This is a genomic window from Micrococcus lacusdianchii (assembly GCF_023155805.1).
Classification (GTDB): Bacteria; Actinomycetota; Actinomycetes; order Actinomycetales; family Micrococcaceae; genus Micrococcus; species Micrococcus lacusdianchii.
The window spans coordinates 112,751-168,377 of record NZ_JAKNUW010000005.1; the positions used below are offsets into that span (position 1 = coordinate 112,751).

The 55,627-nt window shown below is 73.8% G+C and carries 56 protein-coding genes and 1 tRNA gene (2 of these 57 cut by a window edge); 13 read left to right on the forward strand and 44 right to left on the reverse strand.

Features of this window, described 5'->3' with window-relative positions:
• From MA879_RS04720 to MA879_RS04735, 4 genes are all read right to left on the reverse strand, one after another.
• Positions 1–96, reverse strand: partial view of an ABC transporter permease gene (locus tag MA879_RS04720; protein WP_248123909.1) — the start only. Its footprint begins 888 nt before the window's first position; only the first 96 of its 984 coding nucleotides appear in the window; it begins with the start codon at positions 94–96; its stop codon lies beyond the left edge, outside the window.
• Positions 93–1,097: an ABC transporter permease gene (locus tag MA879_RS04725; RefSeq protein ID WP_248123910.1), complete on the reverse strand. Its 1,005-nt coding sequence runs from the start codon at positions 1,095–1,097 to the stop codon at positions 93–95. The genes MA879_RS04720 and MA879_RS04725 overlap by 4 nt, the downstream gene beginning before the upstream one ends.
• 142 nt (positions 1,098–1,239) lie before the next feature.
• Entirely contained in the window at positions 1,240–2,919 is a 1,680-nt protein-coding gene (locus MA879_RS04730; protein ID WP_248123911.1) for an ABC transporter substrate-binding protein, read from the reverse strand.
• Between the two features lie 280 nt (positions 2,920–3,199).
• The gene (locus MA879_RS04735; protein WP_335342032.1) at positions 3,200–4,123 is read right to left on the reverse strand and encodes a glycerophosphodiester phosphodiesterase family protein; all 924 of its coding nucleotides are present in this window, start codon (positions 4,121–4,123) and stop codon (positions 3,200–3,202) included.
• Between the two features lie 87 nt (positions 4,124–4,210).
• Between MA879_RS04735 and MA879_RS04740 the strand changes: the two genes are divergently transcribed.
• On the forward strand, positions 4,211–5,497 hold the full coding sequence (locus MA879_RS04740; protein ID WP_248123912.1) for a DUF445 domain-containing protein: 1,287 nt from the start codon (positions 4,211–4,213) through the stop codon (positions 5,495–5,497).
• Positions 5,498–5,591: 94 nt separating this feature from the next.
• On the opposite strand, the gene MA879_RS04745 is transcribed toward MA879_RS04740, so the two are convergent.
• The gene (locus MA879_RS04745; RefSeq protein ID WP_248123913.1) at positions 5,592–6,464 is read right to left on the reverse strand and encodes a hypothetical protein; all 873 of its coding nucleotides are present in this window, start codon (positions 6,462–6,464) and stop codon (positions 5,592–5,594) included.
• A gap of 58 nt (positions 6,465–6,522) precedes the next feature.
• Positions 6,523–7,236 carry an alpha/beta hydrolase gene (locus MA879_RS04750; protein ID WP_248123914.1) on the reverse strand — a complete coding sequence of 238 codons (714 nt, stop codon included), beginning with the start codon at positions 7,234–7,236 and terminating at the stop codon, positions 6,523–6,525.
• A 429-nt stretch (positions 7,237–7,665) separates the two neighbouring features.
• Between MA879_RS04750 and MA879_RS04755 the strand changes: the two genes are divergently transcribed.
• Entirely contained in the window at positions 7,666–8,094 is a 429-nt protein-coding gene (locus tag MA879_RS04755) for a hypothetical protein (RefSeq protein WP_248123915.1), read from the forward strand.
• Positions 8,082–8,528 (forward strand): D-arabinono-1,4-lactone oxidase, encoded by a 447-nt coding sequence (locus tag MA879_RS04760; RefSeq protein ID WP_248123916.1) that lies wholly within the window; start codon positions 8,082–8,084, stop codon positions 8,526–8,528. The genes MA879_RS04755 and MA879_RS04760 overlap by 13 nt, the downstream gene beginning before the upstream one ends.
• 103 nt (positions 8,529–8,631) lie before the next feature.
• Here the strand turns inward: MA879_RS04760 and MA879_RS04765 are convergent.
• Positions 8,632–8,704, reverse strand: a tRNA-Lys gene (locus tag MA879_RS04765).
• Positions 8,705–8,848: 144 nt separating this feature from the next.
• Here MA879_RS04765 and MA879_RS04770 point away from each other — a divergent pair.
• From MA879_RS04770 to MA879_RS04780, 3 genes are all read left to right on the forward strand, one after another.
• Positions 8,849–9,523, forward strand: coding sequence for a hypothetical protein (locus MA879_RS04770; RefSeq protein WP_248123917.1), 675 nt, complete (start codon positions 8,849–8,851; stop codon positions 9,521–9,523).
• 167 nt (positions 9,524–9,690) lie between these two features.
• Positions 9,691–10,317 (forward strand): hypothetical protein, encoded by a 627-nt coding sequence (locus tag MA879_RS04775; protein ID WP_248123918.1) that lies wholly within the window; start codon positions 9,691–9,693, stop codon positions 10,315–10,317.
• A gap of 15 nt (positions 10,318–10,332) precedes the next feature.
• Entirely contained in the window at positions 10,333–11,367 is a 1,035-nt protein-coding gene (locus MA879_RS04780) for an inorganic phosphate transporter (RefSeq protein ID WP_248123919.1), read from the forward strand.
• Between the two features lie 81 nt (positions 11,368–11,448).
• Here the strand turns inward: MA879_RS04780 and pstB are convergent, their stop codons facing one another.
• The 4 genes from pstB to pstS all read right to left on the reverse strand — a co-directional run bounded on the left by pstB (position 11,449) and on the right by pstS (position 15,714).
• Positions 11,449–12,228, reverse strand: a complete 780-nt coding sequence (pstB, locus tag MA879_RS04785) for a phosphate ABC transporter ATP-binding protein PstB (protein WP_248123920.1) — start codon at positions 12,226–12,228, stop codon at positions 11,449–11,451.
• Between the two features lie 50 nt (positions 12,229–12,278).
• Positions 12,279–13,463, reverse strand: coding sequence for a phosphate ABC transporter permease PstA (gene pstA / locus MA879_RS04790; protein ID WP_248123921.1), 1,185 nt, complete (start codon positions 13,461–13,463; stop codon positions 12,279–12,281).
• Position 13,464: 1 nt separating this feature from the next.
• Positions 13,465–14,427, reverse strand: a complete 963-nt coding sequence (gene pstC / locus MA879_RS04795) for a phosphate ABC transporter permease subunit PstC (protein WP_248123922.1) — start codon at positions 14,425–14,427, stop codon at positions 13,465–13,467.
• Between the two features lie 132 nt (positions 14,428–14,559).
• On the reverse strand, positions 14,560–15,714 hold the full coding sequence (gene pstS, locus MA879_RS04800; RefSeq protein ID WP_248123923.1) for a phosphate ABC transporter substrate-binding protein PstS: 1,155 nt from the start codon (positions 15,712–15,714) through the stop codon (positions 14,560–14,562).
• A gap of 197 nt (positions 15,715–15,911) precedes the next feature.
• Here pstS and MA879_RS04805 point away from each other — a divergent pair, with 197 nt between their 5' ends.
• Positions 15,912–17,081: an FUSC family protein gene (locus MA879_RS04805; protein ID WP_248123924.1), complete on the forward strand. Its 1,170-nt coding sequence runs from the start codon at positions 15,912–15,914 to the stop codon at positions 17,079–17,081.
• Positions 17,082–17,133: 52 nt separating this feature from the next.
• Positions 17,134–18,540: a DNA repair protein RadA gene (gene radA / locus MA879_RS04810; RefSeq protein ID WP_248123925.1), complete on the forward strand. Its 1,407-nt coding sequence runs from the start codon at positions 17,134–17,136 to the stop codon at positions 18,538–18,540.
• A gap of 4 nt (positions 18,541–18,544) precedes the next feature.
• Here the strand turns inward: radA and MA879_RS04815 are convergent, their stop codons facing one another.
• The gene (locus tag MA879_RS04815; RefSeq protein WP_248123926.1) at positions 18,545–19,417 is read right to left on the reverse strand and encodes a hypothetical protein; all 873 of its coding nucleotides are present in this window, start codon (positions 19,415–19,417) and stop codon (positions 18,545–18,547) included.
• A 42-nt stretch (positions 19,418–19,459) separates the two neighbouring features.
• Between MA879_RS04815 and MA879_RS04820 the strand changes: the two genes are divergently transcribed.
• Positions 19,460–20,374: an HhH-GPD family protein gene (locus MA879_RS04820; protein ID WP_248123927.1), complete on the forward strand. Its 915-nt coding sequence runs from the start codon at positions 19,460–19,462 to the stop codon at positions 20,372–20,374.
• A gap of 47 nt (positions 20,375–20,421) precedes the next feature.
• Here the strand turns inward: MA879_RS04820 and MA879_RS04825 are convergent, their stop codons facing one another.
• From MA879_RS04825 to MA879_RS04855, 7 genes are all read right to left on the reverse strand, one after another.
• The gene (locus tag MA879_RS04825) at positions 20,422–20,937 is read right to left on the reverse strand and encodes an amino-acid N-acetyltransferase (protein WP_248123928.1); all 516 of its coding nucleotides are present in this window, start codon (positions 20,935–20,937) and stop codon (positions 20,422–20,424) included.
• Between the two features lie 80 nt (positions 20,938–21,017).
• Positions 21,018–21,230 carry an antitoxin gene (locus MA879_RS04830; protein WP_248123929.1) on the reverse strand — a complete coding sequence of 71 codons (213 nt, stop codon included), beginning with the start codon at positions 21,228–21,230 and terminating at the stop codon, positions 21,018–21,020.
• A gap of 165 nt (positions 21,231–21,395) precedes the next feature.
• Positions 21,396–24,032 (reverse strand): ATP-dependent Clp protease ATP-binding subunit, encoded by a 2,637-nt coding sequence (locus MA879_RS04835; protein ID WP_248123930.1) that lies wholly within the window; start codon positions 24,030–24,032, stop codon positions 21,396–21,398.
• A gap of 154 nt (positions 24,033–24,186) precedes the next feature.
• Positions 24,187–24,489 (reverse strand): histone-like nucleoid-structuring protein Lsr2, encoded by a 303-nt coding sequence (locus tag MA879_RS04840; protein WP_248123931.1) that lies wholly within the window; start codon positions 24,487–24,489, stop codon positions 24,187–24,189.
• A gap of 167 nt (positions 24,490–24,656) precedes the next feature.
• Entirely contained in the window at positions 24,657–24,899 is a 243-nt protein-coding gene (locus tag MA879_RS04845; protein ID WP_248123932.1) for a hypothetical protein, read from the reverse strand.
• 3 nt (positions 24,900–24,902) lie between these two features.
• Positions 24,903–26,420 carry a lysine--tRNA ligase gene (gene lysS, locus MA879_RS04850; protein ID WP_248123933.1) on the reverse strand — a complete coding sequence of 506 codons (1,518 nt, stop codon included), beginning with the start codon at positions 26,418–26,420 and terminating at the stop codon, positions 24,903–24,905.
• Between the two features lie 32 nt (positions 26,421–26,452).
• The gene (locus MA879_RS04855) at positions 26,453–27,442 is read right to left on the reverse strand and encodes a 2-hydroxyacid dehydrogenase (RefSeq protein ID WP_248123934.1); all 990 of its coding nucleotides are present in this window, start codon (positions 27,440–27,442) and stop codon (positions 26,453–26,455) included.
• A 168-nt stretch (positions 27,443–27,610) separates the two neighbouring features.
• Here MA879_RS04855 and MA879_RS04860 point away from each other — a divergent pair, with 168 nt between their 5' ends.
• Both MA879_RS04860 and MA879_RS04865 read left to right on the forward strand, forming a co-directional pair.
• Positions 27,611–29,479 (forward strand): MDR family MFS transporter, encoded by a 1,869-nt coding sequence (locus MA879_RS04860; RefSeq protein ID WP_248123935.1) that lies wholly within the window; start codon positions 27,611–27,613, stop codon positions 29,477–29,479.
• Positions 29,472–29,981, forward strand: a complete 510-nt coding sequence (locus tag MA879_RS04865; RefSeq protein ID WP_036380863.1) for a MarR family winged helix-turn-helix transcriptional regulator — start codon at positions 29,472–29,474, stop codon at positions 29,979–29,981. The genes MA879_RS04860 and MA879_RS04865 overlap by 8 nt, the downstream gene beginning before the upstream one ends.
• 40 nt (positions 29,982–30,021) lie before the next feature.
• Here MA879_RS04865 and MA879_RS04870 read toward each other — a convergent pair whose 3' ends face one another.
• The 10 genes from MA879_RS04870 to MA879_RS04915 all read right to left on the reverse strand — a co-directional run bounded on the left by MA879_RS04870 (position 30,022) and on the right by MA879_RS04915 (position 40,657).
• Positions 30,022–32,016 (reverse strand): M13 family metallopeptidase, encoded by a 1,995-nt coding sequence (locus tag MA879_RS04870; protein ID WP_248123936.1) that lies wholly within the window; start codon positions 32,014–32,016, stop codon positions 30,022–30,024.
• 215 nt (positions 32,017–32,231) lie between these two features.
• Entirely contained in the window at positions 32,232–32,714 is a 483-nt protein-coding gene (locus MA879_RS04875; protein ID WP_248123937.1) for an SRPBCC family protein, read from the reverse strand.
• A gap of 71 nt (positions 32,715–32,785) precedes the next feature.
• Positions 32,786–33,463 (reverse strand): DNA-3-methyladenine glycosylase, encoded by a 678-nt coding sequence (locus MA879_RS04880; RefSeq protein ID WP_248123938.1) that lies wholly within the window; start codon positions 33,461–33,463, stop codon positions 32,786–32,788.
• Entirely contained in the window at positions 33,460–34,473 is a 1,014-nt protein-coding gene (gene panC, locus MA879_RS04885; RefSeq protein WP_248123939.1) for a pantoate--beta-alanine ligase, read from the reverse strand. Before panC ends, MA879_RS04880 begins: the two co-directional genes overlap by 4 nt.
• 98 nt (positions 34,474–34,571) lie before the next feature.
• Positions 34,572–35,258, reverse strand: a complete 687-nt coding sequence (locus tag MA879_RS04890) for a DUF3618 domain-containing protein (RefSeq protein ID WP_248123940.1) — start codon at positions 35,256–35,258, stop codon at positions 34,572–34,574.
• Positions 35,255–35,749 (reverse strand): phage holin family protein, encoded by a 495-nt coding sequence (locus MA879_RS04895; protein WP_248123941.1) that lies wholly within the window; start codon positions 35,747–35,749, stop codon positions 35,255–35,257. Before MA879_RS04895 ends, MA879_RS04890 begins: the two co-directional genes overlap by 4 nt.
• A complete protein-coding gene (locus MA879_RS04900) occupies positions 35,746–36,570 on the reverse strand; it encodes a hypothetical protein (protein WP_248123942.1) in 825 nt (274 codons plus the stop codon). The genes MA879_RS04895 and MA879_RS04900 overlap by 4 nt, the downstream gene beginning before the upstream one ends.
• 200 nt (positions 36,571–36,770) lie before the next feature.
• Complete coding sequence (locus tag MA879_RS04905) at positions 36,771–37,967, reverse strand: glycerophosphodiester phosphodiesterase family protein (protein WP_335342034.1); 1,197 nt, start codon at positions 37,965–37,967, stop codon at positions 36,771–36,773.
• A gap of 16 nt (positions 37,968–37,983) precedes the next feature.
• Positions 37,984–40,146 (reverse strand): alpha/beta fold hydrolase, encoded by a 2,163-nt coding sequence (locus MA879_RS04910; protein ID WP_248123944.1) that lies wholly within the window; start codon positions 40,144–40,146, stop codon positions 37,984–37,986.
• Between the two features lie 52 nt (positions 40,147–40,198).
• Entirely contained in the window at positions 40,199–40,657 is a 459-nt protein-coding gene (locus MA879_RS04915) for a DUF3806 domain-containing protein (protein ID WP_248123945.1), read from the reverse strand.
• Positions 40,658–40,725: 68 nt separating this feature from the next.
• On the opposite strand from MA879_RS04915, the gene MA879_RS04920 reads away from it, so the two are divergent.
• Positions 40,726–41,202: a low molecular weight protein-tyrosine-phosphatase gene (locus MA879_RS04920; protein ID WP_248123946.1), complete on the forward strand. Its 477-nt coding sequence runs from the start codon at positions 40,726–40,728 to the stop codon at positions 41,200–41,202.
• 23 nt (positions 41,203–41,225) lie between these two features.
• The gene (locus tag MA879_RS04925) at positions 41,226–42,098 is read left to right on the forward strand and encodes a fructosamine kinase family protein (RefSeq protein ID WP_248123947.1); all 873 of its coding nucleotides are present in this window, start codon (positions 41,226–41,228) and stop codon (positions 42,096–42,098) included.
• Positions 42,099–42,260: 162 nt separating this feature from the next.
• On the opposite strand, the gene MA879_RS04930 is transcribed toward MA879_RS04925, so the two are convergent.
• The 15 genes from MA879_RS04930 to MA879_RS05000 all read right to left on the reverse strand — a co-directional run.
• Positions 42,261–42,494 (reverse strand): hypothetical protein, encoded by a 234-nt coding sequence (locus tag MA879_RS04930; protein ID WP_248123948.1) that lies wholly within the window; start codon positions 42,492–42,494, stop codon positions 42,261–42,263.
• Between the two features lie 22 nt (positions 42,495–42,516).
• Positions 42,517–43,080, reverse strand: a complete 564-nt coding sequence (locus MA879_RS04935; RefSeq protein ID WP_248123949.1) for a hypothetical protein — start codon at positions 43,078–43,080, stop codon at positions 42,517–42,519.
• Between the two features lie 325 nt (positions 43,081–43,405).
• On the reverse strand, positions 43,406–44,326 hold the full coding sequence (locus MA879_RS04940; RefSeq protein ID WP_248123970.1) for a Rossmann-like and DUF2520 domain-containing protein: 921 nt from the start codon (positions 44,324–44,326) through the stop codon (positions 43,406–43,408).
• Between the two features lie 11 nt (positions 44,327–44,337).
• Positions 44,338–46,203, reverse strand: a complete 1,866-nt coding sequence (locus MA879_RS04945; RefSeq protein WP_248123950.1) for a PH domain-containing protein — start codon at positions 46,201–46,203, stop codon at positions 44,338–44,340.
• The gene (locus MA879_RS04950) at positions 46,200–46,709 is read right to left on the reverse strand and encodes a PH domain-containing protein (protein ID WP_248123951.1); all 510 of its coding nucleotides are present in this window, start codon (positions 46,707–46,709) and stop codon (positions 46,200–46,202) included. The genes MA879_RS04945 and MA879_RS04950 overlap by 4 nt, the downstream gene beginning before the upstream one ends.
• Complete coding sequence (locus tag MA879_RS04955; RefSeq protein WP_248123952.1) at positions 46,690–47,226, reverse strand: DUF3180 domain-containing protein; 537 nt, start codon at positions 47,224–47,226, stop codon at positions 46,690–46,692. Before MA879_RS04955 ends, MA879_RS04950 begins: the two co-directional genes overlap by 20 nt.
• A complete protein-coding gene (folK, locus tag MA879_RS04960; RefSeq protein WP_418001212.1) occupies positions 47,223–47,957 on the reverse strand; it encodes a 2-amino-4-hydroxy-6-hydroxymethyldihydropteridine diphosphokinase in 735 nt (244 codons plus the stop codon). The genes MA879_RS04955 and folK overlap by 4 nt, the downstream gene beginning before the upstream one ends.
• Complete coding sequence (gene folB / locus MA879_RS04965; RefSeq protein ID WP_248123953.1) at positions 47,954–48,328, reverse strand: dihydroneopterin aldolase; 375 nt, start codon at positions 48,326–48,328, stop codon at positions 47,954–47,956. Before folB ends, folK begins: the two co-directional genes overlap by 4 nt.
• The gene (gene folP / locus MA879_RS04970) at positions 48,325–49,149 is read right to left on the reverse strand and encodes a dihydropteroate synthase (protein WP_248123971.1); all 825 of its coding nucleotides are present in this window, start codon (positions 49,147–49,149) and stop codon (positions 48,325–48,327) included. Before folP ends, folB begins: the two co-directional genes overlap by 4 nt.
• Positions 49,150–49,218: 69 nt before the next feature.
• Entirely contained in the window at positions 49,219–49,857 is a 639-nt protein-coding gene (folE, locus tag MA879_RS04975) for a GTP cyclohydrolase I FolE (RefSeq protein WP_248123954.1), read from the reverse strand.
• Positions 49,854–51,959 (reverse strand): ATP-dependent zinc metalloprotease FtsH, encoded by a 2,106-nt coding sequence (gene ftsH / locus MA879_RS04980; protein WP_248123955.1) that lies wholly within the window; start codon positions 51,957–51,959, stop codon positions 49,854–49,856. The genes folE and ftsH overlap by 4 nt, the downstream gene beginning before the upstream one ends.
• 256 nt (positions 51,960–52,215) lie before the next feature.
• Positions 52,216–52,767 (reverse strand): hypoxanthine phosphoribosyltransferase, encoded by a 552-nt coding sequence (gene hpt, locus MA879_RS04985; RefSeq protein ID WP_248123956.1) that lies wholly within the window; start codon positions 52,765–52,767, stop codon positions 52,216–52,218.
• A gap of 52 nt (positions 52,768–52,819) precedes the next feature.
• Positions 52,820–54,133, reverse strand: coding sequence for a tRNA lysidine(34) synthetase TilS (tilS, locus tag MA879_RS04990; RefSeq protein ID WP_418001214.1), 1,314 nt, complete (start codon positions 54,131–54,133; stop codon positions 52,820–52,822).
• Positions 54,134–54,149: 16 nt separating this feature from the next.
• Positions 54,150–55,316, reverse strand: coding sequence for a zinc-dependent metalloprotease (locus tag MA879_RS04995; RefSeq protein WP_248123958.1), 1,167 nt, complete (start codon positions 55,314–55,316; stop codon positions 54,150–54,152).
• 50 nt (positions 55,317–55,366) lie between these two features.
• Positions 55,367–55,627, reverse strand: the 3' end of a protein-coding gene (locus MA879_RS05000; protein WP_248123959.1) for a D-alanyl-D-alanine carboxypeptidase. 1,194 nt of this gene lie beyond the right edge of the window; the window shows 261 of its 1,455 coding nt (coding positions 1,195–1,455); its start codon lies off the right edge, out of view — the gene reads right to left on this strand; its stop codon occupies positions 55,367–55,369.

Sequence of the window (55,627 nt, forward strand, 5' to 3'; positions counted from 1 at the left end):
CTCCGTGGTGGCCTGGGTGCCGCCCGGGGCGACGGCCTCGTCCACGGTCTCCTCGGCGGGACCGCCGCCCGGGGAGGGGGGAATGACCATGCTCATGAGACACGCACCCTGGGGTCGATGAGGCCGTAGGAGATGTCCACGACCAGGTTGATCAGCGAGTAGAGGAGGGCGATGAAGATGATGAAGCCCTGCAGCACCGGGAAGTCCAGCTGGAAGATCGCCTGGCTCAGGAATCGCCCGATCCCGTTGAACGCGAACACCGTCTCGGTGAGCACCGCACCGGAGATCAGCAGGCCCAGCTGCAGGCCCAGCGTGGTGGTCACCGGCAGCATCGCGTTGCGCAGGATGAACCGGTTGCGGATCAGGCCCGGGGCCAGGCCCTTGGCGCGCGCGGTGCGCACGAAGTCCGCGTTCTGCACGTCCAGCACGGAGGCGCGGGTGATGCGCGCGATGATCGCCAGCGGGATGGTGCCCAGCGCGATGCCCGGCAGCACCAGGTGCAGGATCGCGTCCCACGCGGCGTCGTACTCGCCCGTGATCAGTCCGTCCCACACGTAGAAGTCGGTGTAGTGGGTGGCGTCGATGCGCGGATCCTGGCGGCCGTCCGTGGGCAGCCAGCCCAGCTTCACGGCGAACAACCACTTGAGCAGGAACGCCAGGAAGAACACCGGCACCACCACGCCCAGCAGGGACAGCACGACGGCGACGTCGTCCTGCCAGCGGCCCACGTGACGCGCCGCCCAGTAGCCCAGCGGGATGCCGATGGCCACCGCGAACACGATCGCGAACACGGACAGCTCCACGGTGGCCGGGAACCGCTGGGCGAACTCCTCCACCACGGGACGGTTGGTGACGATCGAGGTGCCGAAGTCGCCCTGCAGCAGCTTGCCCATGTAGGTGAAGTACTGCTCCACGAGCGGCTTGTCGAAGCCGTAGGCCGCGTTCACGCGGGCGACCGCCTCGGGCGTGGCGCGGTCGCCCAGGAGCGCGGTCGCGGGTCCGCCGGGCAGGCTGCGCACCCACGCGAACAGCAGGATGGACAGGCCGAACAGCGTCGGGATCAGCAGCAGCAGGCGCCGGCCGATGAGTCTGAGCACAGGGGTCTCCTCCGGGCCGGGGCGCATGCCCGGCCGCTCGGTGGGGGGCGGTCACGGCGACGACGACGCCGGGGCTCCGGCGTCGTCGTCGCGCGGGGAGGTCAGGGCCGCGGCGGGGGACGACGCCCCCGCCGCGGGCGGCTCACTCCGTGAGGTCGATCTCCGTGAAGACCTCGTCGTTGACCGGGCTGGCCGGGTAGGAGGCCACACGCTTGTCGAACGCCAGCGACGGCGCCGGGTGGGCGAGCGGGATGGCCGGCACGAAGTCGGAGATCTCCTTGTTGATCTCCTGGTACTTCGGCGTCTGCTCCTCCAGGGTCGGGATGCCGCGGGCCTCCTCCAGCGCGGAGAACAGCTCCGGGTTGTCGAAGCCGAACTCCGGCTTCTCCTGGCCGAAGAACACGCCCACGAAGTTGTCCGTGTCGTTGTAGTCGCCGGTCCAGCCGAGCAGGTGGAGGCCGTGGTCCGCGGTGCCCTGGATCTGGTTCAGGTAGTCCGGGCTCCACTTGGCGGGCTTCGCGTTGACCTTGATGCCCACCTGGGCCAGCTGGTTGGAGAGGTTGGAGAACGCCTGCTCCGGGGTCGGCATGTACGGCCGGGAGACGCCCGTGGGGTAGTTGAAGTCGATCGTGAAGCCGTCCGGGTAGCCCGCCTCCGCGAGCAGCTGCTTGGCCTTCTCCGGGTCGTACTCGTAGGTGGTGACGTCCTCGGCGTAGCCGTTGACGGAGTCCGGGATGAACTGCGTGGCGGCCTTCGTGCCCTCCGGCAGCGTCTGGCTGATCAGGGCCTCCTTGTCGATCGCGTGGGCGATCGCCTGGCGGACCTTCACGTCCTTGAGCTCCTCCTGCTCCTGGTTCATGCCCAGGTAGAGGATGGTGAACGGGTCCCGCTGGACGACGTTGAAGCCGGCGTCGGCCAGGGCCTTGGTGTCGGCGGGGGCCACGAGGTCGTAGCCGTCCACGTCGCCGGCCTCGAGGGCCTGGCGGCGGGCCACCGGGTCGTCGATGACGCGGAAGGTGATGTCCGTGACCTCGCCGCCCTCGCCCCAGTAGTCCTCGTTGGCGGTGAGCGTGATGTCCTCGCCCACGTTCCAGGAGGAGAACGTGTAGGGGCCGGTGCCGGTCGGATGGGCACGGGCGTACTCGGACATCTCGGGGGACTCGGCGGTGCCGCCGATCTCGTCGGCCTTGTACTTCTCGAGCGCCTCGGGGGACTGCATCGCGAAGGCGGGCAGGGACAGGGAGGAGATGAACCCGGCGAACGGCTCGGCGAGGGTGACCTTCGCCTCGTGCTCCCCGGTGGCCTCGCAGGACTCGTAGACGGCGTCCTCCGGCTTGTCCGCGAAGCCGCGGAAGAGCTTGCCGTAGTAGTAGGAGACGGTCTCGGCCTGCTGGATGCCCTCGAAGTTGTACCAGCGGTCGAAGTTCGCGCACACGGCCTCGGCGTTGAACGGTGTGCCGTCGTGGAACGTCACGTCCTTCTTCAGCTGGAAGGTGTGCTCCAGGCCGTCATCGGAGGACTCCCAGGACTCGGCGAGCAGCGGGGCCGGGTCGGCCGTGCCCGGCTTCGTGCCCACGAGGCCCTCGAAGATCTGGCGGGAGACGCGGAAGGACTCGCCGTCCGAGGCGAAGGCGGGATCCAGGGTCTTGGGGTCCGAGGACGCCGCGAAGATGAAGTTGCCGTCCACGGCGGCGGTGTCGCCGCCGGAGGCGGAGCCCCCGGCGTCGTCGCGCTGACTCTCGGCGCAGCCGGTGATGAGCAGGGCGCCTGCGGCGGTGAGGGCGGCCGCAGACAGGACGCGGCGGCGGAACGGGGTGGCCATGACGGTCCTCCGGTCTCGAGGGTGCGAGGTGCGCTCCGCGTCGGCGGTGACACGGACCACGGGATGGGATGCGTGTGACTATAGCCACGCCAGCACACCTCCGGGAGATCTCCTCGTCATACCCGCGTCGCCCGCGGGCGATCCCCGGAGCCCGGCCTCGGCCTCTGCCCCCGGCAGGGCCCTCAGCGCTCCGGCGACATTCCAGCGGCACGGGACCACTGTGATGTCGCCGGGGCGCTGGCGAAGCGAGAAGCACACCGGACAGACGCGCGGGCCCGGCTCAGCGGGCGGCCGAGGGTGCGGACGCGGACGACGACGTCGCGACCTCCGTCACCCAGCGCGCCACGTCTGCCGGGCGGTCCGTGGTGAGCTCCTGGACGCCCTGGGCGAGCAGGAACTCCACGTCCTCGCGCTCGTTCACGGTCCACACCCGCAGCCGGCGGCCGGCCGCGAGCCAGGCCTTCACGTCCGCGAGGTGCCGGCGCACGTATGCCACGGACGGACCGGCCAGTCCGGCGCGGCCCTGCCACACGAGTGCCTCGGCGTCGGCGAGGGAGCGCCCCACCACCGCCCGCACGGCGGCGTGGGACACCGGCCCGCGGGCCAGTCGGGAGGGCACCCGCTCCGGGAGGAGATCGATCAGCGGGCACAGCGCGTCGGGCCCGGTCAGGGGGGCCACGTACGCCAGGGCGCCGGGGTCGAAGCTCATGAGGGACACGGTCACCTCCCCCATGAGACCGGTCTCGGGGTCCCAGCCGGCCGCCACGAGCTCCCGCAGCACCCTCTCCTCGAGCTCCCGACCGAACGGGGAGGGGTGCTTGAGCTCCACCGCGAGGCGCAGCGGCCGGCCGGCCGAGCTCGCCAGCTCGAGGGCCTCGCGCAGGGTCAGCAGCTGCTCGCCCGGTCCGCCGTAGGCGGCGGGCAGACGGGTCCGTCCGCCGCCGGCGTCGGCCATGCCCGCGTGCCAGGACACGACGTCCAGGCCCCGCAGCTCGGCCAGGGTCCGGTCCGCGAGCGCCCCGCGGCCGTCCGAGGTGCGGTCGAGGGTGGCGTCGTGCCACAGGACGACCTCGCGGTCGCGCGTGAGCTGGACGTCGCATTCGAGGCCGTCCGCGCCGACGGCGATCGCGTGGCACAGGGCGGCGCGAGTGTGTTCCGGGAAGGCGGCGGACGCGCCGCGGTGGGCGATCACGAGGGGCAGCACGGCGCCCACGGTAGGGAGCCCGCCTGTCCCGCCCGCCACGCCCGCCCCACGGGCGGGTGAACCGCGGGCGACGACTACGCTCGTCCCATGGCATCGACCCCCGTCACCGGCGTGGACGCGTCCTTCCCGCTGAGCGCGTCCTCGATCGAGCGTGCGGCGGCGCTGCGCCGCATGAAGACGCTGGCCACCGGCCTGCTGGTGGCGCTGGCCGTGGTGTTCGCCGTCGCGTTCCCGCTGCAGGACGTGCACCCGTTCTGGGGCTATGTGCGCGCCGCCGCGGAGGGCGGCATGGTGGGCGCGCTGGCGGACTGGTTCGCGGTCACGGCGCTGTTCCGTCATCCCGCGGGCCTGCCTGTGCCCCACACCGCGCTGATCCCCAAGAAGAAGGACCAGCTGGGCTCCGCGCTCACGGAGTTCGTCCAGGAGAACTTCCTGGACTCGGACGTGGCACGGGAGAAGGTCGAGGGCCTCGAGGTGGCGCACGCCGCCGGCGGCTGGCTGCGGCAGCGCCCGCACGCGGCCCGCGTGGCGGGGGAGATCGCGACGGCGGCGCGTGCGGCCGTCTCCGCGGCCGACGAGGCGGCCGTGCAGGACCTGCTCCAGCAGCTGATGCAGACCCACATGGTGGAGCCGGACTGGTCCCCCACGCTCGCGGGCGTGCTGGACAGCGTGCTGGAGGGCCGCCACCACGAGAAGGTCGTGGACCTGGTGGTCAACCACACCGGGGACTGGGTGGCCTCGCATCCGGAGATGTTCGTGGAGACGGTCCGCCGCCGCTCCCCCGAGTGGAGCCCCGACCTCGTGGACCGCCTGCTGGCTGAGCGCCTGCACGCCGAGACCCTCAAGTACCTCGCGGGCATCCGCCGGGACCCGGAGCACGAGGCCCGCCGCTCCGTGGACGACTGGCTCTCCCGGCTGTCCGTCAACATGCGGCAGGATCCGGAGACCCGCGCCTCGGTGGAGCGGTTCAAGACGAGCCTGTTCGCCGACGAGAACCTCCGCGCGTGGGCCGGGCGCGCGTGGGCCGCGCTGCGCGACTCCCTGCTGGACGCCCTCGAGGACCCCGCCTCGGACCTGCACCGCGCCCTCGTGGACGCCCTCGTGGACCTCGGGGTCCGCCTGCAGGAGGACCCTGCGCTGCGCACCACGGTGGACGCCCGCGCCCGCCGCGTGGCCGCCTACGCGCTGAGCTCGTACGGCCCGGCGCTCACCGGTGTGATCGAGGAGACCGTGGCCCGCTGGGACGGCGAGCAGACCGCCCGCACCCTCGAGCTGCTCGTGGGCCGGGACCTGCAGTTCATCCGGATCAACGGCTCGGTGGTCGGCGCCCTGGCCGGCCTGGCCATCCACGCCCTCGCCACGCTGGTCTTCTGAGCCGCCCCACCCCCCGGCGCGACGACGGCGACGCACCCTGCGGAGGGTGCGTCGCCGTCGTGGTGGTGGCGGGGCCCTGCGGGCCCGGGCCGGATCAGGCCTTCTTCTCGTCCTTCTTGCCGACCGGCAGGGCCTTGAGCAGGCCGGAGAGGAAGGTGCCGTCCTCTGCCTGGGCACCCTCGGCGACGTCCTTGCCCGCGGCGGCGGCCTGGACGATCTCGCCCGGGATGGCGGCCGGCAGGGGGCCGAAGAGCTCCGCGGCGTTCTCCATCACGGCCTTGCCCATGGCGCGGTTGCCCACGCCGCCGATCACGGCGCCCACGCCGAACGGCACGGCGCGGCCCACGAAGCCGGCGCCCTGCCGCAGGAGCATCTTGCGCATGAACGTCCTCTTGAGGCGATCCACCACGAACGCGCTGATGCCGGTGCCGGAGGCGGTGCCCGCGAGCGCGTTGAGGCTGGACTGCGGGTCGTAGGGACGGCCGGCCTTGGCGGCGGCCTCGCGGAGCAGCTCCTTGGCGTCGTCGCCGAGCATGAGGGCCATGACGAGGGCCTGGGCGCGCTGCGGGTCCTGCGTGGTGATGCCGTGCAGCTCGGCGAGGGACTGCGCGTAGAGGGCGGTGGCCTCCATGAAGCCGGCGACCGCGGCACCGGACAGGCCGAGCACGGCCACGGTGCCGATGCCCGGGACGATCGCGGTGCCGCCCACGGCGGCACCGGCCCCCGTGACGGTGGTCAGGTACTGCTGCCCCAGCCGCTCGGCGAGACGCTCCGGGCTCTCCCCCGGGTGCTTCGCCGCCATGCGCTGGATGTTCTTCAGGACCAGGGGACGCTGGACCGCCAACACCGTGGAGAGGGCCTTCTCGAAGCCCTCCGTGGGCTCGCCGTTCTCATCGAGTGCCGACTTCAGCGCGAAGTCCTTCACCTTCCCGGACGCGTACCGGCCGATCATCGAGTTCTTTGCCATGGGGGACACGCTAGTCGTCCCCGACCCCCGCGGTCAGGCTCCGGAGGACCGGGGGGGATCAGGCCGAGGCGAGGACGTGCTCCAGGAAGATCCGCACGTCCCGGGCCTCCTCGGGACTCGTGGCGTGCAGCATGCCCGGGTACGTCCGGGCGGTGAGCCGCGTGTGCTCCTGGGCCCACGCCTGGGTGTGCGCCACCGCGTCCTGGTGGATGACCAGGTCCTGCACGTCCCGTCCCCAGAAGAACGGGCGCGGGCCGGGCCCCTCGGCCGGGGAGTCCAGGACCGCGAGCAGCTCGTTGTCCACGGCGAACCCGCTGAGCCCCACGCCGCAGGTGAACGCCTCGGGGCGCAGGCGGATGGCCGTCGTCGCCATGGCCATGCCCTGGGAGAAGCCGAGCACGGACACGGAGCGGAACCCGGCCCGCTCCACCTCCTCGGAGGAGAGCGCATCGTACACGCGATGGGCGGCGGCGAGCACCTGCGCGAAGTCCGACTGCAGCAGCAGGTCCAGCAGGAACCAGCCGTGGGCGCCCGGGTCGCCGGGGCCCTCGGCGGCGTCGGCGTCGATCTCGAACCCGCCCCGCAGCGCCAGGCCGGTGCAGCGCTCCGGCAGCATGGGGAAGAAGGTGCGGGCGGCGCGGACCTCGTTGGAGCCGTAGCCGTGGAGGACCAGGACGAGGTCCGTCCCGGCGCGCTCGGAGGCGGGACGCGACCACACGGCGTGGCCGCCCGAGCTGAGCACGGCGCTGCCTGGCGCGGATCCGGTGGGCATGCTTCCATCCTAGGTGTGAAGACCGCCCCGTCCCGGCGGCGCCCCCGTACGCCCGCTACGCGGCCGCCCTGCGCCGGCTCCCCCCTGCAGACCGCTCCGCGCCCCTCGGCCTGCTGGACCTGGACGCGTTCCGGGCCAACGCCGCCGACCTCCACGCCCGCTCCGGCGGCCTGCCGGTGCGCGTGGCCTCCAAGTCCCTGCGCGTGCGCCGCGCGGTGGAGGAGGCCCTGACCCTGCCCGGGTACCGGGGCGTGCTGGCGTACGCCCTGCCCGAGGCCCTGTGGTGGGCGGAGCTGGGCCAGGACGACGTGCTGGTGGCCTACCCGAGCGTGGACGAGGACGCCCTGGCCCGCTGGATCATGGACCCCGCGGCCCGCGCCGCGGTGACGGTCGCCGTGGACTCCCCGACCACCTCCGAGGATCGCCGCCGTGGGCGGCGCGCTGTCCACGTCCACGCACGGCACGGGCCTCGGGCTCACGGGGTATGCGGGCATGGTCACGGGGCTGCGGCTGGCGACGGCGGACGGCGCCCTGCACTGGGTGGACGCCGAGCACGAGCCCGAGCTGTTCGAGGCCGCCCGCGTGAGACTGGGTTCGCCCGGGGTGATCGTGGAGGCCGAGCTGCAGTGCGTGCCCGCCTTCGCCGAACGCTCCCGCACGGCCGACCACCTCGAGTTCTACTGGTTCCCCGGCACGGACGTTGCCCTGACCAAGGAGAACACGCGGCGTCCGCTGGGGGACGGCGTCGACCCCGTGGGGACGTTCCGCAGCACCGTGATGGACGGGCTGCTGACCAACGGCCACTACGGGCTGATGTGCCGCGCGGGGCGCGGGTCCCGCGGATCGTGCCGGCCCTGAACCGGGTCTCCGCGTGGGGTGTGGACCAGCGCCGGTACCGGGACGTCTCCCACCGCGTGTTCGTGGCGGACCGCTCCGTGCGGTTCCGGGAGATGGAGTACGCGCTGCCGCTCGAGGCGTTCGAGGAGGCGTTCGCGGGCCTGCAGGCCGTCACGCGCGACCTCGCCCGGCGCGGCGACCTGCCCTCCTTCCCCGTGGAGGTGCGCACCGCGGCCGCGGACGACGTCTGGCTCTCCACTGCGCACTTCCGGGCGGGCGAGGAGGTCTTCGCCGGCCTCGGCGGGCGCCCGCACTGGGGCAAGGAGCACACCCGGGACGCCGCGTGGGTCGAGCGCGCGTACCCGCGCTTCGCGGACTTCCGGGCCGTGTGGGACGCCGTCGACCCCGGCCGCGTGTTCACGAACGACCACCTGGACCGGGTGTTCGGGGCCTGAGCGGCGGGGCGGCGCACGTGCCTCCCTGTCCGGATGTCGCGCGCCCTCAGCACGACGACGGCCCCCGACTCGGCATCATGCCTGGTCAGGGGCCGCTCTCGGGTGGGCCCTGCGGGGATCGAACCCGCGACCAGCGGATTAAAAGTCCGATGCTCTGCCAGCTGAGCTAAAGGCCCTCGGACCGCGGGAGTCCGGCGCCGCGCGGGCGCCTCGGGGCATGCCCCACGGATACCCTGCCATGGTAGCCGAGCCGCCGAGGCCACTAGCCTGGTCCGGGCCCGTCACCGCGTCACCCCCACCCCCACTCGGAAGGAGCCCGCATGCCGCACCACCGCGCCCCCGCCGGTCATGGGACGAGCTCCACCGCCTCCGGCCTGGACCGTCCCCATCGCCCACGCGTCACCGCCCCGGACCGGATCGCCGACCTGGCCGGCGGGGAGGACCCGCAGGAGGTCGCGGCCGCCGCGGCGCGGCTCGCCCACGCCCTCGTGGCGGGCGGCCGCGCGGAGGAGGACCCCGACGTCGTCGAGCGCCTCGTGGGGCTGGTGCGCGAGGTGGGCGTGGAGACCCTCGCGGGGCTCTGGGCGGACGCGCCGGCGGTGTCCCTGGCAGGCTCGCTGTGGCGCCTCTACGCGCTGCAGGAGGCGACCGCGCGCGACGGCGAGCGCTGGGCCGCCTGGTACCGCGCCGGGCATGCGGCACACGCCTGGCGGGCCGTGGCCGGGGCCGTCGAGCCACCGGGCCCGGACGAGCTGCGCCGCCTGACGGACACGATCCTCACCGGTGCGTACCGGGCCGAGCTTGACGTGGCCCTCGAGCGGGCCGCTGCGTACGCCCGCGTGGTGGCCCTGGGCCAGACCCACCACGCGGACTCCCTCGAGGCCTCGGACCCGGCCCATGCCGCGCGCCTCACCGGCCGGGCAGGGCGCATGGTGGCCACCGCGGAGGCCCTGGAGGCCTCGGCTCGCTCGTGGCGGGACCGCACGCTAGACTGACCGCCGACGGCGCCGGGCTGCAGGTGACCCCGGGCTCCAACACATCGCCGCCATGAGCGGCCCTCCGCCGAGAGGCGTCCCCGGTCCGGCGTCGTCCTGGACCTCCCACCCCGCCGCCCGCACCCGCCGGCGGCGGCGCGTCCGCTGAGGAAGGTGACCCGCCGAGCATGGCCCCCCGCCCGCCCTGGCTCGTGACCCGGGACTCCCCCGCCCTCCGGCATCTGGCCGACCTCTGCGACGGCCTCGGCCGCGCCGTCCAGGCCGTCGCGCAGAGCCCGGCCGCGGTCGGGGATGAGCGGGACCGCGTGGAGCGTGGCCTCGAGGACGTCGACGCCGCCGCCACCGCCTCCCTCATGGCCCTCCTGACCGCGCTGCGCAGCGCCTACGTGACGCCCCTGCCCCGCCAGGACCTCTACCGTCTGGCGGACGGCGTCCACACGGCCGTGCACCGGGTGGTGGCGGCCGGCGTGCTGGTCCACCGCGCGGACCTGCCCGAGCTGCCCCGCCACGCCCTGGACCTGCTCGAGACCATGGGCCGCCAGGGCGAGCTCATGGCCGCCGCCGTGGGGCTCCTGCGAGACCTCGACGCGCTCGAGGACACCTGGATGCAGCTCGAGCGCGGCCTGCGCCGCATGGACCGCGTGATGGTCGAGTGGCTCTCCGCCCTGGGCATGGACCTGCTGCAGCGGGACTTCAACCGCCAGCGGGAGGTCGCCGGCGCCCTGCAGGCCGCCCTCACGGCCCTGCACCGGGTGTCCACGGACCTGGGCGTGGTCCTGGTCCGTGAGTCCTGAGCGGAGGACCGCCCCGTGACCGCCGCCGTGGCCCTCGTCCTGCTGCTGACCGTCCTGCTCGCGCTGGTCACGGGATTCCGCGACGCCCCCAATGCGGTGGCGCTGCCGGTCCGGTTCCGGGCCCTGTCCCCGCGGATCGCGCTGCTCATGGCCGCAGTGCTGAACACCGTGGGCACGCTGCTGGGGATGGGGATGCTCGGGGCGGGCATCGCGCTCGTGGGCGGCCTGGGCGCCCTGGGCGGCGGCGCTCTGCCCACCCTCGCGGTGGCGCTCACGGTGGCCCTCACGTGGGGCCTGCTGCTGTGGTGGCTGCGGATGCCGATCTCCATGACCCATGCCGTCCTGGCCGCGATCGCCGCGGCCCACCTCGCGGCGCACGTGGCCCTCGGGCTCCCGCTGGACGAGGCCTTCAGCCGCGACGCCCGCCGGGACGTGCTGCTGGGCCTGACCCTGTCCCCCGTGCTCGCGTGGGGGCTGACCCGCCTCCTCACCCCGCTCGTGGTGCGCCTCGGCACCACGGGCACCACGGTGAACGTGCAGCACCGGGCCCGCCTCGCGCTGGCCCTGTCCTCGGGCATGACGGCGTTGGGCCACGGCCTGCAGGCCGGGCAGCGGCTGGGGACGGTGTGGCTGCTCACGGCGGCGGGCGCGCTGGGCGCGGGACTGCCCGCCGACACGGACCTGACGTGGCCATACATTCTCAGCGCCGTGGTGTTCGCGGCGGCCGTGGGCGCGGGCACGCTCGGCGGGGCCTGGCGCATCGGCTGGACCCTCACCGAGCGCCTGGTGATCCTGGACCCGCTGCGGGCCTCGGTGGCCGCGGCCGTCCCGGCGGTCCTGCTCTTCCTCGGCTCCCTGCTGCTGCACCTTCCGCTGTCCTCGACCCACACGCTCACCGCGAGCATCGTGGCCGCCGGCCAGACGCAGACCTACGCGTCCGTGCGATGGCCCACCCTGGCCCGCGTCGTCGCCTGGTGGCTCCTGACCCCCCTGGTGTGCGGCGCTCTGGCCTTCGCCCTCGGCCTCGTCACTCTGCGCATTCTCGGCTGACCTCCTGCCTCCACCACGACGGCGACCCCCGCCCGGACGTGCCGGGCGGGGGTCGCCGTCGTGGTGGGCGCGCGGGGCGGCTCAGCCGAAGCGGCCCGAGACGTAGTCCTCGGTCTGCTGGTTCGAGGGGTTGTTGAAGATGGTGTTCGTCTCGTCGAACTCGATGAGCTTGCCGGGCTCGCCGACGCCCTGGATGTTGAAGAACGCGGTCTTGTCCGCCACGCGCGCGGCCTGCTGCATGTTGTGCGTGACGATGATGACCGTGTACTGCTCCTTCATCTCGTTGATGAGGTCCTCCACGGCGAGGGTGGAGATCGGGTCGAGGGCCGAGCAGGGCTCGTCCATGAGGATCACGTCGGGCTGCACCGCGATGGAGCGGGCGATGCACAGGCGCTGCTGCTGGCCGCCGGAGAGGCCGGAGCCCGGCTTGTCGAGGCGGTCCTTCACCTCGTTCCACAGGTTGGCGCCGCGCAGGGAGGTCTCCACGATCTCGTCGGCGCGGGCCTTGCTCAGGCGGGTGCCGTTGAGCTTGTAGCCGGCCAGGACGTTGTCCCGGATGGACATGGTGGGGAAGGGGTTCGGGCGCTGGAACACCATGCCGATCTGCGAGCGGACGCGGACCGGATCGACGTTGGACGCGTAGATGTTCTCGCCGTCGAGCAGCAGCTCGCCCTCCACGTGGGCGCCCGGGAGCACCTCGTGCATGCGGTTGATGCTGCGCAGGAACGTGGTCTTGCCGCAGCCGGAGGGGCCGATGAACGCGGTGACCGTGCGGGGGGCGATGTCGATGTTCACGCCCTCCACCGCCTTGAAGGTGCCGTAGTAGACGTCGACGTCGTTGGCCTGGATGCGCTTGGACATGGGTGCTTCGATTCCTTCGGGAGTCTCGGGTGAGGAGGGGCCGACGTCGGTCAGCGGCCGGACTTGGGGGCGAACGCCTTGGCGATCACCCGGGCCAGCAGGTTCAGCGCCATGACGATCGCCACAAGGACGAGCGCGGCGGCCCACGCGCGGGCGGTGGACGGGTCCGCCGCGGTCGGCGACGTGGGGGCGACCAGCTGTCGGTAGATGAACACCGGCAGGGCGGTCATCCAGTTGTCGAACGGGTCCCAGTTCACGTTGACGGCGAAGCCCGCGGTCACCAGGATCGGCGCGGTCTCGCCGGCCACACGGGCGATCGCCAGCGTCACGCCCGAGGCGATGCCGGAGATGGCGGTCGGCAGCACGACCTTGGCGATGGTCTGCCACTTGCGCACGCCCAGGGCGTAGGAGCCCTCGCGCAGCTCGTTCGGGACGACGCGGAGCATCTCCTCCGTGGAGCGGACGACGACCGGGATCATCAGCACCGAGAGGGCGATGGCCGCGGTGAAGCCCATCTGCACGTTCTGCAGGGCCTCCGGGCGGCTGCCCATGACCTGCTCGAGGACCCACGTCACGGCGGCGTAGGCGAACAGGCCGGCCACGATGGAGGGGATGCCGGTCATGACGTCCACGAAGAAGATGATGGCCCGGGAGAACCAGCCGTCCCGCCCGTACTCCACCAGGTAGATGGAGGTCAGCATGCCGATCGGCACCGAGATGATCGTGGCGATCAGCGTGATGACGACCGTGCCGACCAGCGCGTGGCCGAAGCCGCCGGCCAGCTCGCCCGCCGGGGTGCCGGCGTCGATCCAGTTGGAGTCGTCGACGCCGGTGACGCCCTGCATGTCGTAGGCCATCACGTGCGGGTTGTTCACCAGGGTCGGCAGGCCCGTGGCCACCACGGACCACAGCACGGACACCAGCGGGGCGAGGGCGATCAGGAAGGCCAGCCAGACGAGGTTGCGCCACAGGCCGTCGGTGGCGCGGCGCCGGTTCTCCATGGCGCGGGTGGCCACGTACATGCCGAGCACGTAGAGGATCGCGGTGATCACGAGGAACGCGGCGATCGGGAAGCCCTCGGCCAGCAGCAGGGTCAGACCGGCGCCGATCACGGCGGCGCCGACGAGGACGGCGATCCAGACCCAGCCGGGCTTGCGCCCGCCGCTGAGGGACTCCTGGCGCCGCGGGCGGAGGTCGGTCTCGGTGGGAGGAGTGGTGGTCACAGTGCTGCTCATGTCAGTTCGCCCCCGAGAATTCCTTGTGCTTGTTCACGATCGCGCGGGCGATCATGTTCACCGCGAGGGTGATGATGAAGAGCATCAGGCCCGCGGCGATCAGCTCGTTGAGGCGCATGCCGAACGCCTCCGGGAAGTTCAGCGCGATCTCCGAGGGGATCGTCTGGTTGCGCCCGGACTGGATGAGGGACCAGGAGAAGATGCCGCCGGAGAGCACCATGGTCACGGCCATCGTCTCCCCCAGGGCTCGGCCGAGGCCCAGCATGATCGAGGAGACGATGCCCGCGCGCGCGAAGGGGAACACCGTCATCTTGATCATCTCCCACCGGGTGGCGCCGAGGCCCAGGGCGGCCTCCTGGTGGAGGATCGGGGTCTGCGTGAAGATCTCCCGGCACAGGGCGGTGATGATCGGCAGCACCATGACCGAGAGGACGATGCCGGAGGTGAGGAGGGTGCGGCCCGTCGTCGTCGGGGCCCCGGCGAAGAACGGGATGAACCCGAGGTGCTCGTTCAGCCAGCCGTAGATCGGGACCATCAGCGGCGCGAGCGTCAGCCAGCCCCACACGCCGTAGACCACGGAGGGGATCGCGGCGAGCAGGTCGATGACGAACCCGACGGGCTTGGCGATCCGCGGCGGGGCGTAGTGCGAGATGAAGAGCGCCACCCCGACCGCGACGGGGGTCGCCAGGAGCAGGGCGATGATCGCGGCCATCACCGTGCCCGCCATGAGCGGCCAGACGTACTCGAAGAAGCTGTCGACGGGGGAGTCCAGGTCCGCACCCGGGCGGATGGCCGGGAGCGCCTCGGAGACGAGGAAGATGGCCACGAAGGCCAGGACCAGCAGGATGACGACGGCGGAGGCGAGCGCAAGGCCGGAGAAGATGCTGTCACCGGCACTGCCGGCCCGGGAGCCGCGCAGTGAGGCGGACGACTCGCGGGCCGTCGCGGGGGCGGGTGTGGACACGATGCCTTCCCTCGATGTCAGGGGGGGGAACAGAGACGGAGGGCCGGTGCAGCGCACCGGCCTGGCCTTCGGCCGCCGAGCCCGGTGGGCCCGGCGGCCGAAGGAGTGCCGTCACGAGGACGGCGTCAGGGATCAGCCCTGGGCGGAGATGGCCTCGATGCGCTCCATCGCGGCGTCGCGGGTGGCGGCGGAGATCGGGGCGTTGCCGGCCGCGCCCTCAGCAGTGCTCTGGCCGTCCTCGGAGATGGCGTACTCGGCGAAGGCCTTCACCTGGTCGACGGTCTCCTGGTCCTTGTACTGGTTGCAGTAGATGTGGTAGGAGACCAACACCACCGGGTACACGCCGGCCTCGGTGGTGGCGCGGTCGAGCTCGATGGAGCCGTCCTCGTTGGCCTCGGACTTCTCGACGGTGGCGGCGGCGGCCTCGGCGGAGTACGCCACGTACTCCTCGCCGACCTTCACGTCCACGGTGCCCAGGCCGTCCACGGCGGAGGCGTCGGCGTAGGTGATGGCGCCCTCGTTGGAGGAGACCAGGCCCACGACGCCGGTGGTGCCCTGCGCGGACTCGGCGGTGATGTCGGCCGGCCAGGTCTCGACCTCGTCGTAGGACCAGGCGTCGCCGGCGGCCTCGGTGAGGTAGGCGGTGAAGTTCTCGGTGGTGCCCGAGTCGTCGGAGCGGTGCACCACGGTGATCGGGGTGTCGGGCAGCTCGACGCCCTCGTTCTGGGAGGCGATGGCCTCGTCGTTCCAGGTGGTGATCTCGCCGGTGAACACGCGCGCGATGGTCTCGGCGTCCATCTTGATGTTCTCCTCGACGCCCGGCAGGTTGTAGGCCACGGCGATCGGGGAGATGTAGGCCGGCACGTGGAACGCGCCCTGGTCACCGCAGACCTGCTTGGCCTGCTCGGCCTCCTCCTCGTCCATGGCGGCGTCGGAGCCGGCGAAGGAGGTGGCGCCCTGCAGGAACTTCTCGCGGCCCGCGCCGGAGCCGTCCGGGGAGTACTGCACGGTGAGGTTCGGGGCCACGGAGGACACGCCCTGGGTCCAGGCGGTCATGGCGGCCTCCTGGGAGGAGGCGCCGGCGCCGACCAGGTTGCCCTGGACGTCCGAGGTCGCGCCGCCCTCGGCGGCGGAGGACGAGCCGGCCGGGGCGGCGGAGGACGAGCCGGCCGGGGCGGTGGAGCTCGCGCCACCGTTGCCACCGTTGTCGGCGGAGGAGCAGGCGGTCAGGGCGAGAGCGGCGACGGAGAGCAGAGCGGCCGAGCGGCCGAAGCGGAGAGCCTTCACGGGGATGCCTCTTTCTAAGCGGTGACGGTGACGGCGGCATGCCGGTTCCCCGGCCGCGCCATGTACGCCACGGTAGGGGGGCCATATGAATCGCGTGTCCGCCGAGGATGAACAGCCGGTGAACTGCCGCGCGCAGGGCGTGTCTTGCATCACAATGCGGCCACGGACGCCCTCGCGGCCCGCAGTAGGGTGGCCGCATGACAGACCGCCACGCCACCGCCACGGGCACGCTCCCCGCGGTGGTCCCGGCCGGCCGTGGCCGGCGGATGGCGCAGTTCGCCCGGCGTCGTGCGCGTGCGGGGTGGTCGCGGGTCCGCAGCTCCGTGCCCCATGCCGCCCTGATGGCGGCCTGCGCCGTGGGCGCGTACGCCTTCGCGGAGCGGGTGCTCGGGCACGGGCAGCCCCTGTTCGCCGCCACCGCCCTGCTGATCGCGCTCGGCTTCCAGCGCGAGCCCCGGGTCCGCAAGGTCGCCGAGGTGGCGGCCGGCTGCACACTGGGCATCCTCATCGGGGACCTGATGATGGCGGGTCTCGGCCGCGGGCTGTGGCAGGCCGTCGTCGTGGTGTTCGTGTCCGTCATGGTGGCGAGGTTCCTGGACTCGGGCGCCACGTTCACCATGCAGATGTCCCTGCAGTCCGTGCTCGTGGTGCTGCTCCCCCTCGGGGAGCAGGGCCCGTTCGCCCGCTCGGGGGACGCGCTCGTGGGCGGTGCCCTCGCCCTGCTGGTCACGTTCCTCTCCCCCCAGGACGCCAGCCGCGGCACGGCCCGGCAGCTGCGGGGCCTCTACGAGTCCATGTCCCGCGTCCTGCGCGAGCTCTCCCAGAGCCTGCGCGAGGAGGAGTCCCGCACGGCGTGGATGGCGCTCGTGGAGTGCCGGCGCACGCAGGGCACCCTCGACGACGTCCGCCGCGAGCTGCTCCTGAGCGCGGAGCAGGCCGCGTTCAACCCGCTGCAGCGGTCCTCCCGCGGGCTCGTGGAGACGATGTCCCGCGCCGCGGACAGGTCCGACCTGGCCGTCCGCTCGCTGCGGATCGTGGCCCGCCGCGTGGTCTCGATCCTCGACCACGGCGCGGTGGACGACGACCACCGCGAGCGCCTGGCCGCCTGGTTCGACGACGCCGCGGACGCCGTCGAGATCCTGCACCGCTCCCTCGTGGAGCCCCAGGAGGAGGGCCGGCACCGCTCGCTGGGGGTGGCCCGAGACGCCCTGGGCACCTCCGCCTCCCGCCTGGACCCGCACGAGCTGGCCGGGCGCACCGTGCACGGCGAGGCGCTCGTGATGCTGCTGCGCCCCATGATGGTGGATCTGCTCGAGGCCACCGGCGCCTCCCACGACGAGGCCGTCTCCTACCTGCCGCGGGTCTGAGCCGGCGGCGAAGCGCCGCTACCCCGTCCGCACCCCTGCCTACAGTGGGCGCATGGCCACCAAGACCGCCGCGAAGCGCGCCCCCGGATACCGCTGCACCGAGTGCGGCTGGACGTCGGTGAAGTGGGTGGGCCGCTGCGGCGAGTGCCAGGCGTGGGGCACGGTCGAGGAGGCCGGCGGGGGCTCGACGCCGGGCCGCACCCGGGCCTCCACGGTGGCCGCCCCCGCTCCGCGCATCGGGGAGGTGGACGCCACCCTGGCCTCCTTCCGCACCACGGGGGTGCGGGAGCTGGACCGGGTGCTCGGCGGCGGCCTCGTGCCCGGGGCGGTGATCCTCCTGGCCGGCGAGCCCGGCATCGGCAAGTCGACGCTCCTGCTGGACGTGGCCGCCCAGACCGCCCGCGGCGCCGGCGGAGGCGGGGAACGGAGCGTGCTGTACCTGACGGGCGAGGAGTCCGCGGCCCAGGTACGGTCCCGGGCGGACCGGATCGGGGCGGTGGCGGACACCCTGCGCCTGGCGGCGGAGACGGACCTCGGGCGCGCCCTGGGCCAGATCGAGCGGACCGACCCGGCGCTCGTGGTGGTGGACTCGGTGCAGACCCTGCAGTCGGCCGAGGTGGAGGGCGTCGCCGGCGGGGTGACGCAGGTGCGCGAGGTGGCCGCGAGCCTGATCCGCACCGCCAAGGAGAAGGGCATCACCACCATCCTGGTGGGCCACGTGACCAAGGACGGCACGATCGCCGGGCCCCGCCTGCTCGAGCACCTGGTGGACGTGGTCTGCCAGTTCGAGGGGGACCGCCACTCCCGGCTGCGCCTGGTGCGGGCCGTGAAGAACCGGTTCGGCCCCACGGACGAGGTCGGCTGCTTCGACCTGCGCGAGGACGGGATCGAGTCCCTCGACGACCCCTCCGGGCTGTTCCTCTCCGGGACGGCGGACCCTGTGGAGGGCACCTGCGTGACCGTGACCCTCGAGGGCCGCCGCCCGCTGGTGGCCGAGGTGCAGTCCCTGCTCACCCCCTCGGGGGGCGGCAGCCCCCGCCGCACGGTCTCCGGCGTGGACGCGGCCCGCGTGAACATGCTCCTGGCGGTCCTGCAGCGCCGCGCCCGCTTCGCCCTGGCCCAGGACGACTGCTACGTGGCCACCGTGGGCGGCGTGCGCCTGGCCGAGCCGGCCTCGGACCTCGCGGTGGCGGTGGCCATCGCCTCCGCCAAGCTCGGCGCGCCCGTGCCGCAGGGCATGATCGCCGTCGGGGAGCTGGGCCTGGCCGGCGAGGTGCGGCCGGTGCCGGGCGTGGGGCGGCGCGTCCGGGAGGCGGCGCGGCTCGGCTTCACCCGTGCGCTCGTGCCCCGCACCCCCGAGCCGCTCGGGGAGGTGCCGGCCGGATTCTCCGTGGCCGAGGTCGGCACCCTGGGCGAGGCCCTCGGCTCCATCCAATCCTGGACCGGCAGACAGTCCTGACCGCTCAGTCCACCGTGGACGCCGGCGCCGGCGAGGCGGAGGCGGGCGTGGCGGGGCTCGCCGGCGTGCTCGGCGTCGGAGCCGTCGGGGAGGAGGCCGGGGCGGGCGTCGCCGGGGCCGGTGCCGGCGAGGTCGGCGACGCGCCAGGGCTCGGCGACGCCTCGGCCTCCGGCGCGGGGACGACGGCGGACGACGACGTGGCGGTGGCCGGGGCGGGCTCCTCGAGGACGGTCAGGGCCACGGGCCGGGAGCTCACGTCCCCCAGGCTGACCGTGAGGGTGTGCCGCCCGGGCTCGGCGAGCCCGCCCCGCCGCGTGCAGTCGGACGAGGAGGTGCGGCCGTCCCACCGGTACACCGCGCGCTGCTGGTCCCCCGGCTCGAGGGCCACCTCCTGGTGCGTGGGATCCGCCTGGCAGACGCGCGTGCTCAGCACCTGGCCCCCCTCGGCGTCCTCGATCCGGAACTCCTGCACCGCCGTGCCCACGTCCGCACGGCACGGGCGGACCGAGAGGTTCGTGACGCCCAGGCGGAGCACCGCCTCCTGACCGCGCAGGTACTCGTCCCGGTCCGCGGAGGCCACCACGCGCAGGTCCGTGGACGCGCAGGCGGGCAGGGCGGCCACGTCCGCGTCGTCCTGGCCGAGGAGGCCCGAGGCGGAGGCCCGGGCCGGAGTCGGCGAGGAGACGGGGGTGGGCGTCGCGCCCGGGGACGCCTCGGCGTCGCCCCCGCCCGCGGGCAGGAGGCTGTTCACCAGGGCGCCCAGGCCCCACCCCGCCAGGAGCAGCACCAGTGCGGCCAGCACCGCCGCCACCAGGCGACGACGCCGGTAGACGGCCGCGGACGGGCGCTTGCGGGGCTCATGGGACGAGGAGGGCATGGGATCCAGGGTAGGCCCGGGCGCGGCCCTAGAGTGGACGGCATGCCCACGCCCCCGACCCGCCTGACCGCCCTTCACGAGGGGATCCTGGACTGGTTCGCGGCGCACGCCCGGGACCTGCCGTGGCGGGACCCGAACTGCCTGCCGTGGGGCGTGCTGGTCTCCGAGATCATGCTCCAGCAGACCCCGGTGGTGCGGGTGCTCCCCCGCTGGCGGGCCTGGCTCGAGCGCTGGCCGACCCCCGCCGACCTGGCCGCCGCCCCCACCACGGACGTGCTGACCGCATGGGACCGGCTCGGCTATCCGCGGCGTGCGCTGCGTCTGCAGGAGGCCGCGCGGGCGATCGTCGAACGGCACGGCGGCGAGGTGCCCGCCGATCCCGCGGCGCTGCGGGCCCTGCCCGGGATCGGCGAGTACACGGCCGCCGCCGTGGCCAGCTTCGCCTTCGGCATCCCCGAGACCGTGGTGGACACCAACGTGCGCCGCGTGCTCGCCCGCGCCCTGCGCGGCGAGGCCCTGCCCGGACGCACCCTGACGCGGGCCGAGATGGCCGCCGCCCACGCCGCGGTGCCCGAGGGCACCGACCGGGCCAACGCCTGGAACGCCGCGGTCATGGAGCTGGGCGCCCTGGTCTGCACCGCCCGCTCCCCCGCCTGCGACCGCTGCCCCGTGCGGGAGGCCTGCGCGTGGGTGGCCGCGGGCTCCCCGCCGCCCGAGGAGCGGCCCCGGGGCCAGGCCTGGGCGGGGACGGACCGTCAGGTGCGCGGCGCGGTGATGGCCGCCGTGCGTCAGCACGGACGGGTGCCGGCCGCGCAGGTGCGCGACGCCGTCGTCGCCACGGGGCGCCTCGGCGCCCACCGCCCGGAGGAGGCCCAGTGGGAGCGGTGCATGGGCGGTCTCCTCGCGGACGGACTCCTCGTCCGCCACGACGACGGCGCCCTCGCCTTCCCCGGCTGAGGCGCGCCCGGAGGGACGCCGAGGACAAGGACCGGACCGCCGCCCCGTCAGAGGGCGCGGATCATGCGGGTGTTGCCGAGGGTGTTGGGCTTGACCCGGGCGAGATCGAGGAACTCGGCCACGCCCTCGTCCGTGGAGCGCAGCAGCTCGGCGTAGACCTCCGGGTCCACGGCCGACTGGTCCGCCATGACCTCGAACCCGTGGCGCCGGAAGAAGTCGACCTCGAAGGTCAGGCAGAAGACGCGGGAGACGCCCACGCGGCGCGCGCGGTCCAGCAGCTCCTCGAGCAGCAGGTGCCCCACCCCGCAGCCCTGGAAGCCGTCCGCCACGGCCAGGGTGCGCACCTCCGCGAGGTCCTCCCACATCACGTGCAGGGCGCCGAACCCGGCGAGCCGGCCGTCCGCGTCCTCCGCCACCACGAACTCCTGGATGGCCTCGTAGAACGCCACCGCCTCCTTCTGGAGCAGCACCCGGCGCTCCGCGAGGGGCCGCACCAGCTCCCGGACGGCGGGCACGTCCTGCGTGCGGGCCGGACGGAGGGTGATCGAGGCGGCGGCGGGCATGGCGTCAGTCTAGGTCCCGGGAACGCCAGGACCCCCGCCCCGGATCTCTCCGGCGCGGGGGTCCTGCGGAACCCGCGGGCTCAGGCCTGGTGGCCGCCCAGGGTCTGGTTCTCGGCCTGGTCCTGGACGTTGCCGGTCAGGAACTTCTCCTGCGCGGCGTCGACGCCCTGGTTGACCTTGTCGCCGTGCTGGCCCAGCTTGTCGCCGTGCTGCTCCTGGGCGGAGTCCACGTGCTCGTTGATCGTGTCGGAGTGCTCGTTCGCGAGGTTCTTCATGTCGTCGAAGCCCACCATGGGGTCCTCCTTCGTCTCGGGTCTGCCCCGCGGTCTCGCCGCCCCGGCGGTGCCGGAGCGGCCCTGCGGGCCAGGACCACTCTGAGCGGTCCCCCCCACACTGACAGCTGAGCCGCCGCCGCGCCACCCCCGGGGAGGCGGTTCCCCGGGGGTGGCGCGTCCGGGTCAGTCGACCGGCGCGGCGACGTGCCCGGCGTCGGGGCCCTCGCCCGCATCCCCGGTACGCGGGGCGCGCGGGACGTCCGCGCCCGAGGCGCCCTCCTCCGCGCGGTCCGGGGCGCCGGCCTCGAGCTCGGCCGGGGCGGCGTCCCCGTCGAGCGCCTTCCGGCCGCCCGTGTGGGTGAACGTCAGCTCGGCCTCGGGGCCCTCGCCCGTGGCGTCCACGTGGATGGTGGAGCCGCCGGGGATCTCACCGAAGAGGATCTTCTCCGAGAGCTGGTCCTCCACCATGTGCTGGATGGTGCGGCGCAGCGGACGGGCGCCCATGGCCGGGTCGTAGCCCCGATCGGCGAGCAGGTCCTTGGCGGCCTGGGTGAGCTCGATGGACATGTCCTGCTCGTCCAGGCGCTTGGCCAGGCGGGCGACGAACAGGTCCACGATCTCCACGATCTCGGACTTCTGCAGCTGCGGGAAGACGATCACGTCGTCCACGCGGTTGAGGAACTCCGGGCGGAAGTGCTGGCGCAGCTCCTCGCGGACCTTGCCCTTCATGCGCTCGTAGCCCGTGGAGGTGTCCGAGGAGGACTGGAAGCCGGTCATGACGCCCTTGGAGATGTCCCGGGTGCCCAGGTTCGTGGTCATGATGATCACGGTGTTCTTGAAGTCCACCACGCGGCCCTGCGAGTCGGTCAGGCGGCCGTCCTCGAGGATCTGCAGCAGCGAGTTGAACAGGTCCGCATGGGCCTTCTCCACCTCATCGAAGAGCACCACGGAGAACGGCCGACGGCGCACCTTCTCGGTGAGCTGGCCGCCCTCCTCGTAGCCCACGTAGCCGGGAGGGGCGCCGAAGAGCCGGGAGACGGTGTGCTTCTCCTGGAACTCGGACATGTCCAGGGTGATGAGCGCACCCTCGTCCCCGAAGAGGAACTCCGCGAGGGACTTGGCCAGCTCGGTCTTGCCGACGCCGGTGGGGCCGGCGAAGATGAACGACCCCGACGGGCGGTTCGGGTCCTTCAGGCCCGCACGGGTGCGGCGGATGGCGCGGGACAGGGACTTGATGGCCTCGTCCTGGCCGATCACGCGGCGGTGGAGCTCGTCCTCCATGTTGCGCAGGCGGTCCGTCTCCTCCTCGGTGAGCTTGAACACCGGGATGCCGGTGGACTTGGAGAGCACCTCGGCGATGAGGTCCTCGTCCACCGTGGCGACGCCGGCGTCCGCGCCGGTGCGCCACGCCTGCTCCTTCTCGCGGCGCTCGTCCTCGAGCTGCTGCTCCTGGTCCCGCAGGCGGGCGGCGCCCTCGAAGTCCTGGCCGTCGATGGCGGCCTCCTTCTGGGTGCGCACCTCCGCGATCCGGGACTCGTAGGCCTTGATCTCCGGCGGCACGGTCATGCGACGGATGCGCAGACGCGCGCCGGCCTCGTCGATCAGGTCGATGGCCTTGTCCGGCAGGTGCCGGTCGGAGACGTACCGGTCCGCCAGGCCGGCGGCGGCCTTGAGCGCGCCGTCCGTGATGGAGACCTTGTGGTGCGCCTCGTAGCGGTCCCGCAGGCCGCGCAGGATCTCCGTGGCGTCCTCGACGGAGGGCTCGGGCACCTGGATCGGCTGGAAGCGGCGCTCGAGCGCGGCGTCCTTCTCGATGTGCTTGCGGTACTCGTCCAGCGTGGTGGCGCCGACGGTCTGCAGCTCGCCGCGGGCCAGCATGGGCTTGAGGATGCTGGCGGCGTCGATCGCACCCTCGGCGGCACCGGCGCCGACCAGCGTGTGGATCTCATCGATGAACAGGATGATGTCCCCGCGTGTGCGGATCTCCTTGAGCACCTTCTTCAGGCGCTCCTCGAAGTCGCCGCGGTAGCGGGAGCCGGCCACGAGGGAGCCGAGGTCCAGCGAGTACAGCTGCTTGTCCTTGAGGGTCTCCGGGACGTCGCCGCGGTCGATCGCCTGGGCGAGGCCCTCGACGACGGCGGTCTTGCCCACGCCCGGCTCGCCGATCAGCACGGGGTTGTTCTTGGTGCGCCGGGAGAGGACCTGCATGACGCGCTCCATCTCCTGGGCTCGGCCGATCACCGGGTCGAGCTTGCCCTCATGGGCCGCCGCGGTGAGGTTGCGGCCGAACTGGTCCAGGACGACGGAGCCCGCGTTCTGGCCCGACTCGGAGCCGGCGCCGACGCCCGCTCCGGCGGTCTCCTTGCCGCCCTGACCCCCGCCCTGGTAGCCGGAGAGCAGCTGGATGACGGTCTGGCGCACGCGGTTCAGGTCTGCGCCGAGCTGCACGAGCACCTGGGCGGCCACGCCCTCGCCCTCACGGATCAGGCCCAGCAGGATGTGCTCGGTGCCGATGTAGTTGTGGCCCAGCTGCAGCGCCTCGCGCAGGGACAGCTCCAGGACCTTCTTGGCGCGCGGGGTGAACGGGATGTGGCCGGGCGGGTTCTGCTGGCCCTGGCCGATGTCCTCCTGCACCTTCTCCCGCACGGCGGCCAGGGAGATGTCCATGGACTCGAGGGCCTTCGCCGCGACGCCCTCGCCCTCGTGGATCAGGCCGAGCAGGATGTGCTCGGTGCCGATGTAGCTGTGGTTGAGCATGCGCGCCTCTTCCTGGGCGAGCACGACCACACGACGGGCACGGTCGGTGAATCTCTCGAACATGGGCACACTCCTTGCGTCGGTTCGGCTCGAGACTACGCACCGGCACAGCGTGTCGGGCGACTGTTCGCCACAGGGGGAAGCGGCCCGGTCACCCGTCGGAGAGGGGGCGCGGAGCACCGTGGGGACGGGGCCGGGGATCAGCGTCCGGGGTGCCTCACGCCCGCTGGGAGTTGCGGTACGCCTCCACCACATCCCGGTGCAGGCGGCCGCGCGAGGACACCTCGTAGCCGTTCTCGGCGGCCCACTTGCGGATCTGCGCCGCCTCCACCTTGGGCGACGGCGGGGCCACCGCGCGGCCCTTCTCCACGTAGGGCTGGAGGAACCCGCGCAGCTCGGCCGCGTGCTCCGCCGAGAGGTCGATCTCGTAGTTGCGCCCGTCCAGTGCGAAGCTCACGGTCTCCGCCGCATCCGAACCGTCCAGATCATCCACGAGGACCACTTCCACTCTGTGTGCCATGTGCTCGATGCCCACTTCCTTCGTCCGATGCTCTGGCCCTTTCCGGGCCGAACGGGCCACCGGACGCGCGGGAGCGCAGACCGCCGTCCTCGTCGAGCAGCTGGGGTGCTCGCATGCTAACGCAGGGGCGGGTCACGGGACGGGGCCCCCTCCGGGGGCGACGAGGGTCAGCGGGACGGGCCGGCGTCGTCGTCGTCGCGCGGGGCGTCCCCGACGCCGCGGCGCGCGGCCCACTCCCGGGCCTCCGCCTCCTCGCGGGCGGCGCGGGAGTCGGCGCCGCTGATCCGGCGCCGGCGCGCCTCGCGCTCGCCCGCATCCGCGCGCAGGAGCGAGCGCATCACGAGCCAGAACACGAGGGCGAGGCCCACCGAGGGGGCCAGCACGGAGAAGTACTCCCAGAACGTGGCCACGGATCAGGCCTCCGGCTTGAGCAGGGGGAAGAGGATGGTCTCGCGGATGCCGGCGTCGGTGAACAGCATCACCAGGCGGTCGATGCCCAGGCCGATGCCGCCCATGGGCGGGGCGCCGTACTCCAGGGCGCGCAGGAAGTCCTCGTCGAGCTGCATGGCCTCGTCGTCGCCGTCGGCGGCCATCCGTGACTGCGCGGTGAGCCGCTCGCGCTGGATGACGGGGTCGATCAGCTCGGAGAAGGCGGTGCCGCGCTCCATGCCGCCGATGATCAGGTCCCACGCCTCGATCACGCGGTCGTCGTGGCGGTTGGCGCGGGCCAGCGGCTGGGCGGCCGGCGGGTAGTCGTAGACGAACGTGGGGTTCATCAGCGTGGGCTCCACGATCTCGCCGAACAGCTCGATCACGAGCTTCTCCGGGCCCCACCTCGAGTCCACCTTCACCTGGTGCTCCGCGGCGATCGCGCGGAGGGTCTCGGCATCCGTGTCCGGGGTGACCTCGCGGCCCACGGCCTCGGACAGGCCCGGATACACGGACACCCAGGCCCATTCGCCGTCGAGGTCGATGACACCCTTGGCCGTCTCGATCCGCCGGCCCGCACCCACCGCGTCCGCGGCGTTGAGGATGATCTCCTGCATGCGCTCGGCCATCACGTGCATGTCCGCCCACGCCTCGTAGCACTCGAGGGTGGTGAACTCCGGGGAGTGCGTGGAGTCCACGCCCTCGTTGCGGAACACGCGGCCGATCTCGTAGACGCGCTCGATCCCGCCCACGACGGCGCGCTTGAGGTACAGCTCCGTGGCGATGCGCAGCGTCATGTCCTGGTCGAAGGCGTTCAGGTGCGTCTCGAACGGACGGGCCTGCGCGCCGCCGTGGACGAGCTGCAGGATGGGGGTCTCCACCTCCACGTAGCCGCGGTCCTCGAGGGTGCGGCGCACGGCCGAGGTGACCTTCGCGCGGCGGTAGACCATCTGACGGGCCTCGTCCCTCACGATCAGGTCCGCGTAGCGCTGGCGCACGCGGGTCTCCTCGTTCAGCTCCGCGTGCAGCACCGGCAGCGGGCGCAGGGCCTTAGAGGCCATCTCCCAGGCGGAGGCCTTCACGGAGAGCTCGCCGCGGCGGGAGACGATCACGGTGCCGGTGACGGAGAGGAAGTCGCCGAGGTCCACGGCCCGCTTCCACTCGGCGAGGGACTCCTCGCCCACCTCCGCGAGGGACACCATGACCTGCAGGCGGACGGCGTCGCCGTCGACCCCGGTCTCCTGCAGGGTGGCGAAGCACAGCTTGCCGGTGTTCCGCAGGAAGACCACGCGCCCGGTCACGGAGACCTCGGGCCCGTCCTCCCAGCCGGCCTCGTGCTTCTCGTCGAACTCCGCGCGGACCTGCGCGAGGGAGTGCGTGCGGGGCACCTCGACGGGGTAGGCCTCGCGGCCTGCGGCCAGCAGCTGCTCTCGCTTGGCGGCGCGGACGGCCTGCTGGTCGTGATGGTCGACGGCGGCGGGGGCGGGGGTCTCGGAGGTCACGGTCCCCGAGTCTACCGACGGCGCCCCGCCGGTCAGCCGCGCACCTCGGGGTTGACGAGGGCCGGGACCTCCGCGCCCGTGGCCATGGCGATCGCGTTACGCGCGGCCAGCTCGGCCATCGCGGCGCGGGTGTCCCGGGTGGCGGAGCCCAGGTGCGGCAGGAGCATCACGTTCTCCAGCTCGGCCAGGCCCGGGGCGAGGGCGGGCTCGTCCTCGTAGACGTCCAGACCGGCGCCGAAGAGCCGCCCCTCACGCAGGGCGGTGACGAGGGCCGCCTCGTCCACCACGGGCCCGCGGGCCGTGTTGACGAGGACGGCGTCGTCCTTCATCTTCGCGATCACGTCCGCATCCACGAGGTGGTGGGTGTCGTCCGTCAGGGGCACGTGGAGGGACAGGACGTCCACGACCTCGACGAGCTCCTCCCAGCGGACCTGACGGACGCGCCCGGCGAGGTCGCCGAGCTCCTCGGCCGCGACCTCCCGGTGCGCGGGCGGGCGCGGCGCGAACACGACGTCCATGCCGAAGGCGAGCGCACGCTCGACCACCGCCTTGCCGATCCGCCCGAAACCGGCCAGGCCCAGGGTCGCGCCGCGCACGTCCCGGCCCACGAGCAGGTCCGGCGCCCAGCCGTGGAAGCGCCCCTCGCGCACCATCCGCTCACCCTCGTGGGCGCGGCGGGCCACGCCGAGGATCAGGAGCATCGCGATGTCCGCGGTGGCGTCCGTGAGCACGTCCGGGGTGTTGCCGACGGCGATCCCCCGCCGCGTCGCGGCGGCCACGTCCACGTTGTCGTAGCCGACCGCGTAGTTGGCGATGCCCCTGATCCGCGCATCGGCGAGCACGCCGGCGGTGAACTTCTGGTCCAGGGCCGAGACGACGACGTCGTAGTCCCCCGAGGCCACCAGCCGCGCGAGCGCGGCGTCCCCTCCGACGTCGGCGCCGTCCACCACCTCTCCGGCCGCGCGCAGCATCCCGAGCCCGGGCTCGGGGAGGCGGGTCATGAGCAGGAAACGGGGGGTCACGGCGGGGCCTCACTCTCGGATCGGGGCGGGGAGGACGGGGCGTCGCCCGGCGTGACCAGGCTAACCGCGGAGGGCGGGTGCGACCCGGGCCGACGCCCCTTATGATTGACTCTCGTCAATCATTGACTCATGTCAATCACCGCGCCGCCCCTCCCGCCGAAGGACCCCATGACCCCGACCTCCCCCGCCCCCGAGGCCGTCGCGCCGGCCAGCGCCCCCTCGCTCGAGCGCGCCGCCGACGACGCCGCGCGCCACCGCGCCGTGCTCCAGGCCCTCACCGGCCTCCTGCTGGGCATGTTCGTCTCGATGATCGCCAACACGGTGGTCTCGACGTCGATGCCGGTGATCATCCACGACATCGGCGGCGACCAGACCGCCTACACCTGGGTCATCACCTCGGCCCTGCTCGCCACGGCCATCGCCACCCCGATCTGGGGCAAGCTGGCCGACCTCGTCAACCGCAAGCTCCTCTTCCAGCTCGCCCTGGTGCTCTTCGTCGCCGCCTCCGCGGCGGCCGGCTTCACCCACGACCCGACCTTCCTGATCGTCTGCCGCACCGTGCAGGGCCTGGGCGGCGGCGGCCTCGCCGCGCTCAGCCAGGTGATCATGGCGGACATCATCAGCCCCCGCGAGCGCGGCCGGTACATGGGCCTGTTCGGCGCCGTGATGGCCGTGGCCACGGTGGGCGGCCCCCTGGCCGGTGGCGTGATCACCGACCTGTGGGGCTGGCGCTGGAACTTCTTCGTGGCGGTGCCCTTCGCCGTCGTCGCCCTGGTGATGGTGCAGCGCACCCTCCACCTCCCGCACCGCGAGCGCCAGAAGGTGTCCATCGACTACCTCGGCATCGTGTTCCTGGCCGCGGCCACCGCGCTGCTGCTGATCTGGGTCACCAGCGCCGGCCGTGACTTCGACTGGGCCAGCACCACCACCGCGTGGATGCTCGGCGGCGTCGCCGTCGCCACCGTCCTGTTCGTCGTGACCGAGCTGCGCGTCGCCGAGCCGCTCATCCCGCTCACCCTCTTCCGCGACCGCACCTTCACCCTCGCGACGATCGCCTCGATCGCCACGGGCCTGGCCATGTTCGGCTCCTCCGTCTACCTGGCCCAGTACATGCAGCTCGCCCGCGGCGCCACCCCGACCCAGGCCGGCCTCATGACCATCCCGATGATCCTCGGCCTGCTCGTGTCCTCCACGGTGATCGGCGGCGTCATCACCCGCACCGGCGTGTGGAAGCGCTGGCTCGTGATCGGCGCCGTCCTGCTGATCGCCGGCACCGGCCTGCTCGGCACCCTCCACTACGACACCTCGTTCTGGCTGGTGTCCCTCTACATGTTCCTGCTCGGCGCCGGCATCGGCATGACCATGCAGAACCTCGTGCTCGTGGTGCAGAACACCACAGACCCGCGCCAGATGGGCGTCGCCAGCTCCGGCGTCACCTTCTTCCGCACCCTGGGCGGCAGCATCGGCGTCGCCGTGATGGGCGCCGTGGTGTCCAACGTGGTCCCGGACCGCATCGAGGAGCGCCGCGCGGACCTCGCCGCGGCCCTGCGCAGCCTGGGCCCGGACGCCGCCGAGTGGTCCGAGAGCCTGCAGTCCAGCACCCTGCCACGCGTGGCGGAGATGCCCGACGGCCTGCGCTTGATCTTCGAGGACGTCTACGCCACCGGCATCTCCCAGGCGTTCCTCGTGGGCGTGCCGCTCGCGATCGTCGCGCTGGCCGCGATCCTGTTCCTGCCGAACCTCCCGCTGGGCCGCATGACCACCTCCGAGCGCCTCCACGCCACCCGCGCCGACCTGGCCACCCACTCCACGGCCGAGGCCATGCAGACGCTGCCCGCGACCGGTCCGATCCCCGTGGTGACCGCGGCGCAGGGACGGCATCCGGCCGAGGACCCGGAGGAGTCCCGGGCGGTGACGGCCGAGCGCCCGGTGACGGCGGTGGCCGGCCGGCCCGTCGTCCCCGCGGCGCTGGCCGTGGCAGGGACGGCCCTGCTGGCGGCCGTCGTCACCGCGCTGGTCCGGTCCCGCCGTGGCTGACGGCGCCCCGGACCCGGGCGGAGGCGGCGACGACGCGGGCTTCGAGGCCGCCGTCCAGGGGCTCGAGCAGGCGTTCTCGCGTCTGGTCCTGCAGCACCGCCAGGTGATGGTCCGCTACGCGGCTGCCCTCAGCCCGGCCCTGTCCGTCGGGGCGATGAAGGCGTTCATGATGCTGGCCAACGAGGGGACCATGACGCCCTCGGCCGTGGCCGAGGGTCTGCTGGTGGACCGCGCCCAGGTCTCCCGCATGGTCCGCGACCTCGAGGCCGCCGGGCTGATCACCCGTGAGCCGGACCCGCGGGACCGCCGCTCCGCCCTCCTGAGCGCCAGCCCCGAGGGGCTCGCCCGCCTTGACGCGGTGCGCGGCGGCCCGGCGGGTCGCGGGCTGCGCGACGACCTGGCGCGCTGGGACCGCGAGGACATCCGGACGCTGACGCGCCTGCTGGACCGGCTGGCCGCCGAACGGCAGACCCGGATGCAGGACCCCGCCGAGTCCGAGTGAGCCGCCGGCCGGACCCGCGGGGCCCGGCCGGCGTGCGGGATCACCAGATGACGACGCGCTCCTCGGGCGCCAGCCACATGGCGTCCCCCTCCCGGGTGCCGTACGCCGCGTGGAAGGCGTCCAGGTTCTTGGCCACCTGGTTGCAGCGGAACTCGTTGGGCGAGTGTGGGTCCGAGGCGATCCGGGTGACCATGGCCTCCGGACGCGTCAGCTGCCGCCACACGGCGGCCCACGCGGCGAAGAACTGACGGTCCCCCGCCGCCTCGTCGTCACTGCCGCCCTGCTCCTCGCGCCAGATCTCGAGCGCGCGGTACGCGATCCCCAGCCCGCCGAGGTCGCCGATGTTCTCCCCGAGGGTGAACTCCCCGTTCACGCTGCGGTCCGGCGCCTCCGCGGGGGACAGCGCGGAGTACTGCGCCACCAGTCGGCCCGTGCGCTCGGCGAAGGCCCGCCTGTCCTCGTCCGTCCACCAGTCGGCCAGCCGGCCGGAGCCGTCGTAGCGGGCGCCCTGGTCGTCGAACCCGTGGCCGATCTCGTGGCCGATCACCGCACCGATCCCGCCGAGGTTCGAGGCCATCGATCGCTCCGGGTCGAAGAACGGCGGCTGGAGGATGGCCGCCGGGAAGACGATCGCGTTCTCCAGGGGTGAGTAGTAGGCGTTCACCGTCTGCGGCGTCATGTGCCACTCGTCCGGGTCCGGGCCCTGCTCGATCCTCGCCAGGTCCCGGTCCCATTCGAAGCGGGCGACGGCGCGCGCGTTCTCCACGAGCTCCCCGGGGGTCACCGCGAGGGCCGAGTAGTCCCGCCACGCCTTCGGGTGGCCCACCATGGGCCGGAACATGGCGAGCTTCTCCAGCGCGCGCTGGCGCGTCTCCTCGCTCATCCAGTCCAGGGACTCGATGGAGCGCCGATACGCCTCCAGCAGCAGGCCCACCAGCTCGTCCATGGCCTCCCGATGCCCCTGGGGGAAGTGCCGCTCCACGTAGAGCCGGCCCACGTCCTCGCCCACACCGCCGTTGACCATGGCCACGCCGCGCTTCCACCGCGGGCGGACCTGCTCCGTCCCGGCCAGCCGCCGCCCGTAGAAGGAGAAGTTCTCCTGGACGAACGCGTCCGGCAGGAAGGAGGAGCGCGAGCGCACCACCTGCAGCGCCAGCCACGCCCGCCAGTCCGCCAGGTCCGCGGCGGACGGGCCGGCCAGCAGCGCCTGCACCCCCTCGAGGAACTCCGGCTGCCACACCACCACCTCGTCCGCGCGGGAGCCGCCGGTCCCGATGCCCTCGAGCCACGCCGGGGCCAGGGGGAACAGGGCGAGCAGCTGATCGCGGGAGAGCAGGTTGTAGCGGGCCACGGCGTCGCGCGAGCGCACCACGTCCCAGTGCGCGGCGGCGATCCGCGTCTCGAGGGCCACCACCCGCTCGCCGAGGGCCACGGACTCCGCCTCGTCCCCGCCGATCCCGGCCCGAGCGAGGACCGCGCCCACATGCGCGGTGTACTGGGCCAGGATGTCCGCGTACGACTCCTCCCGGTAGTAGGACTCGTCCGGCAGGCCGAGGCCGCCCTGCACCAGGTGCAGCAGCATGCGGGAGGGGTCGCCGGCGTCGTTCAGCGCGCCCCCGTTGACCAGCCCGGACACGCCCACGCGCTGGAGCTCGCCGCTCAGGCGCAGCAGCTCCTCGGGGGAGGCGACGGCGGCCACCGCGTCCAGCTCGGCGCGGATGGGCTCCAGGCCGCGGGCCTCCACCGTCTCCTCGTCCATGAAGGAGGCGTAGAGCGCCGCGATCCGCCGCCGGGCCGCCCCGCCCTCGTCCTCGGCGCCGTCCGGCTCCGCGGGGGTGCGGCCGCCGTCCGTCTCCCGGACGGCGTCCTCGGCGATCCGGCGCACCGCGAGCTCCGCGGCGTCGCGCAGCTCCAGGAACGCCCCGAAGGCGCCCTGGTCCGCCGGGATCTCGTGGGTGTCCAGCCACTCCCCGTTGACGTGGCGATACAGGTCCTCACGCGGCGAGGGGGCGGCGGTCTCGGTGGTGGCGGTCATGGGGCGTCCTTCCGGTGGCGCCGCGCGCACCCCGCGGGGCCGCACGCGACGGCGGTCACGTGGTCTCCGTGCGCACTCTAGCCCCGCCGGACGGACCGCGGCCCGGGTGTCGGCGGGACCCGCGGCACGGACGACGCCGGGCACGCACCCCGTGGGGTGCGTGCCCGGCGTCGTGGGTCCTCCGGTGGACCGGCAGGATCAGGCCGCGGGCCCGATCAGGCGACCGCGGAGGCCAGGTTGGCCAGCGACTGCTCCATCTGCTCCTCAGAGATCAGGGGGAACAGGTTCTTCTTCAGCAGCTCCGGGTCCTCGACCTTGGACCAGTCATAGGTGAGGGTGACCACGGTGGAGTCGGAGCCGTCCGACTCGAGGGTGTACAGCCACTCCCAGCCCTTGGGCTCGGTGCCGGCCGGGGCGGTCTGCCAGCCGACCATCTTGTTCTCGTCGTAGGCGTTGACGTGGTTGTCCGTCTGGTAGTCGCCGCCCATGTGCTCGGCGTGCATGTTCATGGTGAACACGTCGCCGACCTTCTGGATGCGCTGGCCCTTCTCGTCCGCGCGGACCATGCCGGAGCCGTCCAGCCGGGCATGGTTCGCCGGCAGGGTCAGGAAGTCGAAGATGTCCTTCGCGGACGCGTCGATGGTGCGGGTCACGGACTGCTTTGTCTCGCCCTGGGGGGTCTTGTTCATCTCGGTCATGGGCGCACCGTACCCAGGGCACGGGGTGCGGTGGCAAGGGCTCGCCCGCGCGCTGACGGCCTGGGCGGGGGTCAGTCCGGGACGTTCCGGCCGCGGCGGTAGGCCGAGACGGAGGGGTCTCCGGCCAGGTGGAACCGCCACGGGAACCGGACGGAGCCACCCTCCCCCGACACCCCGACGCGCGGGCCGCGCACCACCGCGGGGCGACGGGCGCCGTCGTCGTGCGCGGCGGGCGGGGCGAGGAGGAACCGGGCCGGCACGCCCGGAGGGGCCGGCACCGGCCCGGTCGGCGGCGCGGGCACGATCTCCACGGGCAGGTGGCCCATCCCCAGCGTGATCCCGAGTCCCTGGCCGAGGTTGCCCGGGCCCGAGAGCAGGCGGGCGCCCGTGTCCCGGCCCCGGCGGGCGACGGCGGCCTCCCGCCCCGCGAGCACCTCGCCTGCGCGCAGCAGGACGCCGCCGGCCTGCCCCCGCGGATGCCCCACGAGGTTCAGGCACCGGTGGATGCCGTAGTTCAGGTACACGTAGGTGTGACAGACGGGACCGAACAGCGCGGCGTTGCGCTCGGTGCGGCCGCGGAACGAGTGCGCGCCCGGGTCCTCTCCCGCGTTGCCGTAGGCCTCGGTCTCCGTCAGGCGCACCGTCACCGCGCCGTCCGGGGCGGCCACGGTGAGCCGGCAGCCCAGCAGGCCCTCGGCCAGGGCGGGGGTGGGCCCGTCGAACAGCGCCGCGAGATCGACGGGGCTCACGCGGCGCCCACGGCGGGCGGGAGCACCATGTTGTCGATCAGGCGCACGGGCGGGACGTGGGCGGCCACGAGGGCGAGCGCCTCCCGGCGCAGGGGCTGGCACAGCAGCTCGGGACCGAGCTCCTCGAGCGTCGCCCGGTCCACCACCACGAGGTGGTCCAGGGTCACGCCCGGCTCCTCCGCCACCATCCGGCGGGCCTCCTGCACATCCAGGATCTCCCCGGCCTCCGCGGCGTCCCGCAGGCGACGCAGGGCGCGGCTCAGCACGAGCGCGTGCTCGAGGCCCGCCGCGTCCAGGCGCGTGTTGCGGCTCGAGAGCGCCAGACCCTCCGGCGAGCGGACGATCGGCACCGCGCGCACGTCCACGTCCACGTCCAGGTCGTGGGCCAGCCGCCGCAGGATCGCCAGCTGCTGGGCGTCCTTCTGGCCGAAGTAGGACCGCAGCGCGGGGACCGCGGGGCGGACGATGTTCCACAGCTTGGCCACCACGGTGACCACGCCGTCGAAGTGCCCGGGGCGGGAGGCGCCTTCGAGGACCTCGCCCATGCGGCCGGCCGAGACCGTGACGATCGGCGCGTCCGGATATCCGGGGTACATCTCCTGCACGTCCGGGGCGAACACCAGGTCCGCCCCGGCCGCGGCCAGCAGGTCCAGGTCCGCCTCCAGGGTGCGCGGGTAGTGCTCCAGGTCTGCGGGGTCGCCGAACTGCAGCGGGTTCACGAAGACGCTGACGGCCACCACGTCGTTCTCCTGGCGGGCCTGCCGCACCAGGGCGGCGTGGCCGCCGTGGAGCGCACCCATGGTGGGGACGAGGCCCACGGCGACGGGGGCGTCGTCGTGCCCCTCCGCCGCGGAGGACAGCTCGCGCAGGGCGGCGCGCGTCTGCGCCACGGTGCGGGTGAGGCGCGGGCGGGGGGCGCCGGAGGCCGGCGCGGGGAGCGTGTCCTCCAGGGTCAGGCCGGTGCCGGGCGGAACGGGGCGGGGATCGGGGACGCGGTCGAGGGGGGTCACCGTCCGAGTCTAGGCAGGCGGCCGCCGGACGCGTCCCGCACACGACGACGCCGCCCGCCCTCCGGAGGGAGGACCGGCGGCGTCGGGCGGTGCGGGGATCAGGCGTTCTTCGCCGTGCCCTTGACCTGCTCGGCGGCGTCCTGGGACGAGGACTTCAGCTCCTGGGCCTTGTCCTGGCCCTCGGCCTTGAGGTTCTGCGCGGACTCGGCGGCGGAGTCCTTGAGGGAGGCGGCGGCCTCGCGGGCCTCCGGCTCGACCTGCTCGCGGATCTCCTGGGCCACCTCGGTGGCCTGCTGCCTGGCCTTGTCCAGGAACGGGGCGGCCTCGTCCTTGGCGCGGCGGGCGGCCTGCTGCTCCGCGTCCGAGGACGGGATCAGCGAGCCGAGGAGCCAGCCGGCGCCGAGGGCGACCAGGCCCGCGGCGAGCGGGTTGCCGGCCGTGCGGCCACGCAGCTGGGCCGGGGCCTGCTGCACGGCGTGCTGGGCGTCGTCGGCCCACTCGGACACGGCGTCGCCGGCCTGCTGGGCGTAGTCCCGGGCCTGGTCGGCGGCGTCGTGAGCGGCGTGCTTGGCCTTGTCCGCGCCGGACGGGCCGCGGTGCTGCTCGGGGGAGCCCATGATGTTCTCCTTCACGGAGATGAAGCCATCGCGGACGCGATCGGTCTGGCGGCTCACGGCCTTGGTGGGGCTGACCTTCTCCGCCAGGGCGTCGACGTCCTGGCCGAGCTGGTGGCGGGTGCGCTCGATCTCGGCGCGGATCTCGTCGGGGTTGTTACTCTGGGTCATCGCGTCTCCTTCGCGGGGTTCAGGGTCTCGGGGATCTCCTGAACCGTCTCCTGGGTCTGCGGCAGACCCTTGATCTTCTCCATGTTCTTCTTGCCCTGCAGGGCCAGCACGGCGGCGACGACGCCCCACAGCACGGCCACGATCAGGGCGGCCCAGCCGAGGGGCATGAGCGCGCCGAGGGCGTACATGAGCGCCAGCGACAGGAACATCAGCAGGAAGAACCCGCCGACGGCGGCGCCGGCGAACATGCCCGCGCCCTTGCCCGCCTTCTTGGCGGAGTCCGTGGCCTCGGCCTTGGCCAGGGCGATCTCCTGGCTCATCAGCGTGGACAGGTTCTGGGAGAACGAGGCGAACATGTCGCCGATCGACTCGCTCTCCGCCCGGGCCTCAGCCTGCGTGGGAGCGGGAGTGTGGGCCCCGGAGCCGGGGGTCACGCCCCCCTCGACGGTGTGCCGCGGTGCGCCCGCGGTGGGCTCGTACGGAGTGCTCATGCGCGACCGCCCTGGCGGGTCTGGTCGAAGGGCTCGTCCACGGCGCGGCCCGTCACGGGGTCGATCGTGGGGACCGGATCCGTGCCGTAGGGCAGGCCGCCGGGCTGGCCGGCGGGACGCGGGGCGTCGGCGCCGGTGTGGCCGGGCACCTGCGAGTCGATGTGGTGCGGGGTCACGTCCGACTGCACGCCCTGGGGCTCCAACCCACGCTGCGGGGAGCGCCGGGCGGCGGTGCGGCGCACGTCCGCGGCGCCGTCCTGGTCCGCGTCGCGCAGGCCGCGGGTCATGCGGCCGGCCACGAGGCCCACGCCGAGGGCGAGGGCGAGGAAGGTGCCGGGCTTGCGGGCCGCGAAGCCGCGCACGTCGTCCAGGAGGTCCGCCGGGCTGGCGGTCTCGAGGCGCTGCGTGAGGGTCTCGGCGCGGTCCGCCACGGCCGAGACGGCCTGACGGAGGGCATCCGACTGGGGCTGCTCGCCCGAGACGAGGCGGTGCAGGTCGTCCGTGTAGGAGCGGACCTGGCCGGCCACGCGCTCCTGCTGGGAGACGGCCTGCTCGCCGACCTGGTCCTGCACGGTGCCGGCGAGGGACTTGGCCTGCTGGACGGCCTCGTCCTTGAGCTGGCCGGCCTCCTGCTGGGCGGTCTGACCGAGGTCCTTGGCCTGGGCCTTGGCGTCCTGGGCCACCTGCTGGGCCTGGTTCTGGGCCTCGTCCTTGGTGGCCTGGGCCTTCTGCTTGGCCTGGGAGTCCTGGTTGGCCTGGGAGTCCTGGTTCGGCGCGTGCGCGCCGTGGTTCTGGGCGTTGCCTGAGCGGTTCTTCGCCATGGTCTGCCTTTCGTGGTCGATGTCCCGGTCCCGCGGATGTCTACTGATGAGACCGGACTCGGTAGGGTCCACCGTAGGGCCTGGGCCTGCACAGGGGAAGGGCCGACCTGCGGCGTCGCCGGTTCGCCCCCGCCGGGCGGACCCCGCCGCCCCGAGGCGGGGCGGCGGGGTCCGGTGGGCGCGGGCCGGCCCGGAGGGCGTCAGCGGGCGGTGGTGATCCGACGGCGGGCGGCGAGCAGGGCGCCGGCACCCACGGCCGCCGCGCCGGCCAGGCCCCACGCGGGGGCGTCGCCGGTCTCGACCTTCTCCGGGACCTCGTGGCCCTCGGTCGGGGCGGGGGCGTCGTCGTCCTCGCCGACCTCCTCGTCCTGCGCGGCGAGCCACGCGTCGCGCGCGGCGACGCCGACGTCGGGGAAGTCGGTGAAGAAGCCGTCCACGCCGGCGTCGAGGTGGGCCGTGATGAACCCGGCCAGGTCGCCGTGGGCGAACTCGTCCGCGGACGAACGGAAGTCCACCGGGAGGGAGCCGTTCTCGGCGCGGAAGGTGTAGGGGACCACCTCGAGGCCCGCCGCGTGGGCGGTCTCCACCAGGCCGGTCTCCTCGCCCAGCGTGCCGTCCTCCTCGAGGCCGATCACCATGCGCGACTCCGGACCGAGGACGTCCACGCCCTCGGCGGCGGCCGCGGCGGCGCCGGCGGGCGTCGCGTAGTACGCGTAGTCGTGGACCGTGTCCCCGGCGGAGACGGCGTCGTACCCCGCGCCCTCGTACCAGAGCAGGAACGCGGTGTCCGCCTGGAGGCCGAGGTGCCGGTTCAGGTCGGAGAGGTTGCCGAGCTCGAAGGACTGCACGGTGGCGCGGCCGTCGGGACGGTTCATGCCGTGAGCGGTCAGGGCCTCGATGACGCCCTCCTCCTGGGACAGGCCGATGCCGTCGAAGTAGGTGGGGTGCTTGATCTCGGGGATGATCCCGATCTCCCGGCCGGTCTCCGCGGACAGGCGCTCGCGCAGCTCGAGGACCTCCTCGAACGTGGGGACCTCGAACATGCCGTCGTACTCGGCGGAGCCCGGGCGCGCCTCGGGCAGGCGCTCCTTCGCACGGAGCGTCTTGAGCTCGGCGAGGGTGAAGTCCTCGGTGAACCAGCCGGTCTGCTCGACGCCGTCCACGACCTTGGTGGTCTTCCGGTCCGCGAACTCGGGACGCTCCGCGACGTCGGTGGTGCCGTCGATCAGGTTCTCGTGGCGGTCGACGAGCACGCCGTCCTTCGTGGAGACCAGGTCCGGCTCGATCACGTCGGCACCCTGCGCCACGGCCAGCTCGTAGGCGGCGAGGGTGTGCTCCGGGCGGTACCCGGAGGCGCCGCGGTGGGCGACGACGACGGGGCGCTCCGCCTGCTCGATCGGGCCGGGGGCGGGCTCAGTCCCGGGGCGCGCTGAGCCCCAGGACGGCCGGGGGCTCCGGCGCCTCCTCCCCGAGGACGTGCTCGGCGAGGAACCCGAGGACCACCTCGTACCAGACCGTCGCGTGCTGCGGGGCGAGGATCCAGTGGTTCTCCTGCGGGAAGTAGAGGAACCGGTGCACGGTGGAGCCGTCGTCGGCCGCCGGCAGGCCGGACTTCGCGAGCAGCTCGGTCCACAGGCGCAGGCCCTCGCCGATCGGCACGCGGTAGTCCTTGTCCCCGTGGATCACGAGCATGGGGGTGACGATGTCCTCCACGAACCGGTGCGGCGAGTTCGCGAGCATCATCTCCTCGCTCATCTCCCGGCCCCAGTAGAAGGCGGCGTCCGTGGTCGGGCCGAAGCCGTCCAGAGCCCACAGGGAAGCGTGCGTGACGATCGCCCGGAACCGGTCGGTGTGTCCGGCCACCCAGTTGGCCATGTAGCCGCCGAAGGACCCGCCCATGGCCGCGGTGCGGGAGGCGTCGACGTCGTCGCGGGCCTCCGCCGCGTCGGTCAGGGCCAGGATGTCCGTGTACGGCTCCGCGCCCCAGCGGCCCCAGCCGCGCTGGATGAAGTCCCGGCCGTAGCCGGTGGACAGCGCCGGATCCGGCAGCAGCACGGCGTAGCCGCGGGCGGCCATGATCCACGGGCACCAGCGCCACGACCACGCGTTCCACGAGCCCAGCGGGCCGCCGTGGATCCACAGCAGCAGCGGGTGGCCGGCGTCCGGCGCCTCGCCCTCGGGGAGCACCAGCCAGCCGGCCACGCGCGTGCCGTCCTCGGCGCGGGTCTCGACGCGCTCGAGCGTGCCCGGGATCCGGGGGCGCTCGGCGGGGTTCGGCAGCCGCTCGGCGCGGCCGGTGGCCAGGTCGATCCGCGCCACCTCCGGCGGGACCAGCCAGGAGGACCGGACCCCGTACAGCGAGGTCCCGTCCGGGGACACCACGACGTCGGCCCACGCCTCCGCCTCCGGCGTCACCCGGGTGACCTCGCCGGTGGCCGCGTCGATGCGGAAGACCGGGGCGGCGCCGTCCTCGTCCGCGAGCGCGATCACGGCGGAGTCGTCCGGCAGCCAGGCCACGGCGTGGCCCCAGCGGTCCCAGTCGTGGGCCAGCGGGGCGAGCTCCCCGGTGGCCGTGTCCATGAGGTGCAGGCGGGGGTCCGGGGCGTCGGAGGGGGTGGTGTGCGGGGAGCGCACCACGACGGCGCGGGTGCCGTCATGGCTGATCGGCCCGACGCTCAGGTCCACGCCGGGCTCCTCCGCGAGGACGGTCTGCTCGCCGGTGGCCAGGTCCACGCGGGCGATCCACTCGCGCAGGTCGCCCCGCGCTGTGGCACGGGAGGCCCCCACGAGGGCGAAGGAGCCGTCCGGGGCCGCCTGGACGTCCAGGCCGAAGGCGTGCGAGCGCTCGAAGCCCGTGAGGTGACGCAGGTGCTGCTCGGGGTCGGAGGACAGGGAGCCGGCGCGGGTCGGGGTGGCGGAGGCGCCGGCGTCGTCCGCGGCGGCGCGCTCGGCGTCCTCGTCCTGCGACCCCTCCGCGGCGGCGTCCGGGTCGGGGCCGTCGGTGAGGACGAAGAGCTCGGGGGCGGCGGGGCCGAGGTCGTGGTCCCAGAAGCGCACGGGGTAGCCGTTGTGCAGGATGGCGTCCACGCCGGCCTCGCTGCGGGCCTTCGCGAGGGCCGCGTGCTCGGCCTCCGTGCGCGCCCCGCGCAGCCGGGGTGCGCCGAGGACCACGGCGTCCGCGGCAGCGGCGCAGTGGATCGAGCTGACCCCGAACGGGCGGGAGAGCACCGCGCGGGCCTCGCCGCGCTCCGGCAGGGCCCAGAGGGTGGAGGCCTTCTCCTCCCGGCCGGGCGCGGGGCGGGTGGAGGTGAAGTAGAGGGTGCCGTCCGCGGCGAAGGCGGCGCCGGCCTCCCCCTCGAGGCCGCGCGTGAGACGGCGGGCCGGGCGCTCGCCGGCGGGGTCCACCTCCCACAGGGCGGTGACGTGGCCGGTGGCGTCGTCCTTGAGGGTGGCCACGGTGGTGACCAGGCGCGTGCCGTCCGGGCTGAGGGTGAGGCCGGAGACCCGCGGCAGGGCGGTGACGTCCGCGAGGTCGGAGAAGGGGTGGTCCGGGGTCGTGCCGTCTGAGGTGGTCATGGTGACCGTTCCTACCGCCCGGTGTGACGGGGGTCAACGCCCAGGGCGGGGCTCAGCCCTCGGCGGACCCCGCGCCGAAGCCGTCGGCCGCGCGCTGCGCCCGGATCTCCTGCAGCTGCTCCCCGAGGGCGTCGACGTGCCCGCCCATCCAGCCGGTGGTGCCCTCGTTCCAGTGGGCGCCCACCACGGCGTGGGGGAACACCACGGCGTCGGAGAGCGGATCGCGCAGGCCGAGGTCCGTGCCGTGCTCCTCCCGCACGCTGACCCACTGCAGGCCGTGGCGCGCGCCGAGGTGCTCGCCGAGCAGGACGGCCACGACGTCGAGGAGGGCGCCGAGCTCCTCGGGGTCCACCTCCTCCGCCTCGGAGCGGGACACCAGGCCGTCGTAGAACGCCTCCACGGCGTCCAGGTCCAGGTGGCCCACGCCCTCCTGCTCCGCATAGGCACGGCGGACGTCCACCCACTGCTGCTCGGGCTCGGTCAGGGGGCTCAGCTGGGGCGCGTCGGTCATGCCCCCGATTCCATCACAGCGACGGGCGGACCTGCCGGGTTCCGCCGCGGCGCTGACAGACTGGCCCGATGCGCATCATGACCGTCTGTCTGGGGAACATCTGCCGCTCGCCCGCCGCGGAGGCGGTGCTCCGCCGGAAGCTCGCGGAGGCCGGCCTCGACGACGTCGAGGTCACCTCCGCCGGCACCGCGGACTACCACGTCGGCGAGCAGCCCCACGAGCTCACCCGCGCCGTCGGCACCGACCTGGGCTACGAGTTCACCACCGTCGGCGCGCAGTTCCGGCCCGAGGACCTCGACGAGCAGGACCTGGTCCTCGTGATGGACGAGTCCAACCTCGCCGACGCGCGCGCCCTCGTGGCGGACCCCGAGGTGGAGGCGAAGGTGCGGATGTTCGGGGAGTTCGCGTCCGACGTCGAGACCGCCGGCGTGCGCGAGGTGCCGGACCCGTGGGGGAACCCGCGGCCGGTGTTCGAGGAGATGTACCGACAGATCGAGGACGCGGCCGACGGCGTGGTGGCCGCGATCCGCGACGGTCGCGTCTGAGTCGGGCCAGGCGGTGGGCTGGGGTGGCTGACACGGGCACCACGGGGCGGCACGTGCGCGACGACGGCGCGCCCGCCTTCACGAAGACCGGCGGGGTCTTCCCGGGGATGGTGCGCTTCGAGGCCGCGGGGCTGCGCGCCCTGGCCGCGGCGGGCGCGCGGGTGCCGGAGGTCATGGCGGTCGAGGAGGGGCGCGACGCCCGGGCCCAGCACCTGGAGATCGCCTGGATCCAGGGCGGCGGGCGGCGGACGCCGCGCACGGAGGAGGCCTTCGGGCGGGAGCTGGTGGCGCTGCACGCCGGGTCGCGCCGAGCGCCCGGGGAGACGGACCTGTTCGGCGCGCATGACGGGGCGCCGGAGGGGTTCCTCGGCGCCGCCCGGATCGACCTCACCCCCTGCCGGAGCTGGGCGGAGTCCTGGGTCGTGCGGCGCATCGTGCCGCTGGCGGCGCAGGCCGTCGACGGCGGCGCGGCTCCGGCGCGGGTGCGGCACCTCGCCGAGCGACTGGGCGAGGTCACCGACGGGTTCGGCCCCGACTCCCCGGCCACGCACCCGGGCGCGTCGGTGCTGGGACCGGCCGAGCCGTCGTCGTTGGTGCACGGGGACCTGTGGGCCGGCAACCGGATGCTCGACCACGAGGGGCGCAGCTGGCTGATCGATCCGAGCGCGCATCGGGGGCACCGGGAGGTGGACCTGGCGATGATGCGGCTGTTCGGGGGGTTCGGGCCGGGGGCGTTCGCGGCGTACGACGAGGCGTTCCCCCTGGCCGACGGCTGGGAGGACCGGGTGCCGATGTACCAGGCGGTGCCACTGCTGGTGCACGCCGTGCTCTTCGGCGGCGGCTACGGGCGCGAGGCCGAGGCGGCGCTGGAGGCGGGCCTGCGCCTGGCGGGGTGAGGCGAGGGTGCGGCGGGGATGCAGCGTGAGGCGAGGGTGCGCTTCCCCAGCTCCCGGGCGACATTTCAGCGCTGAAGGCCCGCTGAAATGTCGCCCGAGGACTAGAGGACGGGGCGGGGTCGGCGGCCGGCTGACGCGGCCCGCCCTGTTCATGGGCCAGCGTCAGTCCTGACGGACACGACGCCGACGGGCGGTCACCAGCGGGCCAACGGTCAGGATGCCCCCCAGTACGACGAGGACCGCACCAAGCACCTGAGCCGACAGCGGGCCGGGATCCAGATCACTGGCGAATACAGCGAACCCAGCCAGGACGACTGCGAGACCGACCATGACATCCCGGATCGCGTCCATACGGCGCTCAACGCGTCGAAAGTTCATCATGTCCTCCTCAGCCACCGAACGGGCTGTCTCGTGGATGTCACAGGCCACAGGCGGCCAAGGCCGCCACGCCACTCAGCGCCTTGGCAAGATCGATGATCTCCTGCTCGGCTGTTCGGCCGGCGATATTGCGGGCACCGAGGAAGATCCGCGCCACCGTCCTGGCCCCGTACTTGGACACCAGTCGACCCAGTCGCCAGGCCAGCGATGCCAGCTTGACCGAAGGGAACACCGTCTGTGCGACGAACCACAGGATGCCAGCGCCACAAGCTGCCACCTTGGTAAAGCTCTGTGTGGAGGCGACGCCCTTCTGGCCGTCCAGGTGCAGGTGAACCTCGGCAGCGGCCTTCTGCACTTGGCGCAACTCCGCTGCCCCGAGGGTGTACCCCGCCACACGTCCGTCGTCCGTGACCACTTCAAAGATCGGGACAGAGTCGACGCGGGCCACGATGCGCCCCCGTCGATGGCCCGCCGGCAGAAGCTCCGTCGCGGAGGCCGGGGCTGCGCCGGCCATCACGCCTGACAGAGCCAGACAGACCGTTGCGGTGAGGCCTACGCCTCCGGTCAGAAGGCTCCGTCGCTGCATGCGGTCGCTCTCGTTCATGATTCCCTCCAATTTCTCGGCCGAAAAGCACCGGATGGCCCGCCGATGGGGCGGGTCCCCGGTCAGTGACGTTCACGCGAGCCGGCGGCCGTGACGCGGTTCGTATCGGGAGACTATGAGACGGGACAACAGTGCCGGATCCCCCCGGAGACGGAGCCTTCCGGCACCTTTGGACAGTGACTGCTGCCTGATTGGCCACCTCGAACATGGACGTCCAGACGTGCTGCCCCCTCCGTGTGCCGTCGGGTGCACAACCGGCTCACCGCACACCTGGGCCTGCATCCCTAGGCGCTGCCGCCCGCAGCCGTCGGAGCACAGGGCAGGGTCAGTCGTCGGCGAGGACCGCGAGGATCCGCTGGCCGACGTCGGCCCGCAGCGCCCCGCGACGCACCGCACGCTCCGCGGTGGCCCGGGCGAGGACCTCCCATACGTCCAGGACGTCCCGTGGCATGCCGCCGGCCACGAGCTCGCGCAGCATCTCCCGGTGTCCGCGGAGGGTCTCCACGTCCCCGCGGGCCACGGGACCGGTGAGGGCGCCGTCGCCGTCGGTGAGCGCGTTCTCAAGCGAGGCCCACATCAGGGGACGCAGCACGCGGTCCGTGTCCGGCACCCCGATCTCCGCCAGCAGCTGCCGGGCCTGCGCCGTGACCGTCACCAGGTGGTTCGAGCCGTGCGAGAGGGCCGCGTGGTAGGTGACGCGGTCCGCCTCCTTGATGACCACGGGGTCCCCGCCCATCTCCACGACGAGCGCCTGCGCCACCGGCAGCACCACCGGGTCCGCGGTCACGCCGAACACGCAGTCCTGCAGCCGGGCGAGGTCCAGGCTCAGCCCGGTGAAGGTCATGGCCGGGTGCACCGCCAGGGGGATCGCCCCGTGGGCGCGCACCGGGTCCATCGCCCGCACGCCGTGCCTGCCGGAGGTGTGCACCAGCAGGTGCCCGGTCTGGACGTGGCCGGCCGCGGCGAGCCCCGCCACGAGCTCGGGCAGGACGTCGTCCGGGACGGCGAACAGCACCATCTCGGACCGGCGCAGGATCTCCGGGATCTCCAGCACCGGCACCTCCGGCAGCAGCGCCTCGGCGCGCGTGCGGGAGGCCTCCGAGACGGCGTGCACGCCCGTCACCGTGTGCCCCGCGTTCCGCAGGGCCGCGCCCAGGACCGCGCCCACGCGGCCCGCGCCGATGACGCCGACGCCCAGCCGCCCCGGCCGGCTCGCCGGGTCCTGGCCGGCCAGCTCCGGACTCATGTCCCTGCGGCTCACGCCCGTTCCTCTCGTCCGTCCGCCACGCGTCCCGGTGCCTTGCCCGACCCCTCCACGCCCACCACGACGCCGGCCGCGGCCATCTCCCGGCGCCCCACCTCGGTCTGGGCGACCTCGGCGGTGCGCCGCTCGAAGCGCTCCAGCTCCTCCGGCAGCATCCACCGGTTGCGATCGGCCAGACGGCGGGACACCGCCGCGTGCCGCGACTCCACCTCGAACAGCTCCTCCAGCACGCCGCGGTCCAGGCCGTCGATCCTCGCCATGCCGCCGGCCACGTTCACCGTCAGGGAGGCGACGTCCAGGCGCCGCTGCACCGGCCCCTGGGTGAGCCGCACGTCCTGCACCCGCTCGTGCTGCAGGGCCTGGAAGGAGCGGCGCAGCCGCCCACGGCGTACCACCAGAAGTGTCCGGGTGAGGGTGAAGCCGTGCCGGCGCCACGTGAGCAGGTTGAACCACCAGCGCGCCCGGCGGGGGATGTGGGTGAACCCGTGCGTCCCGCCGGAGCCGGTCATGGCCGCGTGCATGAGGCCCGCCGGGGTGAGGCCGGGGCCGTCCGGACCGTCCGCGGCGCGCGGGTCGCCGTCAATGCCGGCGTCCGGGGCCACCACCTCGAGCACGCGGAGCACGTCCTCCCACGGCCCGACGGGCAGGGCGACGTCCCGGTCCTTCACGGCCCCCTCGAGGCCGTACCCGGCCACGGACACCTTGACCTTGTGCCAGCCGAAGGGCCGCCACGCCAGCGGCTGGATCACGTGGATCCCCTGAACGCGCCCCGGCGGGATGGTCTGGGACGTGGTCTCCGTGAGGCCGTAGCGCAGGCGCAGCCCGTCCCCGGAGGTGCGCACCGTGAAGCCCCACCCCTTGTTCAGCCCGGACCACACCGCACCGGCCAGGGAGAACGCAGCCGGCAGCCCGGAGGCCAGCAGCAGCCCGAGACCGCCGGCCTGCCCCGCCTCGGTCGCCTCCCCGGGCAGGACCTCGGAGATCCCCATGACCACGGCGATCAGCACGGCGAACACCGCCACGGTGCCCAGGACCACGTCCGAGAGCATCACCGCCCCCACCAGTCGGCCGGGGGGCACCCGCAGCATCACGGTGCCCTCGTCCTGGGGGTCGGCCAGCAGCCCGCGGACGCGGTCCCGGGCGGAGGGAGCGGGGCCCGGGGCCGTCGCCAGGTCCTGGGACGACGGCGCCTCGCCCGGCTCCCCGCCCAGCCCGACGACGCCCGGCTCCCCCGCCGCCCCCACCACGCGCTCGGGCGCGCGGGCCGGGCCCACGAGCGCACCGGAGGCGCGGTCCAGGATCTCCCGGCGCACCTCGGCGGCGTGGGCCTTGCGGAGGTAGGCCAGCTCGAGCGCGGAGTCGCCACCGCCGTCGGCGGCCTCGACCTTCACGGCGGCCAGCCCGAACAGGCGCGCCAGGAGCGGATACTGCAGGTCCACGGCCTGCAGTCGGTCGTACTTCATCTGCCGCCGGGAGCGGAACAGCCAGCCCTGCTTGAGCTCGATCTCCTCCTCGCCCACGCGGAACCGGGTGAACCACCAGGAGAAGAAGAACGCCAGGCACAGCAGCAGGAGCGCCCCGAGGAGGATGCCGCCGCCGATCAGCAGCGCCTGCATCTCGAACGGCTCCCCGGCGGCGTCGCCGCCCCCCAGCAGGGAGCCGACCAGCCGCTCGCCCGTGTCCCGCAGCGCCACGAACAGGAACACGGCCACCAGGCTCCAGCCCTTGATCCAGGGGGAGGCGGGGTGGACGCGGACCCAGCCGGCGTCGTCGGCGCCCGGGGTGGGGGCGGCGGGCACGGCGACGTCGGCGGGGGCGTCGGTGCGGGGAGCCTGCGGATCCGGGGCGGCGGCGCTCACAGGCCCGCCAGCCGGGCCTGGCCGCGGGCCATGAGGACCTCGCGGAGGCGGTCGCAGGTCTCCCGGGTCAGGCCCTCCATCTCGAGGTCGTCGCCGCCGGCGGTCTTGAGGGTGAGGGTCTGCAGGCCCTGGCTGCGCAGCAGCGGCCCGTCCTCCACGTCCACGTACTGCAGCCGGCCGTACGGGACGGCCTTCACGGAGCGGACCAGGATGCCCTCGCGCCACAGGACGTCGTCCTCGCGCTCGGCGAAGCCGAGGGCACGCACGCGGCGCGGCACCAGCACGACGTCCACGAGCAGCCACACGAGGACGATCGCGGGCAGCCCCCACGCGACCCAGGCCCACAGCTCGGACCACACGCCGGTCAGCCTCAGCACGAGCGGCACGGACAGCACCGCCAGCCAGATCAGCCCGCCGATCACGGCACCGATCAGCTTCACGCGCGTCAGCTTCGGGGACACGGGGGTGAACTCCACCCCGCGCAGGTCAATCCCGGGCACGGGCATACCCTCCTTCGGCCTCGGGGCGGCGGCCGTTCCGTCCGCCCGCGGTCCTCCCATCCTGGCCCGGACCGGCGTCCTCGCCATCCTCCCCAGGGGGGATCCTGCACCACCGCTCGACGACGACGCCCACCACCAGCAGCGCCGCACCCCCGAGGACGAGCAGTCCCGCGTCCAGCACCGCGGGGGCTTCGAGACCCGCCCGGCCGGCGACCTCGAGGCCCGCGCCCAGGTGCCAGCCGGCCAGCGCCGCGCCCGTCAGGCCGGAGGCCTGGCCCAGCACGAGGGTCCGGGCCGCGGCGATGGGGTCCATCCGACCGGCCAGCGGGCGCTCCCGGTCCCGGCGGACGCGCAGGCCCAGCACGAGGCAGAGCACGCCCACGGCCGCCACCGTCACGAGCCCCGCGAGGTCCATGACCGGCGCCGGCAGCCCCAGCGCGGGCGAGGCCAGGGCGCACAGCCACCCGAGCACGGCGGCCGCCGCGGCCAGCAGCGGCGTCCGCCAGGAGAGCAGCGTGATCATGTCCGGTCCGTCCAGGGCCGGGCGCTCGCGACGCCGCCCTCGAGGCCGTCGACAGGCACGCCGACCTCGGGCGCGCCGTCGTCGGACCCCCCGACGGGCGCGGACGTCCCGGGCGCGGGGGGCGGGGGGAGGACCCGGTCGGCGTCGTGCAGGCGGGCCCGGCGCGGTGGCTCGCGGCGCACCCCGTCCGCGTCCGCCGCACGCGCGGCGAGCTCGGCGACGGGCTCGCCTGCCAGGTGCGCGTCCGGGTCCAGCCACAGCCACGGCAGCAGCACGAACGCCCGCTCGGCGGCCCGGGGGTGTGGCAGCGTGAGGTCGGGGTGGTGGCTGACCAGGTCCCCGTACGCGATCAGGTCCACGTCCAGCGTGCGCGCGCCCCAGCGGACGGTCCGGCGGCGGTGGTGGTCCTGCTCCAGCCGGTGCGCCACGCCCAGCAGCTCCCACGGGGACAGGACCGTGCGGATCCGCACCACCTGATTGAGGTACTCCGGCTGGCCAGGCGGCCCGCCCACGGGCGCGGTGAGAGCCCGCGGCGACGCGCGGACCTCGTCGATCCCCGGGGTCACGGTCAGCACGGCGACGGCATGGTCCAGCGTCTCGGACCGGCCTCCGAGGTTCGCCCCGAGGGCGAGCACGGCCGTGACGGGCGCCGCGGGACGGGCGGCGAGCGCCGACGTCGGCGCGGGGCCCTCGGCGGGGTGGGCGACGGCGTCGCGGTCCGGGGTGCTCATGCGGCCTCCCTCCGGCGGACCACCGTGACGGACACGTCCGCGAAGTCGTGCGGGATGGGCGCCTGCGGCTTGTGCACCGTGACCTCGACGGCGGAGGCGAGCGCCTGCCCCGCGAGGACGGCCTCGGCGATCCGCACCGCGAGCGTCTCGATGAGGTCGAACGGCTCCCCCGTGATCAGGCGCACCACGGTGTCGGCCACCTCGGCGTAGTTCGCGGTGCGGGCGAGGTCGTCCGTGGCGGCCGCCGGGCCGGCGTCGAGGGTGAGGACCACGTCCGCGGTGAACGGCTGGCCGTCCCGCTTCTCGTGCGGGAACACGCCGTGTCGGCCCACCGCGGTGAGCCCCGTCAGCCGGATGACGTCCCCGCTCATGCCTCCCCTCCCCCGGTCGCGCCCGCGGCGGCGACGCGCCAGGCGGCCCCGACCCGGACGGCGTCGGCGCTGGAGCGGACGTCGTGCACGCGGACGCCCCATGCCCCGTGCGCCGCGGAGAGGGCCGAGATCGCCGCGGTGGCGTGGTCCCGCCCGGCCGGGGCGGGGGCCTCGCCGTCCGGGCCGGCCAGCAGCGCGCCGAGGAACCGCTTGCGGGAGGCCGCGACCAGCACGGGGAAGCCCAGCGCCTGGATCCGGTCGAGACCGCGCAGCAGCTCCCAGTTCTGCTCACCGACCTTGGCGAAGCCGAGCCCCGGGTCCAGGAGGATCTGCTCCGGGCGCACCCCGGCCGCCAGGAACCGGTCCACCACCTCCTGCAGCTCCCGGACGACGTCCCCGACGGTGTCCTGGTAGTCGGTCAGCGCGTCCATGGTCTGGGGGTTCCCGCGGTTGTGCATCACGATGCACGGCGCGCCCGTCTCAGCGATCAGCGCGGGCATGTCCGGTTCGTGGCCCAGCCCGGAGACGTCGTTGACGATCACGGGGCCCACCTCGAGCGCCGCCCGCGCCGTGGCCGTGTGCATCGTGTCCACCGAGACCACCGCGCCCTCGGCCAGCAGGGCCTCGACGACCGGCAGGATGCGGGCCTGCTCCTCCTCGGGGGACACGGCGCGGGCGCCCGGACGCGTGGACTCGCCGCCGACGTCGATCACGTCCGCGCCCTCGGCCAGCATCCGGCGGCCGTGGGCGATCGCCGTCTCCACCGTCGCGTGCGCGCCCCCGTCCGAGAACGAGTCCGGGGTGACGTTGAGGATCCCCATGACCAGGGTGCGGTCCGGGGTCTGGTCCAGCGGATGCGGCAGCACGGGCGGTCCTCCTCGGATCGATGGTCAGGAGTGCATGATGAGGCTCATGGCCTCGGCGCGCGTCGAGGGATCCCGCAGCTGGCCGCGCACCGCCGAGGTGATGGTCCTGGCACCGGGCTTGCGGACGCCCCGCATGGCCATGCACATGTGCTCGGCCTGGACGACGACGATCGCGCCCTTCGCGGCCAGGTGCTCCATGAGCGCCTCCACCACCTGCGTGGTCAGCCGCTCCTGCACCTGCGGACGCCGGGCGTACAGCTCCACCAGGCGGGCGAGCTTGGACAGGCCCGTGACCCGGCCCTCGGTGGAGGGGATGTAGCCGATGTGCGCCTGCCCGTGGAACGGGACCAGGTGGTGCTCGCACATCGAGTAGAAGGGGATGTCCTTCACCAGCACGAGCTCCTCGTGTGCGATGTCGAACGTGGTCCCGAGCACCTGGGCCGGCTCCTGGTGCAGGCCCGCGAAGAACTCGGCGTAGGCCTTGGCCACCCGCTGCGGGGTGTCCCGCAGACCCTCGCGGTCCGGGTCCTCCCCGATCGCCGCGAGCATCTCCCGCACCGCGGCCTCGATGCGCGGCCGGTCCACCGTGTCCGTCACCGGGTCGAAGGTGCCGGGCACGCCTCGGGGCTGCGGGGCGTCGTCGTCCTGGAGGTGCTCCGTCATGCCGTGCCCCCGCCCCCGCGATAGTCCGGGCCCGGTGTCGGGCTGTGCTGCCCGGGGAGCTCCCCGGGGCCGCCCGCGGTGCCGCCCGCGCCGCCGATCGAGACGGGCGGGGCGCCCTCGGGCGCGTCCGGCACGGTGGTGGAGCCGACGCCCACCGCCTCCGGCTCCTCGCCCTCGAGGCGGCTCGCACGCTCCTTCGGGGAGAGCACCGGCGGGACGTCGTGGGGGCGGCGGTCGTCCGCTGCGAGCCACAGGGGCCGCTCGGGGCGCTTGCGCACGTCCTGGAAGATCTCCGCGATCTGCTCCTGCGTCAGCGTCTCCTTCTCGAGGAGCTCATAGGCCAGCCGGTCCAGGATGTCCCGGTTCTCGGTCAGCACCCAGTGGGCGTCCGCGTGGGCGGCGTCCAGCAGGTCCCGGACCTCGGCGTCCACGAGGTACGCCAGCTCCTCGGAGTACTCCCGGGCGGCGCCGCCGCCCCCGCCGCCGAGGAACGGCTCGGTGTTGCCGCCGCCGAGCTTGACCGCGCCCACCTTGGCGCTCATGCCGTACTCGGTGACCATCTTGCGGGCCGTCTCCGTGGCCTTCTGGATGTCGTTCGCCGCTCCGGTGGAGGGGTCCTGGAACACGACCTCCTCGGCCACGCGCCCGCCCATCGCGTAGGCCAGCTGGTCCAGCAGCTCGTTGCGGGTGACCGAGTACTTGTCGTTCTCCGGGACCACCATCGTGTAGCCCAGCGCGCGGCCGCGCGGGAGGATCGTGATCTTGGTGACCGGGGCGGAGTTGTTGAGGCCGGCAGCCACGACGGCGTGCCCGCCCTCGTGGTACGCCGTCACCTTGCGCTCGTGCTCGTTCATCAGGCGCGTGCGCTTCTGCGGGCCCGCCATGACGCGGTCGATCGCCTCGTCCAGCGCGGCGTTGTCGATCACGTTGTTGTGCGAGCGGGCCGTCAGCAGCGCGGCCTCGTTGATCACGTTGGCCAGGTCCGCACCCGTGTAGCCGGGGGTGCGCTTGGCCAGGGAGCGCAGGTCCACGTCGAGCGCGATCGGCTTGCCCTGAGCGTGGACCTCGAGGATCTTGGCGCGGCCGTCCAGGTCCGGGGCCTCCACGGGGATCTGCCGGTCGAAGCGGCCGGGGCGCAGCAGGGCCGGGTCGAGGACGTCCGGGCGGTTGGTCGCGGCGATCATGATGACGTTGGTGGAGGCGTCGAAGCCGTCCATCTCCACGAGCATCTGGTTCAGGGTCTGCTCGCGTTCGTCGTTGCCGCCGCCGATGCCCGCGCCGCGCGAGCGGCCGACGGCGTCGATCTCGTCCACGAACACGATGGCCGGCGCGTTGTTCTTGGCCTGCTCGAAGAGATCGCGCACGCGCGAGGCGCCGACGCCCACGAACATCTCCACGAAGTCCGAGCCGGAGATCGAGTAGAAGGGCACGCCCGCCTCGCCGGCCACCGCCTTGGCGAGCAGGGTCTTGCCCGTGCCGGGCGGGCCGTACAGCAGCACGCCCTTGGGGATCTTCGCGCCCACCGCGTGGAAGCGGTCCGGCTGGGTGAGGAAGTCCTTGATCTCGTGGAGCTCCTCCACGGCCTCGTCCGCGCCCGCGACGTCCTTGAACAGGATGTCCGGGTTGTCCTTCTGGATGAGCTTGGCGCGCGACTTGCCGAACTGCATGACCTTGCCGCCGCCACCCTGCATGCGGGACATGAGGAACCAGAACAGCAGGGCGATCAGGAGGAACGGGATCACGAAGCCCAGCAGGGACAGGAACCAGTTGCTCCGCACGGGCTCGTCCTGGTAGCCGTCCAGCGCGGACTCGTCCACGGTGCGCACCACGTCCTGGGCGCGGGCCGCGGAGTACTGGAAGTACACGTCCTTGCCGAAGTCCCGGCCGTCCTGGGAGTAGGGCTCGCGCAAGGTCAGGTCCACGCGCTGGTCGCCGTCGACGACGCGCGCCTGGGCCGCCTTGCCGTCCTCCAGCAGGGACATGCCCACGTTGGTGTCCACCATGCTGCGGCCGCCCTGGGCGGTGGCCAGGGGGATCACGAAGCCCAGCACCAGGAGCCCGAGCAGGATCCAGAGGTAGGGCTTGTTGAAGATCTTCTTCACGTGCGTGTGTCTCCTGGTGTGCCGCGGGAGGGGACGGACCCCCGGGACGGTCGGGGGTCCTCGGCCCCGCCGTGGACGGCCGTGGGCAGACCCCTCCCGAGGGTCACTGCCCCACGGTACCGGCCCGGGCCGGGAGCGCCCTGGGTGTTCGCGCCAGGTGGACAGTCGACGCGCCCCTCATCGCGGGCCGACTCCGTCCGCACGGGCACACTCGGCGGACGGGGCGGCCGGCGTCAGCGGCGGGAGAAAGGGGGGGTCAGGAATACACGTGCGGGGCGAGCGTGCCCACGAAGTCCAGGTTGCGGTACTTCTCCGCGTAGTCCAGGCCGTAGCCCACCACGAACTCGTTGGGGATGTCCTTGCCGACGTACTTCACGTCGATCTCGACCTTCATGGCCTCCGGCTTGCGCAGAAGGGTGCAGATCTCCACCGACACCGGGCCGCGGGTCTCGAGGTTGGCCTTGAGCCAGGACAGGGTCAGGCCGGAGTCGATGATGTCCTCCACGATCAGCACGTGGCGGCCGGTGAGGTCCGCGTCGAGGTCCTTGAGGATGCGCACCACGCCGGAGGACTTGGTGCCGGAACCGTAGGAGGACACGGCCATGAAGTCCATCTCCACGTGGGAGTGCAGGGCCCGGGTGAGGTCGGCGACCACCATCACGGCACCCTTGAGCACGGCCACGATCAGCAGGTCCTTGCCCGCGTAGTCGCGGTCGATCTGCGCGGCGAGGTCCGTGATGGTGTCCTGGACCTCCTCCTTGCTCATGAGGACGTGGGTGAGGTCGTTCCGGACATCCTGTGCGTCCATGGGGGTGCCGCTCCTGGGGGTCGTGCGGGTGGGGCCTGCGCCGGGGACGCGGTCAGCGGCCGAGGCGGCGGGGGATGAGCACCAGTCTGGCACACGGGCCCCGGCCGCCCGCCTGCCCGGGGGCCTCCGGGACGCGCGTCACATTCCGGGTAGACGCCCCGGCGCCACCGACGCCGGCGCACCCCTCCCGGACGGCCCGCACACCCCCGGCCAGCTCCACAGGCCCGGCCGACCCGCCGCCCCGATGCGCGTCCGTGACGAGCGTCTCCACGGCGAGCACCCGCTCCCGCGAGAGGTCCTCCGCCCCAGCCCGGCGGGCGGCGCGCGCGATGACCCGGCGCCGCACGGCCGCCGGCAGGGCGGCCAGTCCGTCCAGGTCCAGCGCCACGACGACGCCGGTTCCCGCTCCGTCCGACGCGTCCGCCCCGCGCGTGGGTCCGGGCATCGGGGCCGCCTCGGGGCGGACCAGGCGCTCGAACTCGCGGGACGCCCATGCGTCCAGGGCATCGGCGTCCTCGGCAGCGAGGGCGGCGGTGCGCGCGAGGGCGGCGCGCACCCCGGGGCCGAGGCCGGCCTCGGGGTCCTCGAGAGCGGGCAGCGTGCGGGTGCGGATCCGCGAGCGCAGCAGGGCGGGGTCGCGGTTGTGGGGGTCCTCGAACCAGCTCAGGCCGGCCCAGCGGCAGATCCCCTCGGTGTCCGCGCGGGTGAGTCCGAGGAGGGGCCGGGCCACGGCCACGCCCTCGGGGAGACGGCCGCGCGGCGGGATGCCGGCGAGCGAGCGGGTGCCGGAGCCGCGGGCCAGGCCCAGGAGGACCTGTTCGGCCTGGTCGTCGGCGGTGTGGGCCGTGAGCACGAACGCGGGGGCGGGGGCGTCAGCGAAAGTGGACTCGGCCACGCGCGTTGCGTCAGCGACAGCGGCGTGGGCGGCGTGGGCGAGAGCCGCGCGTCGTGCGGTGCGGGCGGCGGCCTCGGGGCCGTCCCCGGTGGGGGCCACCGCCACACGTGCCACCGTGACGGGCGACAGGCCGAGCCGTCGGGCGGTACGCGCCGCCGCCGCCGCGACCGCCGCGCTGCCGTCCTGCAGCCCGTGGTCCACCACCGCGGCGCCGACGGGGCCGAGCCGTTCCCCTGCCCGGGTGCTGATGAGCACGGCGCAGGCCACCGTCAGGGCGAGGGAGTCCGCCCCGCCGGAGAGCGCCACGAGCGCCCGGGGGGCACGGGCAGGCTCGAGGGTGGTGGCACGGCCGGCCCCCGCCCCGACGGCCTCCTCGAGCACCGTACGGACCTCCGCGACGGCCCGGTGCAGCGGCTCCGGCCACCGAGCGCGCGGGGGCCATGGAGCCGACGTCGGCAGACCCGGAAGCATCACCGGAGGCGGCCTGTCAGGCCTCGGCGCGGATGCGCGCCACCCAGGTGTCCGGGGCGTGGATCTCGGCCTCGCTGGGCAGCAGCTCGGGGGCGTCCCACACCACGTTGAACCCGTCCATGCCGATCTGCGAGACCACCGCGCCCACGAATCGCTGACCGTCCCGGTACTGGGCCATCTTGGCGTCCATGCCCAGGATCCGGCGGATGGCCCGGTCCACGGCGGACCGGCGGTCCCCGCGCTCGTCGAACCGGCGGCGGATGGTCTTCACCGAGGACACCACGGAGGAGTCCATGGCATCCATGACGACGTTCGCGTGCCCCTCCAGCAGGGACATCACCGCGGTCACGCGGGACAGGCGCTCCCGGTCCTCCTCGTCCTGCAGGGCGCCCAGCAGGCCCAGGCTCGGCCGACCCGACGTCCCGCCGCGCCCTCCCCCGGCCAGGGGGTTCGCGGCGGCCAGGGCGGAGCGCAGGCGCTCGGGCAGCGACTCGGCCTTGTCGAACAGGCCGCCGGTCAGGCCCGTGATCTCTGCCTGCAGGTGCTCGCGCAGCCACGGGGCCGCGGCGAACTGCACACGGTGGGTCTGCTCGTGCAGGCACACCCACAGCCGGAAGTCGGCGGGGTCCACGTGGATCTCCCGGCGGACCTGCACCACGTTCGGCACCACGAGCATCAGGCGTCCGCCCGCCGGCCCGGCGGGGGCGCCGTCGGGCCCGGGGAGGGCGCTGAACGGGTCGTACTGACCGAGCACCTTGGCGGAGAGCCACGCGAGGATCCCGCCCATCTCCACGGCGGTGGCGCGCGTGGTCACGGGCAGCGTGGCGGCCTCGTACTCCGCAGGACGGGAGGCCTGCAGGTGCGCGAACGTGGGACCCAGCAGTGCGGCGAACGACTGCGTGTTGGCGCGGGACCACGTGGGCCTGTCCACCACGAGGACCTGGGAGTCGCGCAGCTCGCGGGCGGCCTCGAGGCCGGTGAGCCGGTGCACGTGGGGCACGGCGGCCTCCGCGGCGGCGCGCAGGCCCTCGGCCTCCCGCCGCGCCTCCCGCGCGGTGGTCCGCGGCCCGGCGGCGGTCAGGGCCTCGGCCGTGCGGGAGGCGAACGCCCAGTCCACGGGGTGCACGAGGGGCTCCCCGGACGAGCCGGTGCGGCCGGGCGTACGGGGCTGGTCTGCGCTCATGGCCTCCATCCCACCACAGGCCCGGATACGGCACCGGCCCCGGGGTCCCGTCAGAGGGCGGCGACGGCGGCCACGGCCTCGTCGATCGCCGCCCGCGCCGGCGCGATCTCCCAGTCCACCTCGGAGCACACAACGCTGAACGCGAGGACGCGCCCCGTCGTCGTGGTGACGGTGCCCGTGAGGGAGACGGTCTGGTCCAGGGTTCCGGTCTTGGCGGCGACGGCGTCGCGCGCCGGCGCGACGGGGAACCGCTCCCCCAGGGTGGAGTCCTCCCCGGGGCGCGGCAGCGCGTCCAGAACGAGGGTGCGGGC

Bases quoted from the DNA above. Each gene is read 5' to 3' on its own strand.
- MA879_RS04820 (WP_248123927.1), top strand. From the start codon at position 19,460: ATGCCCACGCCCCCGACCCGCCTGACCGCCCTTCACGAGGGGATCCTG.
- MA879_RS04750 (WP_248123914.1), bottom strand. From the start codon at position 7,236: ATGCCCACCGGATCCGCGCCAGGCAGCGCCGTGCTCAGCTCGGGCGGC.
- MA879_RS04840 (WP_248123931.1), bottom strand. From the start codon at position 24,489: ATGGCACACAGAGTGGAAGTGGTCCTCGTGGATGATCTGGACGGTTCG.
- MA879_RS04860 (WP_248123935.1), top strand. From the start codon at position 27,611: ATGACCCCGACCTCCCCCGCCCCCGAGGCCGTCGCGCCGGCCAGCGCC.
- MA879_RS04775 (WP_248123918.1), top strand. From the start codon at position 9,691: ATGGCCCCCCGCCCGCCCTGGCTCGTGACCCGGGACTCCCCCGCCCTC.
- tilS (WP_418001214.1), bottom strand. From the start codon at position 54,133: ATGCTTCCGGGTCTGCCGACGTCGGCTCCATGGCCCCCGCGCGCTCGG.
- MA879_RS04915 (WP_248123945.1), bottom strand. From the start codon at position 40,657: ATGACCGACGCGCCCCAGCTGAGCCCCCTGACCGAGCCCGAGCAGCAG.
- MA879_RS04895 (WP_248123941.1), bottom strand. From the start codon at position 35,749: ATGAGCACTCCGTACGAGCCCACCGCGGGCGCACCGCGGCACACCGTC.
- hpt (WP_248123956.1), bottom strand. From the start codon at position 52,767: ATGGACGCACAGGATGTCCGGAACGACCTCACCCACGTCCTCATGAGC.
- MA879_RS04910 (WP_248123944.1), bottom strand. From the start codon at position 40,146: ATGACCACCTCAGACGGCACGACCCCGGACCACCCCTTCTCCGACCTC.
- folK (WP_418001212.1), bottom strand. From the start codon at position 47,957: ATGAGCACCCCGGACCGCGACGCCGTCGCCCACCCCGCCGAGGGCCCC.
- MA879_RS04740 (WP_248123912.1), top strand. From the start codon at position 4,211: ATGGCATCGACCCCCGTCACCGGCGTGGACGCGTCCTTCCCGCTGAGC.
- pstB (WP_248123920.1), bottom strand. From the start codon at position 12,228: ATGTCCAAGCGCATCCAGGCCAACGACGTCGACGTCTACTACGGCACC.
- MA879_RS04835 (WP_248123930.1), bottom strand. From the start codon at position 24,032: ATGTTCGAGAGATTCACCGACCGTGCCCGTCGTGTGGTCGTGCTCGCC.
- radA (WP_248123925.1), top strand. From the start codon at position 17,134: ATGGCCACCAAGACCGCCGCGAAGCGCGCCCCCGGATACCGCTGCACC.
- MA879_RS04890 (WP_248123940.1), bottom strand. From the start codon at position 35,258: ATGACCCAGAGTAACAACCCCGACGAGATCCGCGCCGAGATCGAGCGC.
- folB (WP_248123953.1), bottom strand. From the start codon at position 48,328: ATGAGCGGGGACGTCATCCGGCTGACGGGGCTCACCGCGGTGGGCCGA.
- MA879_RS04730 (WP_248123911.1), bottom strand. From the start codon at position 2,919: ATGGCCACCCCGTTCCGCCGCCGCGTCCTGTCTGCGGCCGCCCTCACC.
- MA879_RS04995 (WP_248123958.1), bottom strand. From the start codon at position 55,316: ATGAGCGCAGACCAGCCCCGTACGCCCGGCCGCACCGGCTCGTCCGGG.
- MA879_RS04955 (WP_248123952.1), bottom strand. From the start codon at position 47,226: ATGATCACGCTGCTCTCCTGGCGGACGCCGCTGCTGGCCGCGGCGGCC.
- MA879_RS04900 (WP_248123942.1), bottom strand. From the start codon at position 36,570: ATGGCGAAGAACCGCTCAGGCAACGCCCAGAACCACGGCGCGCACGCG.
- pstA (WP_248123921.1), bottom strand. From the start codon at position 13,463: ATGAGCAGCACTGTGACCACCACTCCTCCCACCGAGACCGACCTCCGC.
- MA879_RS04935 (WP_248123949.1), bottom strand. From the start codon at position 43,080: ATGAACGAGAGCGACCGCATGCAGCGACGGAGCCTTCTGACCGGAGGC.
- MA879_RS04870 (WP_248123936.1), bottom strand. From the start codon at position 32,016: ATGACCGCCACCACCGAGACCGCCGCCCCCTCGCCGCGTGAGGACCTG.
- MA879_RS04805 (WP_248123924.1), top strand. From the start codon at position 15,912: ATGACAGACCGCCACGCCACCGCCACGGGCACGCTCCCCGCGGTGGTC.
- MA879_RS04745 (WP_248123913.1), bottom strand. From the start codon at position 6,464: ATGGCAAAGAACTCGATGATCGGCCGGTACGCGTCCGGGAAGGTGAAG.
- MA879_RS04815 (WP_248123926.1), bottom strand. From the start codon at position 19,417: ATGCCCTCCTCGTCCCATGAGCCCCGCAAGCGCCCGTCCGCGGCCGTC.
- MA879_RS04830 (WP_248123929.1), bottom strand. From the start codon at position 21,230: ATGGTGGGCTTCGACGACATGAAGAACCTCGCGAACGAGCACTCCGAC.
- MA879_RS04940 (WP_248123970.1), bottom strand. From the start codon at position 44,326: ATGAGTCCGGAGCTGGCCGGCCAGGACCCGGCGAGCCGGCCGGGGCGG.
- MA879_RS04950 (WP_248123951.1), bottom strand. From the start codon at position 46,709: ATGCCCGTGCCCGGGATTGACCTGCGCGGGGTGGAGTTCACCCCCGTG.
- folP (WP_248123971.1), bottom strand. From the start codon at position 49,149: ATGGGGATCCTCAACGTCACCCCGGACTCGTTCTCGGACGGGGGCGCG.
- folE (WP_248123954.1), bottom strand. From the start codon at position 49,857: ATGACGGAGCACCTCCAGGACGACGACGCCCCGCAGCCCCGAGGCGTG.
- MA879_RS04770 (WP_248123917.1), top strand. From the start codon at position 8,849: ATGCCGCACCACCGCGCCCCCGCCGGTCATGGGACGAGCTCCACCGCC.
- MA879_RS04875 (WP_248123937.1), bottom strand. From the start codon at position 32,714: ATGACCGAGATGAACAAGACCCCCCAGGGCGAGACAAAGCAGTCCGTG.
- MA879_RS04920 (WP_248123946.1), top strand. From the start codon at position 40,726: ATGCGCATCATGACCGTCTGTCTGGGGAACATCTGCCGCTCGCCCGCC.
- MA879_RS04825 (WP_248123928.1), bottom strand. From the start codon at position 20,937: ATGCCCGCCGCCGCCTCGATCACCCTCCGTCCGGCCCGCACGCAGGAC.